Below are 57262 nucleotides of genomic sequence, written 5' to 3'. Positions count from 1 at the left end.
GGTCGGACGGGCAGCGGGCCACCGCCGAGGACGCGGCCTGGACGTTCAACACGATGATGACGGACGAGGGCGCCGCCACGTCGAACGGCAGCTTCGTCGGCAACTTCAGGAAGGTCACGGCCCCCGCCCCGGACAAGCTGGTCATCGAGCTGAAGCAGCCTCAGGCCACCATGACGGCGCTGGACGTGCCCATCGTGCCCGAGCACGTCTGGGAGAAGGTCTCCGACTTCTCGAAGTTCAACAACGACAAAGACTTCCCGATCGTGGGGAACGGGCCGTTCATCCTGACGGACTACAAGGTCGACAGCTATGTGAAGCTGAAGGCCAACAAGGACTTCTGGCGCGGCGCGCCCAAGTTCGACGAGATCGTCTTCCGGTACTACAAGGACCAGGACGCCGCCGTCGCCGCACTGCGCAAGGGTGAGGTCTCCTTCGTCGCCGGCAGCCCGAGCCTGACCCCGGCCCAGGCCGCCTCGCTGCAGGGCGCCGACAACATCAAGGTGAACGACGCCCCCGGCCGGCGCTTCTACGCACTGGCCGTCAACCCGGGCGCGCGGACCAAGGACGGCAAGAAGTTCGGCGACGGGGATCCGGCGCTCCGGGACCAGAAGGTCCGTCAGGCGCTCTTCATGGCGGTCGACCGGGAAGCCGTCGTCGACAAGGTCTTCCAGGGCCACGCGGTGGAGGGCGAGGGGTACATCCCGCCCCGCTTCGACTCGTACTTCTGGAAACCGTCAGCCGAACAGAAGTTCGCCTACGACCCGGCGAAGGCCGGTGCCCTGCTGGACGAGGCCGGCTACAGGAAGAACGGCGCGGGCAAACGGACCGGCAAGGACGGCAAGCCGCTCGACTTCCGCATCCTGTGCCACGCCACCGACCCGAACGACAAGGCGATCGGCAAGTACCTCCAGGAGTGGTGGGGCGACCTGGGCATCGGCCTGAAGGTCGACTGCATGGACAACGTCTCCGACCCCTGGTTCGCCGGTGAGTACGACCTCGCCTTCGACGGCTGGTCCGTCAACCCGGACCCGGACTTCGTGATGTCGATCCACACCTGCGCCGCGCTCCCGGCGAAGGCGAAGGAGACGGCGGCGACCGACAACTTCATCTGCGACAAGCGGTACGACGAGCTGTACGCGAAGCAGCTCGCCGAATACGACCCCGCCAAACGGGCTGACCTGGTCAAGAGGATGGAGTCGCGGCTGTACGACCTGGGGTACATGAATGTCATGGCGTACCCGAATGCCGTCGAGGCCTACCGCACCGACCAGATCGCGTCGATCACGACGATGCCCTCCGACGCGGGAAACATCTACGGCCAGGACGGTTACTGGAGCTGGTGGTCCGCTGCCCCGGCGACCGGCGCCTCGGGCGGTTCGTCCGGTGGTGGCGGCAGCTCCACCGGGGTCCTCGTCGGGGTCGGAGTCGCCGTAGTCGTCCTCGCCGGTGGCGGGCTGCTGTTCGCCATGCGTCGCCGTTCCACCGCGGAAGACCGTGAATAGTCCATGAGCTCTGAAAGCACTCCCGCGGTCCTCGCGGGCGCGGCGGGCGCGGGCACCGCGCGGGCCGACGGCACGGCTCCGGTCGTGCCGTCGGCCCGCGGGCCACGCGCCCGCGGCACGACCGCGTACCTCCGCTACACGGCGGGCAAGCTGGCCGGTGCGGCCGTCTCGCTGTTCGCCGTGCTCGTCACCAGCTTCTTCCTCTTCCGGCTGATCCCCGGCGACCCGGTCAAGCAGATGACCGGCGGCCGCCAGGTGTCGGCCGAGCAGATCGCCGCGATGCGCCGCGAATTCGGGCTGGACCTGCCGCTGTGGCAGCAGTTCACCGAGTACTGCGGCAAGGCCCTGACCGGCGACTTCGGTACGTCGTACCAGTTCCACGCCCCCGTCGTGGACAAGATCGCCGAGGCGCTGCCCGCCACGCTGCTGCTCACCGGTACCGCCTTCGTCATCTACACGGTGATCGGTATCTGGCTGGGGTCGCGGTCCGCGTGGCGTAACGGTTCTGCGGGTGACCGCTTCCACACGGCGTTCGCCCTGACGCTGTACTCGGTGCCGTCGTTCTGGCTGGGTCTGCTCCTGATCATCACCCTGTCGGTGGGCATCGGCCCGATCCCCGGGCTCTTCCCGACCGGCGGTATGGAGTCGGGCCCCGGCAGCGGCCTCGACCACGTCCTGGACGTGGCCCACCACCTGGTCCTGCCGGTCGTCACGCTCGTCGCCGTCGAGTACGCCCGCACCCTGCTGGTGATGCGTTCCTCGCTGCTCGACGAGATGGGCAGCGACTATCTGACGACCGCTCGGGCGAAGGGGCTGCGCGACGACCTCGTACGCCGCCGCCACGCCGTCCCGAACGCGATGCTGCCGACCGTCACCCTGCTCTTCGTGAACCTCGGCAACACGGTGGCCGGCGCCATCCTGGTGGAGACGGTGTTCTCCTGGCCGGGCCTCGGCGGCCTCTTCTACCAGGCGCTCAGCGTGCCGGACCTGCCGCTGGTGCAGGCCCTGTTCTTCGTCTTCGCCGCAGCGGTGATCCTGATGAACACGCTCGCCGATGTGATCTATCCGCTCCTCGATCCCCGGGTGGGCCGATGACGACCACGACCGACGCGGTACCGGGCCCCGGACCGCGCAGCCTCGCCCGGACCCGGCGGCGTCAGGCCGCCGCCCGCTTCTGGCGCCAGTACCGCGGCCACCGGGCCGGGCTCGCCGGGCTCGTCGTCCTCGCACTGATCGCGGTGTGCGCCCTGGCCGCGCCCTGGCTGGTGGGCGCCGACGCGCAGAGCGTCACCGCCGCGCCCGGCAGCGCGCTGGAGTCACCGAGCGCGGCCTTCCCGCTGGGCACCGACCAGTTCGGCCGCAGTCTGCTGGCCCTGCTGGTCTGGGGGACGCGGGTCTCGCTGACCGTCGGCCTGCTCGCCGCGTTCCTCTCCGTGGCCATCGGCACCCTGGTGGGCATCACCGCGGGCCACTTCAAGGGCTGGTACGGCAACGTCGTCATGCGGATCACCGACTGGTTCCTGGTGATGCCGACGCTGGTGCTGGCCATCGCGCTGGCCACCGTGCTCTCGCGGTCCGTCTGGACGACGATCCTGGCGATCGGCGTGACGACCTGGCCGACGACCGCCCGGCTGGTACGGGCGCAGACCCTGTCCGTGGAGGCCCGCCCGTACATCGAACGCTCCAGGGCGCTCGGCGGAGGACACCGCCACGTCATGTCCCGCCATGTCCTGCCCAATGTGATGCCGCTGGTGCTCGCCCAGACGACGCTGGTGATCTCCACCGCCATCCTCACCGAGGCGACGCTCGCCTTCCTCGGGCTCGGCGATCCCACGATCGTCTCCTGGGGCGGGCTGCTCCAGGACGCCCGGGAGGCCGGGGCCGTCAGCTCCGGCAACTGGTGGTACCTCGCTCCGCCCGGACTCGCCATCGCGGTCGTCGCCCTCGCGTTCACGCTGTGCGGCCGCACCGTCGAGTCCGTGCTCAACCCCAAGCTGGGGGTTTCCCGTTGACCGCTGTGAAGCAAGAGACCGCACCGAGGCCCGCGTCCGGTCAGCCGCTGCTCGACGTCAGGGACCTGCGGGTCACCTACGGTTCGGGGCCCTCGGCCGTGCCCGCCGTGCGCGGGGTCGACCTGCGGGTCGAGGCGGGCCGGAAACTGGGCATCGCCGGCGAGTCGGGCTGCGGGAAGTCGACGCTGGCGCTCGCGCTGCTGCGGCTGCTGCCGCCGTCCGCGACGCTGAGCGGTGAGATCCTGCTCGACGGCGAGGACGTCCTCACCATGAAGTGGGGGCGGCTGCGGGCCGTGCGCTGGGCGGGTGCCTCGATCGTCTTCCAGGGCGCGATGCACTCGCTGAACGCGGTGCACCGCATCGGGGACCAGATCGCCGAACCGATTCTGCTGCACCGCAAGGCCACCGCGGCCGCCGCCCGGAAGCGCGCGGGCGAACTGCTGGAACAGGTGGGCCTCCCGTCGGCGCGCGCCGACGCCTACCCGCACGAGCTCTCCGGCGGTCAGCGCCAGCGCGTGATGATCGCCATGGCGCTGGCCTGCGACCCCCGGCTGATCGTCGCCGACGAGCCGACGACCGCCCTGGACGTGATGATCCAGGCGCAGATCCTGCGGCTGATCGAGCAGCTCGTCGCCGACCAGGACCTCGGCCTGATCATGATCAGCCACGACCTGGCGGTGCTCTCCGACACCTGCGACCGGCTGGCGGTGATGTACGCGGGCCGGGTCGTCGAGGAGGGCCCGGCGAAGCAGGTGTACGAGAACGCCCGGCACCCGTACGGAAACGCCCTGTCGGCCGCCTTTCCCACCATCGGCGACCTCTCCTCCCGGCACGCCCCGCGCGGACTGCCGGGCGACCCGCCGGATCCGGCGGCGCTGCCGTCCGGCTGTACGTTCCACCCGCGCTGTCCGGTGGCGCTGGAGTCCTGCGCCACCGAGGACCAGGAGCTGCGGGACGCCGGGGAGGGCCGCCGGGCGGCCTGTGTGCTCGTGGAGCCGGGCCGCCCCGGGACGCCGGGCCTCCAGGACGGCACCGAGACGGCGAGGAGCTCGTCATGACCACCACTCCCCCTGCCCCGCTGCTCAGCGCCGAGGCACTGAAGATCGCCTTCCCCGGCCGCCGCGGGGCGTCGACGGCGCGTGCCGTCGACGGGGTCGACCTGGACATCGGCCCGGGCGAGATCGTGGCCCTGGTCGGCGAGTCGGGCTGCGGCAAGACGACGCTGGCCCGGTCGCTGCTGGGCCTGGTGCCGCCGACCTCCGGCCGGGTCACCTTCGGCGGCGAGCCGCTGGACTACTCCGGCCGGGCGCTGAAGGCGTACCGCAAGCGCGTGCAGCTGGTCCTCCAGGACCCCAGCGGCTCCCTGAACCCGCGCCACACGGTGTACGACGCGGTGGCCGAGGGACTGCGCATCCACGGATACGCGGGCGACGAGCACACGGCCGTCTCCGACGCGCTGGCACGGGCGGGGCTGCGTCCGCCGGAACGATTCTTCCTGCGGTATCCGCACGAGCTGTCCGGTGGGCAGCGGCAGCGTGTGGTGATCGCGGGGGCGCTCGTGCTGGAGCCGGAGCTGATCGTCGCGGACGAGCCGGTGGCCTCGCTGGACGCGTCCGTACGCGGCGAGATCCTGGCCCTGCTGCTGCGGCTCCGCGACGAGCTGGGGCTGTCGGCGCTGGTGGTCACGCACGATCTGGGGCTGGCCTGGAACATCGCGGACCGGGTCGCGGTGATGTATCTGGGCCGGATCGTCGAGACGGGCGCCGTGGAGCAGATCCTGACGGCGCCCCGGCACCCGTACACACAGGCCCTGCTGTCGGTGCTGCCGGAGGCGCAGGGCGATCCGGTGATCCTGACGGGCGAGCCGCCGGACCCGTCGAACGTCCCGTCCGGCTGCCGCTTCCACGCCCGCTGCCACGTCCTGGCCTCGGGCGAGGCGGAGCGCGCGGGCGTCGCGGAGGCGTGCCGGACGCAGGACCTGCCGGTCCTGGAGGGCGGCGACCGGACGCAGGTGGCGTGTCACTGGGCGGCGGCGGCCCCGGTGGCCGCCACCCCGTGAACCGGGGCCGGGTTACCGGGGGCCGGGCTGCGGGCGGACGGTGAGGATCTGCTCGGCCCGGCCCACCGGACCGACGGCGTCGTGGAGCACCGTGCTGGTGAGCCCGTGCCCGGCAGGGCCGAAGGCGACCGAGGTGTCCAGACCGGTCCAGGGGCCCTCGGGGCTGCGGTGGAGATGGATGGTCAGGTCCATGTTGGGATACATCCACTCCGTGGGCCGCTGCCGCACCGTGATGCCGTTGGCGGTGTCCACGAGGGCGATGTAGGACGCCACCGGGCCGCTCGGTTCGCCCGCGACGAGGTCCAGCCCGGTGGTGATCCAGGCGGTGGCACGGCCGACGGCGGGTGAGGCCGGCCGTCGGACGTCGAGCGAGGCGATGAAGCCGCCGCCCCACACATCGGTCATCGCCCACCGGGGAAAGGTCTCCGGCAGGGCGAGCGGCTCGTCGGGGGTCCCGGCGATCGCGGCGGTGTCCAGAGCCGCGAGAAGCCAGGCGCGGGCCCGGACCACCGGGCGGTCCCCTATGACGACGACGGCTTCCAGGAGTTCGACCGTGCGGCCGGGCCGGACGGTCTCCACCGTGATCTCGCACTCGTCCAGCGCGATACGTCCGAGGATGTCGTAGCTGATCCGGGCCACCGTCAGGCCGGTGTCGGGCCCCGCCGCGAGAAACCGGTCGATCGCGTGGGCGACGAGCCCGGCCAGCGGGCTGAAGTGCTGTTCGTCGGCGCTCCAGGCGCCCTGCGCGTGGGCCGTGGGCTTGTACCGGCCCTCACCCGTGCGCTGGTAGTAGCTGTCGGCCGAAGGGGTCGGAGCGGTCACGGAATTCTTCTCCTCCTGCGGGACACCGGGAGCCGTCCCGGCCGGAAACGCCTCAGGCGCGCGCGTACGCCTCGATCAGCTCGCTGGACCGCTTCACGTCGGCGGCCATCGCCACCAGCAGGTCGTCGACCGAGTCGAACTTGAGCATGCCGCGTACGTAGGCGAGGAAGTCCACGGCCACGTGCAGCCCGTACAGGTCGAGGCCGACCCGGTCGATGGCGTAGGCCTCGACGGTCCGCTCGGTACCGTCGAACTGCGGGTTCGTGCCGACGGAGATCGCGGCGGGCATGGCCTCGCCCTCGACCGTCAGCCAGCCGGCGTAGACGCCGTCCGCGGGGATCGCGCTGTGCGGGAGGGTCTCCACGTTCGCCGTGGGGAAGCCGAGCGCCCGGCCGCGCTGCGCGCCGCGCACCACGGTGCCTTCGACCCGGTGCGGGCGGCCGAGGATCTCCGCGGCCCCCTCGACGTCGCCGTCGGCGATCAGCCGCCGGGTGAGGGTGGAGGAGAACGGCTCGCCGCCGCCCGCCTCGCCGCTCACGAAGAGGTCGATGACCTCGACCTGGTAGTCGTACGTGGCGCCGAGCTCGGCCAGCAGCGTGACATCGCCCGCCGCGCGGTACCCGAAGCGGAAGTTCGGGCCCTCGATGACCAGCTGGGCGTGCAGTTTGTCGACGAGCACCTTGACGACGAAGTCGGCGGGCGCCAGCTTCGAGAAGTCGGTGGTGAACGGCAGGATCAGCACCGCGTCGACACCCAGGTCCGCCATCAGCTCCGCGCGCCGGCGGTGCGGGGCGAGCAGCGGCGGGTGGGTGCCGGGGCGCACGACCTCGCTGGGGTGCGGCTCGAAGGTGACGACGACGGCCGGGACCCCGAGCTCACGCGCCCGCTCCACCGCACGGCCGATGATCAGCTGATGGCCGCGGTGGACCCCGTCGTAGGAGCCGATGGTGACGACGCTGCGTCCCCAGTCCTCGGGGATGTCCTCCAAGCCGCGCCAGCACTGCACCGTGACCGCTCCTTGTCCGAACCCGTGTACGTGTGTATGTCCCTTACGCAGGTCTAAGACTGCCATGCTCACGTCCCGCGGCTTGCATCGGCACCGTCATCGCGGGCCGTGATCCGCCCAGTGCCTCCACGGTCCGCCGGGCCCCGGGGCCGACCACGGCGGCCCACTCCTGGGGTGCGTCGGCCAGCCACGCCAGCACCAGCCCGGCGAACCGGGGCTCGTCGCGGGCGAGCTCGACCAGCGTGCGGTCGAAGCGCGCCGCGCCCTCGGTCGTCCGGACGAGCAGCATCCCGGTGCGGTGCACCAGGGCGCGGGTCCGGGGCTCGGGGCGGCTGCCGGAGTCCGCCGCCGCGGCCCGCAGCAGCGCTTCGAGTACCTCCGGGTCACCGCCGGTGCCCTGCTCGAATTCCAGCAGCACCTCCAGCAGCTCGGCCCGCAGCGGCCTCGACGCGGGACTTCCCCCGGCGGCCAGGACCCGGGCCAGCGCGGCCCGCACCGGCGGAGGGGCGGGCCTCTCGCGCAGCAGCCCGGTCACCAGGGGCAGCAGCAGCGCACGGGCGGCGGGGCTGTGTTCGAGGCGGAGCTCCACATAGGCGGCGGCCTGGACGCCGTCCTCGGGATGGCTGTCGATGTACCGCCGTACGAGGGCGGGGGCGTGCAGGGCCAGGGCCGGGGTGTCCATCCGGGCCAGTTCCCGCAGGACGTCGGCGGCCGCGTCCCCGGGCAGCGACAGCCGTGCGCCCAGGGCCGCGAGCACCGGCTCGGGATGTTCGGGGAACACCTCGGTCAGCAGGGCCACGGGCAGCCCGGGGTCTCCGGCGGCGAACAGCCGCAGGGCCCGCGCGAGATGGCGGCGCCCGGTGTGCGGGTCGCGGACGAGGGCCGTCAGCGCGGGGGCGTGCAGGGCGGGGTCGCCGGGGCGGGCGAGCAGAGCGGAGGCGGCCTCGCGCAGCAGGGTGCGGTCCTCGTCCGTGAGCGTGCCCTGCTGGGCGAGGAGCGGGGCGTACGCGGCGGCGGCCGCCCGCCGTCCGGGCCGCCGCCCGTCGTGCGCCCAGCGGTCGACGGCCCGGCAGAGGGCGGCCGGCTCGTCCTCGGCGAGGGTCGCCAGCAGCTCGGCGGCGCGCGGGTGGGTGGACTCCACGAGGGCTTCGGTCAGGTCGTCGACGGCGAGGTCGCGGCGTGCGTACAGCAGTGCCTGCGCGGCGGCGGCCACGGTGGCCCGCATCGGCACGCCCTCCTCGGCGTACAACGGGGTCTCGTCGGTGAACCACCGGCAGAGCAGGACCTGCACGGTGCGCGGATGGGCGGCGAGGCGGCGGTCCACGGCGTCCAGATAGCGCTCGCCGCCGTGCGGATCCCCGTCGCCGGAGCCGGCCGCTCCGCCGTCCCGCACAGCCCTGTCGCCGTGCGCCGCGTCCTCGCCCCCCGCGACCGCTTTCCCGTCCGGACTCCGGCCGGTCTCGCCCCGTGGGGCGCCGTCGGCGGGCACGAGGCGGCGCAGGAGGTCGATCCGGACGCTCTCCGGAAGCGTCAGCCGCCGCCAGAACCACGGTTCGAACGCGGCGTAGGGCCCGCCGTGCGCCGGGCCGTCGCCGCTCCGGGGCCACCGGGTGATCCGCCCCGTGAGGACCCGCAGCACCCCGGCGTACGGCCGCGCGTCCGGGACCCGCAGCAGACTCTCCCGGAGCAGCCGGGCCGCCCACCACACGGCGTCGGCCCGCCGGGCGGGGTGACGGCCGTCGTCCCCCTCGCCGGCCGCGAGCCGGTCCGTCGCCTCGATCAGGTCGGCCATCCGGTACGCGAGCGCCGCGCTCCCCCGCCGTCGTTCCAGCAGGAGCATCGCCTGGATCACCGGGCCGATGCGGTGGCGCGGGACGGGCAGGCTGCGGGGCTCCGACCGCTCGGGGGTCTCCTCCGCGCCGGGCGCGTCCGGTACGGCCTCCCCCTCCGCGTGCCAGCGGTGGACCAGCGCGTGCAGTGCGGCGTCCAGGTCCAGGTGCGCGCCCTGCACCCAGTCGCCCAGCTCCTCGTGGGCGAAGCGGTAACCCGCGCCCGCCGGGGCCAGCAGCCCTTCGGTGAGGACCGCCGACGCCCATCCCGTACGCCACGGGAACAGCTCCTCGAAGGCCGCCCGGTCCAGCTCCCCCTGTCCCGGTCCCAGGCACCGCCGGGCCGCCTCGTGGACCTGGCCCGCGACCTGCGCCGCCAGCCGGCGCACGGCGGTGCCCCGGATCCTGGTTTCGGCCTCCGCCCCGATACGGACGGCGATCCGGAGGCAGGCGAGGTCCAGATGGGCCGCGAAGACCTCCTCGGTGCCGGGCCTGCCCGGGACGTCCGGGGGAAGCGCCTCCCGCACCCCGGCGAGCAGCCGCAGGGTCAGCGGGTGGCGGTCGTGGCCCTGGGCGATCGCGTCCGGCGGGATGCCGTACCGCTCCTTGGCGCACCGGGCCTGCTCCGGAGTCAGGTCGCCCAGCCGGACGGCGGGTGGCAGCCCCGGGGCGGGCCGCTCCGGGCGGTGCAGGGCGTCGGCGGGGTACAGCGCCCCGGCCCTCTCCCAGTGCTCCGGGCGGCAGGCGACGGCCATCCGCACGCCTTGGGCCCGCAGCCAGTCCACCGTGGCCCGGGTCCACTCGGCGAGCCGGTGGGCGAGCAGCGGTGGCATCTCCTCGGGGCCGTCCACGACCACCAGCAGGGGCTCGCCCGACGCGGCGGCGAGGGTGGCGACCCGCTCGGCGGTGGCCGCCGCGGTCCCGGCCCGGCCGGCCGCCGCGCTGACGATCCGCCCGGAGCGGCCGAGCGCGCGGGTCAGCGCGTCGGCGACCGAGGTGTCCTCGGCCAGCAGGTCGGCGCCGCGCAGCCAGAGGGTGAGGGCGGGGACGGCGCCGCCTGCCCGCCGGACGGCCAGGGCGGCCAGTTCGGTGGTGCGGCCCGTCCCGGGGAGGCCGACGAGTCCCAGCACGGGCGCGGTCGCGTGTGCGAAGGCGGTGAACTCGGCCGCCACGTCGGGCCGTTCCACCGGCTCGGGGCCGTCCGGCCGGTGGCCGAGCGTGGTCGCGGTCAGCTGGAGGGCGCCCGCGAGGTTCAGGTCGCGCCCGTATCCGGGGACGACGTTCGCGTTGCGCCGCAGCAGTTCGCCCAGCGGGCCCGCGTCGTCCGGCCCGGGGCCGTGGGTGCCGAGCGGCACGGCGAGCCCGGCGGCCTCGTGTCCGGCCCGCAGGGCGGTGGAGAGGACGCCGAGCACGGCCCCGGTACGCGGATCGGTCACCGGGCCCCCGACGGCCGCCCCGCCCGACCGCAGGGCGTCCCGCCCGTCCGTGCCGAGCGCCAGCTCCAGGGCTTCGCCCACGGCGTGGCCGCGCCCGCCCTCCTCGTAGGTCGCGGGGGTCGTCCCCAGCACCCGGGCCTCCCGCCAGCCGTGGGCGGCGATGCGCACATAGGTGCCGGTCCCGATCCGCTCGCGTACGGCGACGGGCGACGGTTCCACGCCCAGCGCGTCGGGTCCGCCGGTGCGCAGCAGGGCGAGGCCCAGGGCGGGCAGTTCGGTGACGTCGTCCGGGTCCAGGGCACGGGTCCGCCCGTCCGGGGCGTGCAGGACGAGCGGTACGGCCGAGGCCACGACCTGATGGCTGGTGACGACCGTCCCGCGGTCGTCCGCGACGAATCCGGTCCCCCGCGGCCGGCCGGCCTGATCGCAGATACTCACCAGTGTCGACCGGTCCCCGCTGCCCATGGGTCCGACGGTAGGACCCGGATGATCGACACGGGGCGCACACGGGGGAAAGCGCCCCCCGCGCCCCCCTCGATCACTCCGAGCGCCCGCCCGTCGGAGTGAATACCCGGGTCCTCCTGAACAGGAATGACCGCGGGGCGGGGAATCGTGGAGCGGGCACCGGGGGGACTGCCCGCTCCACGGGAGAAGACCCCCCACGGCCCGGACGACGGCCCCCGGGCGCCCGCCACGCTCGGAGCGTGCCGGGCGGTGGCCTGCGATCGGACGGCCACGCCCCGGCACGCGCGCTCTCTCCGGCCGGAGACCGCCCGACAGGCTCTCAGGCGAAGACGGCGAGGCTCTTGGCCTTGCCCTTCTGCTCCTCGACGAGCACCAGGAACGCCCCGTCGGGTCCGAAGACACCGACCGGTCCCGGCGGGTAGGCCGGCATGTCCACGCGTACACCGTTGAGCAGCAGCCTGGCCCGCTTCTCGTCCACGTCCCAGCGGGGGAACGCCGACGCCGCGGCCTCGGCCACCGGCATGACGGTCAGCTCCTCCTGGTGCTGGTCCAGGGTGCGGGCCGCGTCGATCCCGTACGGCCCGACCCGGGTGCGCCGCAGCGCGGTCAGGTGTCCGCCGACCCCGAGTCCGGCGCCCAGGTCGCGGGCCAGGGCGCGGATGTACGTACCCGAGGAGCAGACGACCGAGACGACGAGGTCGAGGACGGGGGTGCCGTCCTCGGCGACCGCCTCGCGGACGTCGTAGACGCGGAAGGAGGAGACCGTCACCGGGCGGGCCGGGATCTCGAACTCCTCGCCGCCGCGCACCCGTGCGTACGACCGCTTGCCGTCGATCTTGATGGCGCTGACCTTGGACGGCACCTGCATGATCGCCCCGGTCAGGGCGGCGATCCCCGCGTCGACGGCCTCCCGCGTCACGCCGGAGGCGTCGGTGGACGAGGTGATCTCGCCCTCCGCGTCGTCGGTGACGGTGTCCTGGCCGAGCCGGATCGTACCGAGGTACTCCTTCTCGGTCAGGGCGAGGTGGCCGAGCAGCTTGGTCGCCCGTTCGACGCCGAGCACGAGGACGCCGGTCGCCATCGGGTCCAGCGTGCCGGCGTGGCCGACCCGCCGGGTACGGGCGATGCCGCGCATCTTGGCCACGACGTCGTGCGAGGTGAAACCGGCCGGCTTGTCGACGACGACAAGCCCGTCCGGCGTCTTGTCCTGCTTGTTCTGCGTCATGCGGAAGGCGAGTCCTCGTCGTTCTCGTCCTCCGGCTTGCGGTACGGGTCCGCGTCACCGGCGTACGTGGCGCCGGAGGACGCCTCGCGGACCTTGGCGTCCGAGGCGCGGGCCCGGTCGAGCAGGTCCTCGATCGCCTTGGCGTTGTCCGGCAGGGCGTCGGCCACGAAGGCCAGCGTCGGGGTGAACTTCGTCCCCGCCGCGGCGCCGACCGCCGAGCGCAGGATGCCCTTGGCGCTCTCCAGGCCCGCGGCCGCGCTGGCCCGCTCCTCGTCGTCGCCGTAGACCGTGTAGAAGACCGTGGCCTCCCGCAGGTCGCCGGTGACGCGGGTGTCCGTGATGGTCACGTGCGTGCCCAGACGCGGGTCCTTGATACCGCGCTGCAGTTTTTCGGCGACCACCACCTGGATGAGGTCCGCCAGCTTCTTCGCCCGCGCGTTGTCGGCCACTGGTCCGTCTCCTTCTGAGGCTCTGCTCAATCGTCTTCGTCGCTGTGCAGCCGCCGCCGTACGGACAGCAGCTCCACTTCCGGCCGGCTCGCGATCATGCGTTCGCACCGGTCGAGTACGTCTGTGAGGTGTCCGGTGTCCCCGGAGACCACGGCAAGGCCGATCTCGGCCCTGCGGTAGAGGTCGTGGCCGCCCGTCTCCGCGACGCTCACCGCGAACCTGCGGTGGAGCTCGGCGACGATCGGGCGGACGACGGAACGCTTCTCCTTCAGCGACCGTACGTCGCCGAGGAGCAGGTCGAAGGACAGAGTCCCCACATACATGTATGCCCGGATGTCCCGCCGGTTCGGGTTCGCGCCCCGCCATCGCTTGGCAGGGACACCAGAACCGTACACGGAACGGCCGGGGCCGATCGACGGAAATACGACCCGTCGACCGGCCCCGACTGTGGAAGAGAGCCCGGGGGTCTCCCCCCGGGAATCCCCGTTGATCAGCCTCGCGGCTTCTCGCGCATCTCGTACGTCGCGATGACGTCGTCGATCTTGATGTCGTTGAAGTTCCCGAGGTTGATACCGCCCTCGTAACCTTCGCGGATCTCGGTGACGTCGTCCTTGAAGCGGCGCAGACCGGAGATGTTGAGGTTCTCCGCGATGACCTTGCCGTCGCGCAGCAGGCGCGCCTTGGTGTTGCGCTTGACCTCGCCGGAGCGGACCAGCACACCGGCGATGTTGCCCAGCTTGGACGAGCGGAAGATCTCGCGGATCTCCGCCGTGCCGAGCTCGACCTCTTCGTACTCCGGCTTGAGCATGCCCTTGAGGGCCGCTTCGATCTCTTCGATCGCCTGGTAGATGACCGAGTAGTACCGGACGTCCACGCCTTCGCGCTCGGCCATCTGCTCGGCACGCCCCGCGGCGCGCACGTTGAAGCCGATCACGATGGCGTCGGAGCCGGTCGCCAGGTTGATGTCCGACTCGGTGACCGCACCCACACCGCGGTGCAGGACCCGGATGTCGACCTCTTCACCGACGTCGAGCTGGAGCAGCGAGGACTCGAGAGCCTCCACCGAACCGGACGCGTCGCCCTTGATGATGAGGTTGAGCTCCTGGACCAGACCGGCCTTGAGCGCCTCGTCCAGGTTCTCCAGGGAGAACCGGACACCCTTGCGGGCGAAGTTGGCGTTGCGCTCACGGGCGGCACGCTTCTCGGCGATCTGACGGGCCGTACGGTCCTCGTCGACCACCAGGAAGTTGTCGCCGGCACCCGGGACGTTCGTGAGACCCAGGACCAGGACGGGGGTCGAGGGACCCGCTTCCTGGACGTTCTGACCGTTGTCGTCGAGCATCGCCCGGACACGGCCGTACGCGTCGCCGACGACCATCGTGTCGCCGATGCGCAGCGTTCCGCGCTGGACCAGGACGGTCGAGACGGCACCGCGGCCGCGGTCGAGGTGGGACTCGATCGCAATGCCCTGCGCGTCCTGCTCCGGGTTGGCCCGCAGGTCGAGCGAGGCGTCGGCGGTGAGGACGACGGCCTCCAGCAGTGCCTCGATGTTGAGGCCCTGCTTGGCGGAGATGTCGACGAACATCGTGTCGCCGCCGTACTCCTCGGCCACCAGCCCGAACTCGGTGAGCTGACCGCGCACCTTGGTCGGGTCGGCACCCTCGACGTCGATCTTGTTGACCGCGACCACGATCGGCACCTCGGCCGCCTTGGCGTGGTTCAGCGCCTCGATCGTCTGGGGCATCACACCGTCGTTCGCCGCGACCACGAGGATCGCGATGTCGGTGGACTTCGCACCACGCGCACGCATGGCGGTGAACGCCTCGTGACCCGGGGTGTCGATGAAGGTGATGCGGCGGTCCTCGCCGTTGACCTCGGAGGAGACCTGGTACGCACCGATGTGCTGCGTGATGCCACCGGCCTCGCCCGCTACGACGTTCGTCTTGCGGATCGCGTCCAGCAGCCGGGTCTTACCGTGGTCGACGTGACCCATGACGGTCACGACCGGCGGACGGGAGACCAGTGCCTCTTCGCCGCCCTCGTCCTCACCGAACTCGATGTCGAAGGACTCGAGCAGCTCGCGGTCCTCCTCCTCCGGGCTGACGATCTCGAGGACGTAGTTCATCTCGTCCGCGAGGAGCTTCAGCGTCTCGTCGGAGACGGACTGCGTGGCGGTGACCATCTCGCCGAGGTTCATCATCACGGCGACGAGCGACGCCGGGTTGGCGTTGATCTTCTCCGCGAAGTCGGTCAGCGAGGCACCGCGCGACAGCCGGACGGCCTGCCCGTTGCCGCGGGGCAGCATGACGCCGCCCACCGACGGGGCCTGCATGGCCTCGTACTCCTGACGCCTCTGCCGCTTCGACTTGCGACCGCGACGCGCGGGACCACCGGGACGACCGAACGCACCCTGTGTGCCACCGCGGGCACCCGGGCCGCCGGGACGGCCACCGAAGCCGGGACGACCGCCGAAGCCGCCGCCACCACCGGGACGGCCCGCGCCGCCACCGCCACCGGGACCACCGGGACGGCCTGCGAAGCCGCCGCCACCGCCGCCACCGGGACGGCCCGCGAAGCCGCCGCCACCGGGACGACCGCCACCGGCACCGCCGGGACGACCACCGGCACCGGGACCACGGCCACCGCCGGGGCCCCCACCGGGGCGCGGACCCGCTGCGGGGCGCTGCGGCATCATGCCCGGGTTCGGGCGGTTACCGGCCGGGCCGCCGCCCGGACGGGGAGCCTGCGGACGGGGCATGCCGCCCGGAGACGGACGTGCGCCACCCTGGCCCTGGGGACGCGGAGCGCCGCCCGGACCACCCTGCGGACGCGGGGCGCCGGGGCGCTCCTGACCGCCGCCGGGGCGCGGGGCACCGCCGGGACGGGGCGCCTGGGGGCGCGCCATGCCGGTGGAGCCGCCGGAGGTGAAGGGGTTGTTGCCCGGACGGGGACCCGCCGGACGTGCGCCGGGGCGGGGTGCGCCCTGGCCCGCGGGGCGGGCCGGACGGTCGCCGCCGCGCTCGCCGCCACGGCCGCCGTCACGCTGGCCGCCGTCACGCTGGCCGCCGGCCGGAGCCGGACGGGCGGGACGGGGGCCGGGGGTGGCGCCGGTGGGACGGGGGGCCTGCTGCGGTGCCGCGGGGCGCTCCTGGCGCTCCGGCGCGGGGGCCGGCGCGGAGAACTCGGCGGCGGGCACCGGGGTGACCGGGGCCGGCTTGGGCGCGGGCTTCGGTCCCGGACGGGGACCGGCGGCCGGCGCCGCGGGGGCGCTGCTCGCCGGGGCCTGGGCGGCCGGCTTGGGGGCCGGGGCGCCGGGCTTCGGGGCAGCGGGACGTGCCGCGGCGGCCGGTGAGGGCGCCGCGGGCTTTGCGGGGGCGGCCTTACGAGGCGCGCCAGGCTTTGCTGCGGTCTTGCCGGCGTTGCCGCCGGGACCCTGCAGCGCGTCGGTCAACTTACGTACAACCGGCGCCTCGATCGTCGAGGACGCCGAACGGACGAATTCACCGAGTTCTTGGAGCTTGGCCATGACGACCTTGCTCTCCACGCCGAACTCCTTGGCGAGTTCGTATACCCGGACCTTAGCCACTTCGCTCCTTTTAGGTCCGGGTTACCGCCGGACCGTCGCTACTTCATGGGCGTACTCATCGCGTACTCATCGAGTGCTCATCGCAATCTCGACCTACTTCCAACTCGCGAGGTACCTGACCGCACGGGGACCCGTGCCGTTCACTTTCTTACGGTGTCACCCGCTCGACGAACCGCTGCAGTGCCGCGGAGTCGAACGGCCCCTTGGCCTTGAAGGCCCGGGGGAATGCCCGGCGGCGGACCGCCAGGTCGAGACAGACAGAGGCGGGGTGCACATACGCACCCCGGCCGGGCAGCGTACCGCGTGGATCAGGGACAACCTCTCCCTCGTCCACGACGATGCGCAGCAGCTCGCTCTTGGCCGCCCGCTCCCGGCATCCCACACAGGTTCGCTCAGGGCAAGCGCGGGGGTGCGTCCGGCCAGACACGTTTAAGTCTACCTCCCCGTACCGACCTCACCCCTTTGGGGCAAGAATCGAACGGATGTTGTCGTGAATCTCAGCGACGGACCGCCTCGATCTATTCCTTCGTACCGGGCCGGGGCCGCGGCCGCGAACCGGTCAGGACCGCTCCCGGGCACGCTCCGCGCGCTGGCGGTCCGCGGTCTCCCGCTCCTCGTCCGTCTCGGTGTCCGGGCGGATGTCGATGCGCCAGCCGGTGAGCCGCGCCGCGAGACGGGCGTTCTGCCCTTCCTTGCCGATCGCCAGCGACAGCTGGTAGTCGGGCACGGTGACCCGGGCGGAGCGGGCGCCGAGGTCCACGACCTCGACCTCGCTCACCCGCGCGGGTGACAGCGCGTTGGCGACCATCTCGGCCGGGTCGTCCGACCAGTCCACGATGTCGATCTTCTCGCCGTGCAGCTCGGCCATGACGTTGCGCACCCGGCTGCCCATGGGGCCGATGCAGGCGCCCTTGGGGTTGAGGCCCGCACGGGTCGAGCGGACGGCGATCTTGGTGCGGTGGCCGGCCTCGCGGGCGATGGCCTCGATGACGACCGAGCCGTCCGCGATCTCCGGGACCTCCAGCGCGAAGAGCTTCTTCACGAGGTTGGGGTGCGTCCGCGACAGGGTCACGGACGGGCCGCGGACACCCTTGGCCACCCGCACGACGTACGTCCGCAGGCGCAGGCCGTGGGTGTACTCCTCGCCCGGCACCTGCTCCTGCACGGGCAGGATCGCTTCCAGCTTGCCGATGTCGACCAGGACGTTCTTCGGGTCCTTGCCCTGCTGGACGAGGCCGGTGACGACGTCGCCCTCGTGGCCTGCGTACTCGCCGAACGTCCGGTCGTCCTCGGCGTCCCGCAGTCGCTGCAGGATGACCTGCTTGGCGGTGCTCGCGGCGATACGGCCGAAACCGGACGGGGTGTCGTCGAACTCCTTGGCCTCCTGGCCCTCTTCGAGGTCGGCCGGGTCCTCCTTCGCCCACACCGTGACGTGACCGGCGGCGTCCAGCTCGACGCGCGCACGGCGGTGGCTGCCCTCGGTGCGGTGGTACGCGATGAGGAGGGCCGACTCGATCGCCCCGACGAGCACGTCGAAGGGGATCTCCTTGTCCTGCGCCAAGCCCTTCAGAAGCTTCACATCGATGTCCACGGCTACGCCTCCTCTTCCTTCTTGTCCTTGCGGTTGAATTCGATCTCCACGCGCGCCTTGGCGATCTCGTCGAAGGCGACCCGGCGCGCGGTGGGCTTGCGGCCCTTGACGCCCGGCACCTCGAGATCGAGCCCCTCGTCGTCGACGCCGAGGATGCGGGCCACCAGTTCGCCGCCGTCGGCCAGGTTCAGCTTGGCCAGCCGGCCGGTGGCGCGTACGTAGTGGCGGTGCTCGGTCAACGGGCGGTCCGCGCCCGGAGAGCTCACTTCGAGGACGTACTCGCCCTCGCCCATCGCGTCGGTCGCGTCGAGGGTCTCGGAGATCGTGCGGCTCAGCTCTGCGCACGTGTCGAGCTCGACGCCGTCGTCGGAATCGACGATGACCCGCAGCACCCGCCGGCGGCCCGCCCGGGACACCTCGATCTCCTCGAGGTCCAGCTCCTTGGCGCTGACGAGCGGTTCGAGCAGTCCGCGCAGCCTATCGCTCTGGGTGGTGCTCATCCGGGTGACTCCTCGGCCGCGTGTGCTGTTGTGGGGATCGTCGTGTGTCGGGTCAAAGGGTATCCGGTCCGCAGGGGTGTTGCCGTCCGCCTCCCGTCCGGCCGCGGGTACGCTCGCCTGCGGTGATCATTTCGGGTCAGATTCCGCCAAAAACCAGGCCTAAGGAGACAAGTGCGGCGCACGGGGACGACGCGCAGGGGCGCGCTCACCGCTTCGGGGGCACTCGCCCTGGGCGCGGTACTGACAGGCTGCGGAGGCGGCGCCCGGTCCGGCGCCGCCCCGGGGAACGCCGCCGCCGACGCGCGCACCGCGTCGGTCCGCGCCGGGAAGGCCCTGCGGACGGCCGCCGCGCGGACCAGCCACGCCCTGGCCGGCCGGTACGCCGCCGTGGCGGCCGCGCACCCGGCGGCATCGGCCGGGCTCGCACCGCTGCGGGCCGCCGTGAGGGAGCACGCCCGGGCCTTCGCGCAGGACACGCCCCTGCCGCCCGCTCCCACCGCCTCCCCCGCCTCCCCCGCCGACGCGCCGGCCGCCCTCAAGGCCCTGGCGGCCGAGGAGCGCCGGGTGGCCGACGACCGTGCGAAGGCCCTGACGGGCGCCGAGCCCGAACTGGCGAGGCTGCTGGCCTCCGTGGCGGCCGCCGGCGCGGTCCACGCCTATCTGCTGACCGAACTGGCCGAGGAGCTCTCGTCATGACCGAAGCGGCAGGGACGGCCGGGCGGTCCGAGGAGGCGGCCGCACTCCGGGCCGCGCAGGCCGCGCTCGCCGCCGAGCACGCGGCGGTGTACGGCTACGGCGTGCTGGGCGGCCGGCTGGAGGGACGCCGTCGCACCGACGCCACGGCCGCCCACGACGCGCACCGGGCACGCCGGGACACGCTGGTCCGTACCGTCCGTGACCTGGGCGGTACGCCGGTGGCGGCGGACGCCGCGTACGCTCTGCCGTTCGCGGTGCCCGACCCGTCGGCCGCGATGCGGCTCGCCGCCGTCGTGGAGGACCGGGTCGCGGGGGTGTACTCCGACCTCGTACGGGCCGCCCGGGGGCCGCTGCGGCAGGACGCCGCGGGCGCGCTCCGGGAGGCCGCCGTGCGTGCGGCCCGCTGGCGCGGCTCCGGCGTAGCCTTTCCGGGGCTCGCGGAGAAGGCCTCCGCCGATCCGGCGGACGCCACGGCCGAGGCGGGCGCCACCGGCGCCCCGCACTGACGCAGGCTCGGAAGGGGAACAAGGCACGTATGGGTTTCGAACCGCCGCAGCGGCTGGTGCGGGCGCTCGGCGAGACGTACGGGGACGGGGCCGCCGACTGGCTCGGCCGGCTCCCCGCACTGGCCGGGGAGGCACTGTCCGCCGCGGGCCACGAGGTCGTCGCCGAGCGGGTGGTGGCCCCGGGCGGGCGCAGCAGCCTCGTGCTGCTCGTACACCGGCCGGACGGCACGCCGGCCGCGCTGAAGCTCGCTCCGCCGGACGCCGCGCCCGGACTCGAACGGGCGGCGCTCGCGCACTGGAACGGCTGGGGCGCCGTGGAACCGCTGCTCCCCGCCGACGTCGTGCTGCCGGGGGACGCCCTGCTGCTGGAGCGGCTGCACCACGAGGTGTCGCTGCGCTCGCTGCCCGAGGCGAAGGCCCTGCTGGAGGCGGCGGGGATCGTGCGCCGCCTGTGGGTGGAGCCACCGCCCGGCCACCCCTTCGAGACGGTGGCGGAGCGGACCGCGGGCCAGGTGGAGGCGATGCGGGCCACCGCCGCCCGGGAGCCGGAGCTGGAACCGCTGGTCTCGGCGGCGCTCGCCGCCCGCGAGGAACTCCTCGCGCAGGAGACCGAGAGCCTCCTGCTGCACGGCAACTTCCGGCAGAGCAAGGTGCTGTCGGGTGAGCGGGCGCCGTGGCTGGCCCTCGGGCCGGAGCCGCTGGTCGGCGAACGCGCCTACGACCTGGCCCGGTTGGTACGCGACCGGGTCGAGGACCTGATCGCGTCGCCGGGCGGCCCGGTGACGGCACGGCGCCGCGTCAAGAAGCTGGCGGAGTCACTGGAGGTCGACCAGGCCCGGCTGCGCGGCTGGACGCTGTTCCGGGCCGTGGAGTCGGGCACGCGCACGCTGAGCGCGGGCCGCCGCCAGGACGGCGAACTGACGCTGGAGTTCGCCGGCTGGCTGTGAGGACCGCCCACCGGCCGGACGGCGAAGTGGCCCCCACACGGTTGTGTGGGGGCCACTTCGCCGTCATCGGCCCAGGCGTGGTCAGCCCTGGTCGGTCAGGCGGGCGAGGGCCTCATCGACGGTGAGCTCCTCGCGCTCGCCGGTGCGGCGGTCCTTCAGCTCCAGGACGCCCTCGGCCGAACGGCGGCCGGCGACCAGGATCTTGGGGACGCCGATGAGCTCGGAGTCGGTGAACTTCACGCCCGGCGAGACGCCCGCGCGGTCGTCGACGATGACGCGCAGCCCCGCGGCACCGAGCTTCTCGGAGACGTCGAGCGCCAGCTCGGTCTGGAGCGCCTTGCCCGCGGCGACGACGTGCACGTCCGCCGGGGCGACCTCACGGGGCCAGCACAGGCCCTTGTCGTCGGCGGTCTGCTCGGCCAGGGCCGCCACCGCGCGGGAGACGCCGATGCCGTACGAACCCATCGTGACGCGCACCGGCTTGCCCTGCTGGCCGAGGACGTCGAGGGAGAAGATGTCGGCGTACTTGCGGCCGAGCTGGAAGATGTGGCCGATCTCGATGGCGCGGTCGACCTGGAGGCCGGTGCCGCACCTGGGGCAGGGGTCGCCCGGCTCGACGACGACCACGTCGAGGTACTGGTCGACCTCGAAGTCTCGCCCGCAGACGACGTTCCTCGCGTGGACGCCCTCCTTGTTGGCACCGGTGATCCAGGAGGTGCCGGCGGCGATGCGGGGGTCGGCGATGTAGCGGACCTTCTCCAGGCCCTGGGGGCCGACGTAGCCGCGCACCAGGTCGGGGCGGCCCACGAAGTCCTCGGCGGTGACGAGTTCGACCTCGGCGGGTGCCAGGTGCTCGCCGAGCTTGCCGAGGTCGACCTCGCGGTCACCGGGCACGCCCACGGCGACGATCTCGCCGTCGACCTTGACCAGCAGGTTCTTCAGGGTCGCGGACGCCGGGACGCCGAGGAAGTCGGCGAGGGACTCGATGGTGGGGGTGTCCGGGGTGTCCAGCTCCTCGACCGGGCCTGCGGCGGGGGCCTCGGCGGGGGTGGCGACGTAGGTCACCGCCTCCGTGTTGGCCGCGTAGTCGCAGTTCGGGCAGTCGACGAAGGTGTCCTCGCCGGCCGGTGCGGGCGCCAGGAACTCCTCGGACGCCGAGCCGCCCATGGCCCCGGAGACCGCCGAGACGATGCGGTGGTCGAGGCCGAGGCGCTCGAAGATCCGGATGTAGGCCGCGCGGTGCAGCTGGTAGGACTCGGCCAGCCCCTCGTCGGTGGTGTCGAAGGAGTACGAGTCCTTCATCTGGAACTCACGGCCCCGCAGCACACCGGCGCGCGGGCGGGCCTCGTCGCGGTACTTGGTCTGGATCTGGTAGAGGATCACCGGCAGGTCCTTGTAGGACGAGCACATGTCCTTGACGACCTGGGTGAAGATCTCCTCGTGGGTGGGGCCGAGGAGGTACTCGGCGCCCTTGCGGTCCCGGAGCCGGAACAGCAGGTCGCCGTACTCGTCGTACCGGCCGCTCGCCTCGTAGGGCTCCTTGGGCAGCAGCGCGGGCAGCAGGACCTCCTGGCCGCCGATGGCGTCCATCTCCTCGCGGACGACGCGGCTGACGTTCTCCAGGACCTTCTTGCCGAGCGGGAGCCAGGACCAGAGGCCGGCGGCGGTGCGGCGTACGTATCCGGCCCGGACGAGGAGCTTGTGGTTGAGCGTCTCGGCGTCGGCCGGGTCGTCACGCAGTGTCTTGATCATCAATCGGGACATGCGCTGGACCTGGGCCATGATGAACTCCTGCTAGGAAGGGTGGTGGCCCCGAGGTTAGCCGGGCGGCCCGCGCGGGCGGAAATCGATTCACCGGCCGCGCCGCAGCGGCAGGGGCGCCCCCATCACCGCGTAGGGCTTGGGTGCGCCGGGGAAGCCGACCCGCCTGGCCAGGTCCTGGTAGCCCAGGGATCGGTAGAGGCCGCGCGCGGGGCTCTCCGTGTCGATCGCCGAGAGGATCGAACGGGGCTGGTCGACGGCGTCCGTGACGGTGGTGATCAGGCTGCGGCCGATGCCGCGCTGCTGGAAGTCCGGGTGGACGTGGAGTTCGGTGATGACGAACGAGTCGTCGAGCCAGCCCTCGGAGCCGGTGGCGCGCAGATACGGCTCGACGACGGTGGACCACCAGTGGGCACGGTTGTTCGGCAGTCCGTAGACGAAGCCGGCGAGACGGCCCTCGGGGGTGGTGGCGCCGAGGGCACGTGCCCGGGGGTCGTCGAGGTGCCGGAGCACGATATGGCGGCGCACGTCGATCTCGTCCTGGGAGAGGCCGAAGGCGACGGCCTGCACGGCCAGTGCCTCGTCGACACGGGCGGCGAGGTCGAGCGGTCCGACCACGATGTCCGGTGCCCCGGAGCCGCGGGGGAAAGCGGGGGTTGCTGCTGCCATGCGGGGAACCCTACTGTCCGGGCCGCCCGGCCAGAACAGCGCGCGTCAGAAGAGCACGCTCATGAAGGCGCCGGTCTCGCGGAAGCCGACCCGGCTGTAGGCCCGGCGCGCGGCGGTGTTGTAGTCGTTCACGTACAGGCTCACGACCGGGGCCACGTCGGCCAGCGCGTAGCGCAGGACGGCGGCCATGCCCGTCTCGGAGAGTCCCCGGCCCCGGTGTTCGGGGGCGACCCAGACGCCCTGGATCTGGCAGGCGCGGGGGGTCGCGGCGCCGATCTCCGCCTTGAAGACGACCTTGCCGTCCTCGATACGGGCGAAGGAGCGGCCGGTGGTGATCAGCTCGGCGACCCTCGCCTGGTAGAGGAGTCCTCCGTCGCCGGCCAGCGGGGAGACGCCGACCTCCTCGGTGAACATGGCCACGCACGCCGGCATGAGGACGTCCAGCTCGTCCTTGCCGATACGGCGCACGAGAGGGTCGGCCTCCACCTCGGCGGAGGGGCTCTCGGCGACCATGAGCGGCTGGTTGGGCCGCACCTCGCGGGCGGGGCCCCAGCTCGGTTCGAGCAGCCGCCACAGCTGGCCGGTGGGCCCGGCGGGGCCGACGATCGAGGAGCAGCGGCGGCCGGCCCGGCGGGCGCGGTCGGCGAAGGCGCGGACGGCCTCGGGGGTGGCGCAGATGGGGACGAGGTTGGCGCCGGAGTAGCAGAGGGAGCGGAGCCTGCCGTCGGTGTACCAGCCCCACATCTCGCCGCCGAGGCGCCAGGGGTCGAGCCCCGCGACCTGGACGCGGGACGTCACGAACGCGTTCTCGACGGGTTCGCTCTCCAGGATGGCGAGCGCGGCGGGGAGCTCGCCGGGGTCGAGGACCCGGGTGGTGGTCTGCGTCAACACTGGGGGGCCTCACCATACGGTCTGCTGATTTCCGCACTGTAACCGACAAGGCTGTGGAACGCCGCCCGCGCGGGTGGCGGAGCCTGGTGCGGACACGGCCGTGCCCCGCGGTACGGAGCCGCGGGGCACGGGTGCACAGGGGTGGCCGGGGGTCAGCCGGCGATGGAGACCTCGGGCTCGCCGGACGCGACGCCGTCCTTCTCCATCTGCTCGGCGATCTTCATGGCCTCCTCGATGAGGGTCTCCACGATCTTGGACTCGGGGACGGTCTTGATGACCTCGCCCTTCACGAAGATCTGGCCCTTCCCGTTGCCCGAGGCGACGCCCAGGTCGGCCTCGCGTGCCTCACCGGGGCCGTTGACGACGCAGCCCATCACGGCGACGCGCAGCGGGACCTCCATGCCCTCCAGACCGGCGCTGACCTGGTCCGCCAGCTTGTACACGTCCACCTGGGCGCGTCCGCAGGACGGGCACGAGACGATCTCCAGCCGGCGCTGCTTCAGGTTCAGCGCCTCCAGGATCTGGAGGCCGACCTTGACCTCCTCGGCGGGCGGGGCCGAGAGCGAGACCCGGATGGTGTCCCCGATCCCCTCGGAGAGCAGCGCGCCGAACGCCACGGCGGACTTGATGGTCCCCTGGAACGCCGGGCCGGCCTCGGTCACGCCCAGGTGCAGCGGGTAGTCGCTCTGCGCGGCCAGCTGGCGGTAGGCGTTGACCATGACGACCGGGTCGTTGTGCTTCACCGAGATCTTGATGTCCCGGAAGCCGTGCTCCTCGAAGAGCGACGCCTCCCAGAGGGCGGACTCGACCAGCGCCTCCGGCGTCGCCTTGCCGTACTTCTTCAGCAGCCGCGCGTCCAGCGAGCCCGCGTTCACGCCGATGCGGATCGGGGTGCCGGCGTCGCCCGCCGCCTTCGCGATCTCCTTGACCTTGTCGTCGAACTGCTTGATGTTCCCCGGGTTCACCCGGACCGCCGCGCAGCCGGCGTCGATCGCGGCGAAGACGTACTTCGGCTGGAAGTGGATGTCCGCGATCACCGGGATCTGCGACTTCCTCGCGATGGTCGCGAGCGCGTCCGCGTCGTCCTGGGTGGGACAGGCCACCCGCACGATCTGGCAGCCGGAGGCCGTCAGCTCCGCGATCTGCTGCAGGGTCGCACCGATGTCCGAGGTACGCGTCGTCGTCATGGACTGCACCGACACCGGTGCGTCGCCGCCGACCGCCACCGATCCGACCTGGATCTGACGGCTGACCCGTCGGTCGGCGAGCTTGGTCGGAACGGCAGGCATTCCAAGAGAAATCGCAGTCATGCGCTGAGCATCCCCAAGGTGTGGATCAGTGTGGATCGAGGTACCGGGATCGGCGGACTCCAGGCTTCGAGGTTACGGCACCGGAGGAAATACGGGCGCACCCCGTCCGCCGAACCGCCCACGGGTGGCGGCGGGCCGCCACCCGTGGGACCGGCCGCCACCTGTGGGACGTGCGAGGTGTCAGGTGATCTTCACGGGGTTCACGATGTCGGCGACGAGCACCAGCAGCGTGAAGCAGATGAAGATCCCGGCGACGACGTAGGCGACCGGCATCAGCTTGGCGACGTCGAACGGTCCGGGGTCCGGGCGCTTGAAGACCCGGGCCACGTTGCGGCGCAGGGCCTCCCAGAGCGCGCCCGCGATGTGTCCGCCGTCCAGGGGCAGCAGCGGCAGCATGTTGAACAGGAACAGCGAGAGGTTGAAGCCTGCCAGCAGGAACAGCATCATCGCGATCTGGTTCTGCGCCGGGACGTCGAGGTTCATCACCTCGCCACCGATCCTGGCGGCTCCGACCACGCCGACCGGCGAGTCGTCGGCGCGCTCGCCGTCGCTGAAGGCCGCGTTCCACAGGGCGGGGATCTTGGACGGCAGGGCGATGATCGAGTCGACGCCGTTCTCGATCATGTCGCCCATGCGGACGACCGAGTCGCCGAAGGAGAGCGGGACGATCTCGGTCCTGGCCGCGAAGCCCAGGTAGCCGGCGCTGACGTACTGGTCGGGGACCACCTCGCCGTCGGCGTCCTTCTTGGCCACGGCGTTCTTCTTCAGCACGGCGTGCAGGGTCTGTTCCCGGCCGTCGCGCTGCACGGTGATGGTGGCGGGGCCGATGGTCTGCCGGATCTTGTCCGAGAGGGTGGCCCAGTCGTCGATCTTCTGGCCGTTGAAGGCGACGATCTTGTCGCCCTCCTCCAGACCTGCGGCCTTGGCCGGCGAGACCGGGTCGGAGGTCTCGCAGGTGTCGCGGTTCTCGCTCTGGGCGATCACGCACTGCTGGACGCCCGCGACCTCGGTGGTCTGGGTCTGGAAGCCGAAGGTCATGGCCACGCCCATGAAGATCGCGACGGCCAGGACCAGGTTCATGAAGGGCCCGGCGAACATCACGATGACGCGCTTCCACGGCTTGCGCGTGTAGAAGAGGCGCGACTCGTCGCCCGGCTGGAGCTCCTCGAAGGCGGCGGATCTCGCGTCCTCGATCATGCCGCGCCACGGGGAGGTGGAGCGCGCCTCGAGCCGTCCGTCGGGGCCGGGCGGGAACATGCCGATCATCCGGATGTAGCCGCCGGCCGGGATGGCCTTGATGCCGTACTCCGTGTCGCCCTTCCTGCGCGACCAGATGGTCGGCCCGAAGCCGACCATGTACTGCGGCACCCTGATGCCGAAGAGCTTGGCCGTCGAGAGGTGGCCCAGCTCGTGCCAGGCGATCGAGAACAGCAGCCCCACGGCGAAGACGGCGATCCCCAGGACCGTCATCAGGATCGTCGTCGTGCTCATACGTGCGCCTCCGCTGTCGCTTCCGCCGAGAGTTCACGGGCCCTGGACCGGGCCCAGGTCTCCGCTTCCAGGACGTCCGTGACCGTCAGTGAAGTTCCCGTGGCGGGGGTGCCGTGTTCGGCCACCACGGCTGTGACCGTGTCCATGATTCCGTTGAAGGGCAGCCGCCCCGCGAGGAAGGCGTCCACGCACTCCTCGTTGGCCGCGTTGAACACCGCCGGCGCGGTGCCGCCCAGGGCGCCCACGTGCCGGGCGAGCCCGACGGAGGGGAACGCCTCGGTGTCGAGCGGGTGGAAATCCCAGCTGGAGGCGGTCGTCCAGTCGAAGGCGGGTGCCGCGTCCGGGACCCGCTCGGGCCAGCCGAGCCCGACGGCGATCGGCCCGCGCATGTCGGGCGGGGTGGCCTGGGCGAGGGTGGAGCCGTCGGTGAACTCCACCATCGAGTGCACGTACGACTGGGGGTGGACCACGACCTCGATCCGGTCGAACGGGATGTCGTAGAGGAGGTGCGCCTCGATGACCTCCAGCCCCTTGTTGACCAGGGTCGCGGAGTTGACCGTGATGACCGGCCCCATGGCCCAGGTCGGGTGGGCGAGCGCCTGCTCGCGGGTGACGTCGGCCAGCTCGGCGCGCGTACGCCCCCGGAAGGGCCCGCCGGACGCGGTGACGACCAGTTTGCGTACGTCGGCGCGCTTGCCGGCGGCCAGCGCCTGGAAGAGCGCGGCGTGCTCGGAGTCGACCGGGATGATCTGGCCGGGTGCCGCGAGCGCCTTGACCAGCGGCCCTCCGACGATCAGCGACTCCTTGTTGGCGAGCGCCAGCGTGCGGCCCGCCTTCAGCGCCGCGAGGGTCGGGGCGAGGCCGATCGATCCGGTGATGCCGTTCAGCACGGTGTGGCAGTCGCTCGCCGCGAGCTCCGTCGCGGCGTCGGGGCCGGCCAGGATCCCGGGGAGCGGCTCGCCCGCACCGTAGCTCTCGCGCAGCGCCGTACGCAGCGCCGGCACCTTGTCCGGGTCGGCGACCGCGACGGTGTCCACCCGCAGTTGCCGCGCCTGCTCGGCGAGGAGCGCGACCCGGCCGCCCGCGGCGGAGAGCGCGGTGACGCGGAAGCGGTCCGGGTTGCGCAGCACCAGGTCGATGGCCTGGGTGCCGATGGACCCGGTGGAGCCGAGGATCACCAGATCCCGGCGGCCGTGTACCGCGTCGAAGACGAGATGGGGGTCGGCGAGGGGTGCGGGGCTGTCGGTCATGGCGACCATTGTCGCCGCTCGTGCTGTGCGCGCGGACAGGGCGTCCCCGTCGGCGCGTGGCTCAGGTGCGTGCGGCACGGATTTCCCCCCACCGGGCGGTCGTGGCGTCCCGCGGGATCCCGCGGACGTCCTGCGTGTCCGGGATCTCCCCGCGGAAGGCGGGCGTGGCGGGTCCCGGGCTCGTGGCGGCCCTGCCGTCGCCGCCCTCGGTGCCGCCGTCGCCCCCGCACCCGCTGACGCCCGCGGGCGTCACCGCCGCGCAGGCCGCGGCGGGTGCGCGCGCGCCCCGCCGGTCACCCCCACCGGACACCCCGAACATCCCCGCCCCTGTCGTCGGTCGACGGCCGCCGCGACGGCGGCCGGGGCTCGATTGTGCGGCATCGCGGGATCAGAAGTGGGTCTCGACGCCGAACTTCCTCCTCAGGTGCGCCATGTCCGCCACATCGTGGGCGGCCGGTTCGTACCCCTGGTGGAAGCGCGCCTGCTGTTCGGCGGAGAGGCAGCGCACCGTGGTCGTCCCGACGGTGCCGGTCACGAAGCAGGCGGCCGGGTAGCGGAAGGGCCGCTCGGGGTCGAACGAGGACTGCACGGCGGAGCCGTCGGGGGCGAACTCCAGCGGGTGCAGGTCGATCTCGGGCCCGTCGGGGTGGCTGAGGACGAAACGGACCGGGCGCCGATCGAGCGTCTCGGTGTATCCGGCGGCCCGGAGGACCGCGACGACGGCGCCCTCCTGCTCCCGCACGTGCAGCAGGTCGAGGTCGCGGTGCTCACGGGTCTGCTCCCCGAGCAGCGCGTCCACGCCCCACCCTCCGGCGATCACCACCCGGGCTCCGGCCCGGTCGAGCAGGCCGAGGACGGACAGGACGTCGCCGCGGGTCATCATGGGCCGCACGGTAGACGCCGCCGGGGCCGGGCGCGCGGGATTTTCTCCGGTCAGCCGGCGCCTTCCGCGGCGAACCGGGCGAAGACCTCGTGGAACTCGGGGAACGTCTTGCGGACGCAGCCGGGGTCGTCGTAGGTGACGCCGGGCACGCGCAGCGCCGCGACCGCGAACGACATCACGATGCGGTGGTCGCCGAACGTGGTGATCTCGGCGGGCCGGGGGGTGCCGGGGTGGATCTCGGTCCAGTCGGGGCCGGTGTGCACGGTGACGCCCATGGCGCGCAGGTTCCGCGCGCAGGCCTCCAGCCGGTCGCACTCCTTGACCCGGGTGTTGGCGACGTCCTCGATCCGTACGGGCGAGGAGGCGAACGGTGCGACGGCGGCCAGGGTCGGCATGGTGTCGGAGATGTCGCGCATGTTGACGGTGAGGCCCGAGAGCGCCCCGGTGGAGCGGACCGTCGTGCCCGTGTCCGTGGTCGTCACCTCGGCGCCCATGCGGCGCAGGACGTCGGTGAAGCGCAGGTCGCCCTGGAGCGCGCCGGTGCCCAGCCCCGGGACGGTGACCTCGCGGCCGGTGAGCGCCGCGGCGGCGAAGAAGTAGCTCGCGGTGGACGCGTCGGGCTCCACGGCGTAGGTGGTGGCGCGGTAGCCGCCCGGGGGGACGGTGAAGGTGTTCCCCTCACGGACGACGTCGACGCCGAAGCTCCGCATCATCGCGAGGGTGATCTCGACGTAAGGGGCGGACACCAGTTCCGTGACGTGGATCCGCAGCCCTTCGGCGGTGAGCGGGCCGAGCATGAGCAGTGCGGTGAGGTACTGGGACGACTCCCCCGCGTTCAGGGTGAGTTCGCCGCCCTTGACGCCCGACGCCCGTACGGTGAGCGGGTGGTGGCCCTCGGCCCCCTCGTGGCGCAGGTCCACACCGAGGGCGCGCAGCGCCTCGGTGAGCGGGCCGAGCGGGCGGCGGCGCATCTGGGCCGAGGCGTCGAAGCGGTACGTCCCGCGGGGCGCGGCGGCGGCGAGCGTGGGCAGGAAGCGGGCGGTGGTGGCCCCGTCCCGGCAGTGGACCTCGGCCTCGGTGACGGCGGGGCCGTCGGGGCGTCCCTCGATGTGCCAGCGGTCCGGCTCGCGTGTCACCCCGTGTCCGAGGCGGGTGAGCCCCTCGGCGAACCCCTCCGTGTCGTCGGAGCTCAGGGGCCGCAGGAGGGTGGTCGTGCCGTCCGCCGCGGCGGCCAGGAACAGCGCGCGGGCGGTGACGGACTTGGAACCGGGGATGTGGATGACGGTCACGGTCGCCCATCCTGCCGCGCGCCGGGCGTGCCTGCGGGGCGCGTCCAGGCAGTGGACGCGCCCCGCGGTGCCGGCCGGTTCAGCGGATGGGACGGTGGACGTTCTCGCCGGTGGCCGGGCCCGGGGTGGCGTCGGCGATCCAGGGGCCGTCGCCGCTGGGGTCGATGACGCCCTCCTCCAGCCACGCGTACGTCCCGGACAGGACGCCGTCGACCACGCGCCGGTCGATGTCGTCGGTGTTGGCCCACAGCCGGGCGAAGAGCTCCTCCACCCGGAGGCGGGCCTGCCGGCAGAAGACGTCGGCGAGCTGGTAGGCCTCGCGGCCGTGGTCGCCGGTGGCACGCAGGTGCTCCGCGCGGACGCAGGCGGCGCTCATCGCGAAGAGTTCGGCGCCGATGTCGACGATGCGACCGAGGAAGTTCTGCTTGGTCTCCATGCGGCCCTGCCAGCGGGACATGGCGTAGAAGGTCGAGCGGGCCAGTTTGCGGGCGGAGCGCTCGACGTGGCGCAGGTGGCCGGAGAGGTCGGGATGGCCCGGGACGCGGAACTCTCCGTAGGCGTTGGGCAGTTGTCCGGGTCCGCTGACGAGCTTGGGGAGCCAGCGGGCGTAGAACCCGGCGGCGTCGACGCCCGCCCTGGCCTTGTCGGAGAGGGGCTTGTCGGGGTCGATGATGTCGCCGGCGACCTTGAGGTGGGCGTCGACGGCCTCACGGGCGATCAGCAGGTGCATGATCTCCGTGGAGCCCTCGAAGATCCGGTTGATGCGCATGTCGCGGAGCATCTGCTCGGCGGGCACGGCGCGTTCGCCCCGGGCGGCGAGCGAGTCGGCCGTCTCGAAGCCGCGTCCGCCGCGGATCTGGACCAGTTCGTCGGAGATCCGCCAGCCCATCTCGGAGCCGTACAGCTTGGCGAGGGCGGCCTCGATGCGGATGTCGTTGCGGCTCTCGTCGGCCATCTGCGAGGAGAGGTCGACGACCGCCTCCAGGGCGAAGGTGGTGGCGGCGATGAAGGAGATCTTCGCGCCGACCGCCTCGTGCCGGGCGACCGGGCGGCCCCACTGCTCGCGCACCGCCGACCACTCGCGGGCGATCTTCAGCGACCACTTGCCGACGCCGACGCACATGGCGGGCAGCGAGAGGCGGCCGGTGTTGAGGGTGGTGAGGGCGATCTTGAGACCGGCGCCCTCGGGGCCGATCCGGTTGGCGGCCGGGACGCGGACGCCGTGGAAGCGGGTCACGCCGTTCTCGATGCCGCGCAGGCCCATGAAGGCGTTGCGGTGCTCCACGGTGATGCCCGGGGAGTCCGCCTCGACGACGAACGCCGTGATGCCGCCCTTGTGTCCGTCCGACGCCGGGACCCGGGCCATCACGACGAGCAGGTCGGCGACGACGCCGTTGGTCGTCCAGAGCTTCACGCCGTCCAGGACGTAGTCGTCGCCCTCGGGGACGGCGGCGGTGGCGAGCCTGGCCGGATCGGAGCCGACGTCGGGCTCGGTGAGCAGGAAGGCGGAGATGTCGGTACGGGCCAGGCGCGGCAGGAAGGTGTCCTTCTGCTCCTGGGTGCCGAACATCTTCAGCGGCTGCGGGACACCGATGGACTGGTGGGCGGAGAGCAGCGCGCCGATGGCCGGGCTGGCCGAACCTGCCAGTGCCAGCGCCCTGTTGTAGTAGACCTGGGTGAGGCCGAGGCCCCCGTACCGGGTCTCGATCTTCATGCCGAGCGCGCCGAGCTCCTTGAGGCCGTTGACCACGTCGTCGGGGATCTTGGCCTCGCGCTCGATGAGCGCCCCGTCGACGTGGGTCTCGCAGAACGCGCGCAGCCGGTCGAGGAAGGCCTCGCCGCGCCGCACGTCCTCGGCGCCGGGCACGGGGTGCGGGTGGAGCAGGTCGAGACGGAAGCGTCCGAGGAAGAGTTCCTTGGCGAAACTCGGCTTGCGCCAGTCCTGTTCACGGGCGGCCTCGGCCACCTGCCGTGCTTCGCGCTCGGTGACTTTGGGGGCCTGGGGTGTGTCGGATGGGGCGGACATGAGGAACTCACCTCGCCGCGAGTCGGGACGATGGTCGGGCCTTGCGCGTGCCGTTCGGTACCACTCGTCCGTATGTACCCCATCTGCGCCACCCCTACCACCGTGCGGCGGACGCCCGGCGCGACACGGGACCGGCCGGGGCCCGCTGTACGGCGGGCTCCGGCCGGTCCGGTCGTGGCGTGGGGCTACAGGGCCAGGCCGGTGAGGACCAGGACCCGCTCGTAGGTGTAGTCCTCCATCGCGTAGCGCACGCCCTCACGGCCCACACCGGACTGCTTGGCGCCGCCGTACGGCATCTGGTCGGCGCGGTAGGAGGGGACGTCGCCGATGACCACGCCGCCGACCTCCAGGGCGCGGTGGGCGCGGAAGGCGGTCTGCAGGTCATGGGTGAAGACCCCTGCCTGGAGGCCGTACTTGGAGGCGTTGACGGCGGCGAAGGCCTCGGCCTCGCCGTCGGTCCGCCGCACGGACAGCACCGGGCCGAAGACCTCTTCGCCGGCGAGAGTGGTGGTGTCGGGCAGGTCGGTGAGGACCGTCGGGGCGTAGGTGGCCCCGTCCCGCCTGCCTCCGGTCAGGAGGGTGGCCCCGGCCGCGACGGCCTCGTCGACCCAGGCCTCCACGCGGCGGGCGGCGTCCTCGCTGACCAGCGGGCCGACGTCGGTGGCGGCGTCGGAGGGATCGCCGGTCACCAGTGCCTCGACGGCGGCGACGATCTTGGGGAGGAGCCGGTCGTACACCGAGGTGTCGGCGATGACGCGCTGCACCGAGATGCAGGACTGGCCGCCCTGGTAGTTGGAGAAGGTGGCGATACGGCTCGCGGCCCGGTCCAGGTCCTCGTCCGTGGACCAGTCGCCGAGGACGACGGCCGCGCCGTTGCCGCCGAGTTCGAGGGTGCAGTGCTTGCGGGGCACCGACTCCATGATCGAGTAACCGACGGGTCCTGAGCCGGTGAAGGAGATCACGGGCAGTCGCTCGTCCTGGACCAGGGCGGGCATCTTGTCGTTGGGCACGGTCAGGACGGACCAGGAACCGGCCGGCAGGTCGGTCTCGGCCAGCAGTTCGCCGAGGACCAGCGCCGAGATCGGGGTGGCCGGGGCCGGCTTCAGGATGATCGGCGCGCCGACGGCGATGGCGGGGGCGACCTTGTGGGCGCTCAGGTTGAGCGGGAAGTTGAAGGGCGCGATGCCGAGGACCGGTCCGCGCGGGAAGCGCCGGGTCAGCCCGAGACGGCCGGTGCCGCCGGCGTCCGTGTCCAGCCGCTGGGCGTCGCCGCCGTTGAAGCGGCGGGCCTCCTCGGCGGCGAACCGGAAGACGGAGACGGCGCGGCCGACCTCGCCGCGCGCCCACTTGATGGGCTTGCCGTTCTCGGCGGAGATCAGCCGGGCGATCTCCTCGGTGCGCTCGGTGAGGCGGCGGACCACGTGGTCGAGCGCGGCGGCGCGTACGTGCGCCGGGGTCGCGGCGAACTCCTCGCGCACGGCGTACGCGGCGGCGACGGCTTCCTCGGTCTGGGCCTCGGTCGGCACGGCCACGGTACCGACGAGCCTGCCGTCCCAGGGGTTGGTGACGTCGAAGCTGTCCTCGCCGGTGGCCTGGCGGCCGGCCAGCCAGAAGGCGTGGGTGGAAGTCATGGCGGTTCCGGCCCTTCGGGGGTGGTGAACAGGAGCGTCAGGGGCACCGCGCTGGTACCCGGCCCCCACGGTAGGGCGCGGCGGGTCGGATGAGGCTTGTCCGGTGTGGAGCGGAGCGGGGTGCGGACACGCCGGTTTGTCGTACGCGTTCGGTGGGGCCCGGGACGGTCCGGCGTCTACGGGGTCGTCGAGGAGGCGGCCGTCGCCTTCAGGGCGAGCCAGAGCTCCATCCGGACGTCCGGGTCGTCCAGGGAGCGGCCCAGGATCTCCTCCACCCGCCGCATCCGGTACCGCAGCGTGTGGCGGTGGACGCCCAGGTCGGCCGCCGCGGCGTCCCACTGCCCGTGCCGGGAGAGCCAGGCGCGCAGCGAGGCGACCAGGTCGCCTCGGCCCTTGGCGTCGTGTTCCTGGAGCGGGCGGAGCATCCCGTCCGCGAAGGCCCGTACCGCGTCGTCGGCGAGCAGGGGCAGGACCGAGCCGGTGGCCAGCTCCTCGTGCTCGACCAGGGCCCTGCCCCGGCGGCGGGCCACCGACAGGGCCTGCTCGGCCTGCTTGTACGCGAAGGAGGCCGCGACAGGCCCCGCCGGGGCGGACAGTCCGACGGCCACATCGGTGTCGTCCTTCCCCGGTTCGCGCGCCGGGCGGTCGTCCTGCGCCTGGGCGTACGCCGCACAGGCCGCGACGGCGGCGCCGCCGTCCGTGGCCAGCACCACGACCCGGTCGCCCTCGGGCACCATCAGCAGCGTCTCGCCGGACCGGGCGGCGGCGGCCTCCATCGTCTCGGTGAGCAGCTCCGTGTCGGACGCCTCCGCGAGGAGCAGCCGGAACGGCGCGTCCAGCAGGGCTCCGTACAGGTCGCCGGCGACCGTCCGGGCGTGGTCGGGCTGGCCGGCGAGCAGCATCTGAAGGACCGCCGCCCCCAGCCGCTGCTCGGCCCCCTGGAGCGAGCGGGAGCGTGCGGTGGTGAGGGTGAGCAGGGCCACGGCGGAGTGCACCGCGTACCGCTCGGCCGTGCCGAGGGAGGCGCCCGTACCGACGGCGAGCGCGCCCCGGGCGTGCCGGCCGGTGCCCAGGGACTGGAGCTCCACCCGGTCCTCCGGGCCGCCGACGACGGCACTGGCCGGGGCGGCGCGGTCCCCGAGGCGGCGTACGTCGCCCGTGAGGCGCCCCGCCCTCCGGGCCGCCCAGTCGGGTGCCACCGCGACGACGGCGCCCGAGGTGTCGTACAGCGCGGCCCAGCCGTCGACCTGGGCGGCGAGGCGGGTGATGAGCCCGGCGGGCCCCTCGCCGACGAGGGCCGCCCGGGTCAGTTCGCGCTGCGCCTCGAACCCGGCGGTCACGGCGCGGTACTGGTCGGCGGCGATGGCCGCCGACACCGCCTTGCTGATGGCGATGAACGGCGTGCGCCGGGGCACTTCGAGGAGGGGCAGCCCGGCCTCCTCGGCGGCGTCGACGAGCGCCGCGGGGACCTCGTCGTAGGTGACCCCGACGGCGAAGCCGAGTCCGGCGACCTCGGCGGCCACCAGCCGCCGGACGTACCGCCGCATCGTCTCGGGGTCCTCGGCGTCCAGGTTGGTCGCGGTGACCAGGAGCAGTTCCCCGCCGTCCATGTACGGGACGGGGTCGGCGAGCTCGCTGGCGTGTGCCCAGCGCACGGGCGTGGCGAGCCGGTCCGCCCCCGCGCGGACCGTGAGCTTGAGCGCCGAGTGCTGGACGAGCGAGGCGAGAGTGGGTGGCATGGGACCGCCGGACCTCTGGGAGTCGATTGCGCCGCCCCGTACAGACGGCCGGTTCCGATTCTGCCAGGGCGGCGCAATCCGCGTAACCGGCCCCGCGCCCCGCCCGGGTCCCGGGTGGGGCGCGGCGCGGGATCAGCCGTCCAGCTTCACCAGGAGCGGCGGGGCGTGTTGGCCGTCCACCGTGGTCAGGGACAGGACGGCGTGGCCGGCGGGCAGCTCGTAGGCGAGCGCGGAGGCGGACCAGCGCTCGCGTTCCACCCGGCGGACGGTGACGGCGTCCCGGGTGACGGCCTTGCCCGTGACCAGCTTGCGCAGGCCGTGCAGGGCGCGGGTGAAGGGCTGGTCGGCGAAGACCGCGTGCTGGGCGACCTCCCGGGTCTCCACCCATTCCTTTCCCCAGACGTCCGCGAACCGCTTGCCGTCCCAGGTGGTGACCCCGCAGAAGGCCATGCAACAGCCGACCCCGCCGAGCAGCGCGGTGTGCAGGTGCTCGGGGACGTCGTCGAGGGTGCGCAGGGTGAGTACGGCCCCCGCGTTGGCCGACCGCAGCCGACGGACACCCCGCACGGTCTCGGTGGTGACGGCCTGGGTGGCGTCGTCGAGCACCAGGCAGACGAAGAGCGACCGGTCGGTGCGGGCGGCGGCGACGGCGGTGAACTGGGCGAGTACGAGCCGGGTGAGCAGCCGGGACGCCTCGGCGTGCGCCCGCTCCGGAAGATCGATCCTGACCCTCAGGGGGAGGTGTTCCAGCGACCGCAGGGAGAAGGGCCGGGCATCGGGTCCGGTGGCGAAGAACGGGGCGAACGCGGGCCGGTCGAGGAGCGCGATCCGGTCGGCGAGGACCGGGCCCGGGTCCTGCGAGCCGCCCCGCTGCCGGGTACGCGCGTCCAGCTCGCGCAGCATGGCGGTGTGGCCGCCCGAGCCGAGCGCCTCGCGCAGCGCCTCGACCGCCGCCCCGTCGCCGTCCAGGAGCTCCCGGAGGACCGGTACGCCCGGGAAGTGGCCGTGGACGGTGCGGTAGGGGCCGAGGAGCTGGGCGAGCACGGTGGCGGCGCGGCGGCTGTCCAGGCCGGGCACGTCGCCGACGAGTCCTTCCGCGAGCACGCCCGCCGCCTCGTCGGGGTCGGTGGTGCCGCCGTACAGGTCGAAGTCGTGCGCGGAGGCGGGGTCACCGATCCGTACGACGACGTCGTAGGACTCGTCGGGGCCGAGGGGTTCCCCGGCGCCGCCGACCGCGAGGACGGCCGCCTGTCCGGCGAGCGCCTGGAGGGCGAGCGACTCGACGACCGGGCGGACCAGACGTGCGGTCTTCCCGGATCCCGGCGGGCCGACCGCGAGCAGTGAGGTGCCGAGCAGCGCGGGTTCCAGGGCGGCGCCGGAGCCCCGGCGGGCGTACGGGTTGTGCGGGTCGTCCGCGAAGCTGCCGATGCGGACCTGGCCGGTGAGCAGGTCGTGGCGGGCGGTGCGAGCGGGCAGGTCGCGGGCGCCCGACGGGTGCAGCGCGGCGGCGGCGCCGCCGCGCAGGACGGCCTCGTCGAGTGCGGCGAGCCGTTCGGGGTGGGACCGGCCCACCGCCCACGCGTGACGCAGACGGGCGACGTCGACGTCGTTCATCCGGCCGGTGCGCACCTCGGCGGCCAATGCCTGGGCGGCGTCGGTCCGGCCGGCCGCGCGCAGTTCCGGCCACTGGTCGGGGGTCGGGGCGTCCGGGGTCGCGGCCGGTGCGCCGGGGACGGCGGACCGCGCCCCACGGCGCTCGGCGAGCAGGGCGCGCCAGCGGCCGAGGCGGGCGAACGGCCACAGCACGCCGAGGGTGATGAGGGCGTAGATCACGTTGACCACGTTCTGGCTCTGGTAGATCTCACCGCCGAAGACGGAGGCGACGAGAATCAGCACCGGTCGGACGACCGGCACGGCGTCCTTCCAGACCAGGAGCTGCGCGAGCGCCGCCGCGGCTGCGCTCGCCAGGGCGAGGAAGGGCTGCCCCCGTCCGGCGACGTGGCGGCGGAAGAGCTCCGCCCAGTTCCCCAGGCGCAGGCAGCCGTAGACGAGGAGGCCGAAGAGGACGGCCTCGTAGACCGTGAGCGCGTCGGCCCCTTCGATGGTCCTCGGGCCGCCGAACGTGCCCGCGTACCACCAGTCGCCCGGGGTGAAGAGCTTCAGGGGCACCAGCCGGTAGGGGATGTAGCCGTTGCGCCACAGCGACCACAGGAGCAGTGCGCACAGGACGGAGATCAGCGCGCCGACCAGCAGGGAACGGTCCGGCACGCCCTCGGGCCTCTCGGGCGGGCGCGGTGTGTGGCCGTACCGCCAGACGCCGGGTTCCCGGCGGGGCCGCGGGGTACGCAGCCACTCCTCCAGCGGGGGCCGGGGGGTGGCGGCCGGGGCGTGGCCGGGAGGGGGCGGCGCGTACGGCGGCGGGGCGTGCGGGGGCGGTGCCTGGGACGGCGGGGCGGCGGGGGGTGGTCCCGCCGGGCGGGGCACCCGGCCCGCGCCGGTGCCCCGTGCGTCGTACGTGCCTTCGGTGTCCATGAACCGCCGCCCCCTGACCAGCCAGGTCCCGCCTTGTGCACGGCCAATCTAGTGCCAGGGCACGGGGAGTTCAGCAATGTCGCCGGATGGGCGCGGTGCCCCGGCCCGCCGCACCCCGCCCGGCCACCTGTCCGCAGCGGACAAGCCCGCGCCACCACCACTCCGCGGCGGAGCATGACCGCCGCCCTCCCCCACCCCTAGCCTGCAGGGAGAAGCGTCCGGAAACCCCCAGGAGCCCCGCATGTCCGACATCCCGCAGGAGCGCCGCGTCCTCACCGCCATTCCCGGCCCGAAGTCGGTGGAGCTGCAGGCCCGCCGTACGGCGGCGGTCGCCGCCGGCGTGGGTTCCACGCTGCCGGTGTTCACCGCCCGGGCCGGCGGCGGGATCATCGAGGACGTGGACGGCAACCGGCTGATCGACTTCGGTTCCGGCATCGCCGTGACGTCCGTGGGCGCCTCCGCCGAGGCGGTCGTGCGCCGGGCGTCGGCGCAGCTGGCCGACTTCACCCACACCTGTTTCATGGTCACCCCGTACGAGGGGTACGTGGAGGTCTGCGAACGGCTCGCCGAGCTGACCCCGGGCGACCACGCCAAGAAGTCCGCGCTGTTCAACTCGGGCGCCGAGGCCGTCGAGAACGCGGTGAAGATCGCGCGCGCCTACACCAAGCGCACCGCGGTGGTCGTCTTCGACCACGGCTACCACGGCCGGACCAATCTCACGATGGCTCTGACCTCGAAGAACATGCCGTACAAGCAGGGCTTCGGCCCGTTCGCGCCCGAGGTGTACCGCGTGCCGGTGGCATACGGCTACCGCTGGCCGACCGGTCCGGAGAACGCCGGTGCGGAGGCGTCCGCGCAGGCGATCGACGAGATCACCAAGCAGATCGGCGCGGAGAACGTCGCCGCGATCATCATCGAGCCGGTCCTCGGCGAGGGCGGCTTCATCGAGCCGGCGAAGGGCTTCCTCCCGGCGATCGCCCGGTTCGCGAAGGACAACGGCATCGTCTTCGTCGCGGACGAGATCCAGTCCGGCTTCTGCCGCACCGGCCAGTGGTTCGCGTGCGAGGACGAGGGCATCGTCCCCGACCTGATCACCACGGCCAAGGGCATCGCGGGCGGGCTGCCGCTCTCCGCGGTGACCGGCCGCGCCGAGATCATGGACGCGGCGCACTCCGGCGGCCTGGGCGGCACCTACGGCGGCAACCCCGTGGCGTGCGCGGGTGCGCTCGGGGCCATCGAGACGATGCGTGAGCTGGACCTCAACGCGAGGGCCCGGCGCATCGAGGAGGTCATGAAGGGCCGCCTGGAGGAGATGCGGGCGAAGCTCCCGAACGGCGGGGTCATCGGGGACGTCCGCGGCCGTGGCGCGATGATCGCCATCGAGCTGGTGAAGCCCGGCACGAAGGACCCCGACGCGGCCGCCACCGCGGCCCTGGCCAAGGCCTGCCACGCCGAGGGGCTGCTGGTGCTGACCTGCGGGACGTACGGCAACGTCCTGCGCTTCCTGCCGCCGCTGGTCATCGGCGAGGACCTGCTGAACGAGGGCCTCGACATTCTCGAACGGGCGTTCGCCACGCTCTGACGCGTACGGATCCGGCCCGGGGGCGGCGCGGCGATTTCCGCCGCATTGACCCACCCGCGCGTGAGGGCCTGTGAAGAAGGTGTGCGGGGGCCATGGCGGGATACCGTGGCCCCTGTCGGCCCACCCTCCCCTGACGTACGGTTTCCACAGATGAGAGAAACACCCCGCCCGCAGGGAACTGCGGGTGATGCCGGGCCGGGGCTCCCCCAGCACCGTCCCGGTAGTGCCTCCGCGCACACCACTGGAGCATCGCGCTCCGGAACTCCTCACCGATCGGACGGCCGCCCGCCCCACACCCCCCGGGGCGCGCGGCACACCGATCCGACCGGCCACCCCGGAACACTCCCCCCAGTTCCCCGGTGGCCGGTCCTTCTCCTTTCCCGGGTGGCCGCGCTGCTGGCCGTCTTCGCGCTGGTCACCTGGCAGGTCGTGGCCGTCGGGCCGCTGCTGGGGCCCGACGAACGGCTCGGCCTGGCCCTGGCCGGGCGGGGGCCTCGCGCGCTGTCCGACCTCTTCGCGGATCTCGGCAACATGGAGGTCGCCGTCCCCGCCCTGGCGTGCGCCGCCCTCGTGGCCTGGCTGCGCCGGGACCGCCGGGAGGCGGTGTACGCGGCTCTGGCCATGGTGGCGGTCCCCGTGCTCGTCGTCCCGCTCAAGCTGTGGACCGACCGCCAGGGGCCGCTGACCGAGGCGACCGGCTACTACCCCTCGGGCCATACGGCCACCGCCGCCGTGGCGTACGGCGCGGCGGCCGTGCTGCTCGCTCCGTACGTGCGGCGCTCATGGATGATGCTCGTCGCCGCCGTCCTGCTGACGGCGGCGACGAGCATCGGTCTGGTGCTGCGCGGCTACCACTGGCCGCTGGACGTGCTGGCCAGCTGGTGCCTGGCGGGTGCGGTGCTGCTCGTCCTCGGAGAGGTCAGTTCCCGAAGTAGGCGTCGAAGTTCTTCGAGAACTCCCAGTTGTTGAAGCGGTCCCAGTTGATGGACCAGGTCATCAGCCCGCGCAGCCCGGACCAGGTGCCGTGGGTCTGGTACGAGCCGCAGTCGGTCTTCCTGGTCAGGCAGTTGAGCGCCTTGGTGACCTCCGCCGGGGAGGTGTGGCCGTTGCCCGCCTGGGTGGACGCCGGGAGGCCGATGGCGACCTGCTCGGGCCGCAGGGCCGGGAAGACCTTGGTCCGGTCGCCCGCCACGGGGAAGCCGGTGAGCAGCATGTCGGTCATGGCGATGTGGAAGTCGGCGCCGCCCATCGAGTGGTACTGGTTGTCCAGTCCCATGATGGAGCCCGAGTTGTAGTCCTGGACGTGCAGCAGGGTGAGGTCGTCGCGCAGGGCGTGGATGACGGGCAGGTAGGCGCCGGCGCGCGGGTCCTGGCCGCCCCAGGGGCCGGAGCCGTAGTACTGGTAACCGAGCTGCACGAAGAAGGTCTCGGGCGCCATGGTGAGGACGAAGTCGTCGCCGTACTTGGCCTTGAGCGTCTTCACCGCCGAGATGAGGTTGACGATGACGGGGGTGGTCGGGCTGCGGAAGTCGGTGTCACCGGTGTTCAGCGAGAGCGAGTGGCCCTCGAAGTCGATGTCCAGGCCGTCGAGTCCGTAGGTGTCGATGATCTTGGACACCGAGGAGACGAAGGTGTCCCGGGCCGCCGTCGAGTTGAGCTGCACCTGGCCGTTCTGGCCCCCGATGGAGATCAGGACCTTCTTGCCGGCCGCCTGCTTGGCCTTGATCGCCGCCTTGAACTCCGCCTCGCTCTCCACTCCCGGGCACTCGGCGACCGGGCAGAGCGAGAAGCGGATGTCGCCGGAGGTGACGGAGGTCGGCTCCCCGAAGGCGAGGTTGATGACGTCCCACGAGTCGGGGACGTCGGCCATCCGGGTGTAGCCGGAGCCGTTGGCGAAGCTGGAGTGCAGATAACCGACAAGGGCGTGGGCCGGCAGGTCACCGCCGCCGCCCTCCTGGCCGCCGCCGGAGGTGGTGGTGGCGCTCACGGCCGCCGACTTCGCGGACTCACCGGCGGCGTTGACCGCGCTGACCTGGAAGCTGTACGCGGTCGACGCGGTCAGCCCCGTCACGGTCGCCGAGGTGCCGGTGACCGACTGGACCCTCGTACCGTCGCGGTAGACCTGGTAGCCGGTGGCTCCGGCGGACGCGTTCCAGCTCAGCGGGACCGAGGTGGAGGTGGCCGTCCCGGCCCGCAGACCGGCGGGGGCGGCGGGCACGGTGGCGGGGGCCCCGCCGGGGCCGACCAGGGTGAGGTCGTCGGCGTAGTAGGCGGACGTGCCGTACCAGCCGTGGGTGTAGACGGTCACCGAGGTGGTCGCCGAGCCGGTCTTGAAGACCGTGCCGAGCTGGGTGTACGCGCCGGCGGACTGGGTCCAGGTGGAGACGTCCGTGGTGCCGGTGCCGGACGCCCCGAGATAGACGTAGTCGCCCCGCACCCACGCCTGGAGCGTGTACGTGGAGTCGGGCCGGACCGTCACCGTCTGGGAGCACCTGGCGTTGTCGCTGCCGGCCGGGGTCGCCTTCAGCGCCTTGGTCCCGCTGTGCACGGGCGTGCTGACGGCGGCCCCGCTGCCGCCCGAGCAGGTCCAGCCGTCCAGGCCCGCCTCGAAGCCGCCGTTGCGGGCCAGGTCGGCGTCGGCGGCGGTGGCGTCCGGTGCCGAGGCGACCAGGCCGGCGGCGGCCAGCAGGGCCGCCGAACAGACAGCCAGAAGTCCGGTAAAACGGGCGGGTGGTCCGGTGCGTTCCACAACAGCCTCCGTGCTGGGGGGAATTTAGTGCGGCCGCGCACAACATGGTCCAGACCAATCGGGTTGTCAAGACCTCTGACACCGCCTCACCCGTCCCGGTCCGCTCCGCCGTGGGCCCCCCGCGCGGCGGCGGCCTCGTGCAGCGCGAGCTCCAGCAGGACGGGGTCGACGAGCATCCCCGACCCGTCCGGCGGGATCAGCCACCGCGCGGCGGCGGACGTACGGCCCGGGCGGGGCACGGCGATCCAGCTGTCCCGGCCGATCCCCCGCACCCCGGTCCCCAGCCAGCCCGACGCCGTGCCCGGGGGCACGAAGAAGCCGATCCGGGCGTCCCCGAAACCGGCGAGGACCGGCCCGGGCCGGCGGACGAGACGGGTGAGGACGTCGAACGTCGGGTATCCCAGCCCGGCCGGGACGGCGAGCACGTCCCAGCGCCGACCGGCGGGGAGCAGCGCGATTCCCAGCGGATCGCGCTCCCATTCCCGCCTGCAGGCCGCCGGATCCGGCGCCACCGACACGAGCCATTCGATCGCGGCCTTCGCCCCCGTGCCGTCCATGAGTGCCTCCCTCTTCCCGTGGGCACCGACGGGGTCCCGCCGGTGCGTACGGGGAAGAGAGCGCGGTGGAGCCGGATCATGACGCGGGTCGGACCGGTGGATGCCGTGAGGTGGATCACGTGGTGCGGCGTCCCCGGTCAGCTGTCGAAGCCGAACCCCAGCCGGTCCGTCGTTCGCAGCCACAGGTCGCGGTGGCCGCCGCGGTCGTCCGCGCGGGCGAGCGATCTCTTGGTGAGCCCGATCCCCGCCCAGGCGAACGGCTCGGGCGGAAAGGGCAGCGGCTTGGAGCGGACCATCCGGAGCCCGGTGCGCTCCGTGCGGTCACCGGCCAGCAGGTCGAGCATCACCTCGGCCCCGAAGCGGGTGGCTCCGACACCCAGCCCGGTGTATCCGGCCGCGTGCGCGACCCGTCCTCCGTAGGCCGTCGTGAAGAAGGCGGAGAAACGCGAACAGGTGTCGATGGCCCCGCCCCAGGCATGGGTGAAACGCACCCCGGAGAGCTGCGGGAAATACGCGAAGAAATGCCCGGCGAGCGTGAGGAACGTCTCCGGACGCCGGTCCAGGGCGGAATGCAGACGGCCACCGAAGGGATAGACGGCGTCAAATCCGCCCCACAGGATCCGGTTGTCCGCGGACAGCCGGAAATAGTGGAACCGGTGGGCGCTGTCGCCGAGTCCCTGCCGGTTCTTCCAGCCGATCGAGGCCAGCCGGTCCGCGCTCAGCGGCTCGGTCATCAGCGCGTAGTCGTACACCGGGACGGTGTACGGGCGCAGCCGTCTGACGAGGGACGGGAAGACGTTCGTCGCGAGGGCCGCGCGCCGCGCGAAGACCCTGCCGTACGGGGTGCGTACCGCCACACCCGCCCCGGACCGGGCGAGCGCCAGCCCCGGGGTGTGTTCGTACACGCGTACGCCGAGGCGGAGGCAGGCGCGCTTGAGCCCCCAGGCGAGCTTCGCGGGGTGGAGCAGGGCGACGCCGCGCCGGTCCCACAGGCCGCCCAGGAAGGCCGGCGAGTCGACCTCGGCCCGCATCCGCTCCTGGTCCAGGAACTCGGGGCGGTCGAGGCCCAGTTCTCCGGTGCGGCGGTGCCAGTCGCGCAGGCCGGAGAGCTCGTGGGGCCGGGTGGCCACGTCGATCTCGCCGGTGCGCTCGAAGTCGCAGTCGATGCCGTAGCGGGTGACGGCTTCCTCGATGGCGTCCAGATTCCGCGCGCCCAGCTGCTCCAGCTTCGCGATCTCCTCGGGCCAGCGGTCGAGGCCGTTGGCCGTCCCGTGGGTCAGTGAGGCGGCGCAGAACCCTCCGTTGCGGCCCGAGGCGGCCCATCCCACCTCGCGCCCCTCGATGAGGACCACCTCGCGTCGGGGGTCCCGTTCCTTGGCGAGCAGCGCGGTCCACAGCCCGCTGTAGCCGCCGCCGACCACGAGGAGGTCGCAGACCTCGTCGCCCGTGAGCGCGGGACGCGGCTCCGGCTCGGCCGGGTCGTCGAGCCAGTAGGACCGGGGGCGCGCCCCGGAAAGGGATGCCGCCGCGTGGCGCATGGCGTCGATGGCCATGGATTCCAGCTCCTTGGGGGTCTATTTCCGCGTGTTGTTCCTTCTCCGGCCGGCCACCAGTTGTCCCACGAGGACCACGGCCACGGCGATGACGAACATGGCCGTCCCGATGACGTTGATCTGCACGGGTGTTCCGCGCTGGGCCGATCCCCAGACGAACATCGGGAACGTCACGGTGGACCCGGCGTTGAAATTGGTGATGATGAAATCGTCGAAGGAGAGGGCGAAGGCGAGCAGCGCCCCGGCCGCGATGCCCGGCGCCGCGATCGGCAGCGTCACCCTGAGGAAGGTCTGCGCGGGGCCCGCGTAGAGGTCGCGGGCGGCCTCCTCCAGCCGGGGGTCCATCGACAGCACGCGCGCCTTCACGGCCGTGACCACGAAGCTGAGGCAGAACATGATGTGCGCGATCAGCACGGTGAGGAAGCCGAGCTCGGCCCCCATGTTGAGGAAGAGCGTGAGCAGGGACGCGGCCATCACGACCTCGGGCATGGCCATCGGCAGGAAGATCAGCGAGTTGACCGCGCCGCGTGCCCGGAAGCGGTAGCGGACCAGCGCGAAGGCGATCATCGTGCCGAGCACGGTCGCCCCGAGGGTCGCGAGTGCGGCGATCCGCAGGGAGAGGGAGAGCGAGCCGCAGAGGTCGGCGACCCCGCAGGGGTCCTTCCAGGCATCCAGCGAGAACCGCTGCCAGGCGTAGTTGAAGCGCCCGTTCGGCCGGTTGAAGGAGAACACCGTCACGACGAGGTTGGGCAGCACCAGACAGGCCAGGGTCAGCAGTCCGGCGATCACGACCAGGTTCCGCCGCAGCGATCGGAGCAGGCGCATCAGAGCAGGTCCTCCGTCCCGGAGCGGCGGATGTAGACGGTGACGACCAGCAGGACGACCGCCATGAGGATGAAGGAGAGGGCGGCCGCCGTGGGGTAGTCCAGGACCCGCAGGAACTGGGACTGGATGACGCTGCCGACCATCTTGGTGTCCGTGGAGCCGAGGAGCTCGGCGTTGACGTAGTCCCCGCTGGCCGGGATGAACGTCAGGAGGGTGCCGGCGACGACCCCGGGCATGGACAGCGGGAGCGTGACCGTGCGGAAGGTGGCGGCCGGGGTGGCGTACAGGTCGCCCGCCGCCTCGTGCAGCCGGGGGTCGATCCGGTCCAGCGAGGTGTAGAGCGGCAGGATCATGAACGGCAGGAAGTTGTAGGTCAGTCCGCAGACGACGGCCATCGGGGTGGCCAGGATCCGGTTGTCCTCGGTCCAGCCGAGCCGGCTGGTGACGTCCAGCACGTGCAGGCCTTCCAGCGCGTCCACCACCGCGCCGCCGTCGGCGAGGATCGTCTTCCAGGCGAGCGTGCGGATCAGGAAGCTGGTGAAGAAGGGCGCGATGACCAGCACGAGCAGCAGGTTGCGCCACCGGCCGGCCCTGAAGGCGATCAGATAGGCGAGCGGGTAGCCGAGCAGCAGGCACAGGAGCGTGGCGGTGCCCGCGTACAGCAGGGACCGGACGAACTGCGGGTAGTAGTCGGCGAAGGCGTCGGCGTACGTACGAAAGTGCCAGGTGACCCGGAACCCCTGCTCCAGGGAACCGGTCTGTACGGAGGTCGACGCCTGGTAGACCATCGGCAGCGCGAAGAAGACGAGCAGCCACAGGATGCCGGGGAGCAGCAGCCAGTAGGGGACGAGCCGCTTGCGGAGGGACCGCCCGCGGACGGGCCGCGCGGGGGCCGCTTCCTCGGCGGGCGGCGCCGGTGGCGTGTCGGTGGCACTCACGCCGCGTCCTCGACGCTCTGCACGCCGGCGTCCATGTCCTGGGTGGCGTCGAGCGCGAAGGTGTGGGCGGGGTCCCAGTGCAGGACGACCTCGCTTCCCGGGGCGAGCCCCCGGCGGTGCTCGACGTTCTGTTCGTAGACCTGGAGGGCCTTGCCCGCGGGGCTCTCGACGACGTACTGGGTGCTGACGCCGATGAAGCTGGACTCGGTGATCCGCCCGGTGACGCGGTTGCGGCCGTCCGCCGCCGGCTCCGCGTCGGTGGCCGGGGCGAGGGATATCTTCTCGGGCCGTATGCCGACGAGGAGCCGGCCGCCGGGTGGTGTCGGGGCCGGACAGCGGCTGCCGGGCAGCCGGAGCGTCCCGCCGCCCGCCGAGACGACGACGTCCGTGCCCGCGGACACGATCTCGGCCTCGATGAGGTTGGAGGTGCCGAGGAAGTTCGCCACGAAGGTGGTGCGGGGGTTCTCGTACAGGTCGGCGGGGGAACCGAGCTGTTCGACCCGGCCCGCGTTCATCACGGCGACCGTGTCGGCCATGGTCATGGCCTCCTCCTGGTCGTGGGTGACGTGGACGAAGGTGATGCCGACCTCGGTCTGGATGCGTTTGAGTTCGAGCTGCATCCGGCGCCGCAGTTTCAGGTCAAGGGCGCCGAGCGGTTCGTCGAGCAGCAGTACCTGGGGGTGGTTGATGAGGGCGCGGGCCACGGCGACGCGCTGCTGCTGTCCGCCGGAGAGCTGGTGCGGCCTGCGGCGGGCGAAGTCGCCGAGCTGGACGAGCTCCAGCATCTCCGCGACCCGTTCGCGCACCGAGGTGACCCGGCGCCGGCGCAGTCCGAACGCGATGTTCTCGGTGACGTCGAGGTGGGGGAAGAGCGCGTAGCTCTGGAAGACGGTGTTGACCGGCCGCTTGTGCGGGGGCAGGGCCGTGATGTCCGTGCCGCCGAGCGAGACGGTGCCGGTGGACGCCTCCTCCAGGCCGGCGATCATCCGCAGGGTGGTGGTCTTCCCGCAGCCGGACGCGCCGAGCAGGGCGAAGAAGGAGCCCTGCGGGACGGTCAGGTCGAGCGGGTGCACGGCGGTGAAGGAGCCGTAGGCCTTGCTGATGCCGGTGAGCCGGACGTCGCCGCCCGTCGTCTGCTGCTGTGTCATGGGTCGCGGTCCCAGGGGTGTCGGGGGAGCTCGGGGAGGGGCGGGCCGGTCAGGCGCCGATGAGCGCGGCGAACTTCTCCTCGTACGCCGTCTCCTCCTGAGGGCCCAGGGAGCGGAAGGAGTGCGACTTCGCCGCCATCGGCCTGTCCGGCAGGATCAGCGTGTTGGAGGCCGTCGCCGGGTCGGTCTTCGCGAGTTCGGCCGCCACCCCGTCGACCGGGCAGACGTAGTTGATGTACGCGGCGAGCCGGGCGGCGACCGGGGGCTCGTAGTAGTAGTCGATGAGCTTCTCGGCGTTGGTCTTGTGCCGCGCCCGGGCGGGGACCAGCAGGTTGTCGGTGGAGGTGACGTATCCGGCGGCCGGGATCGCGTACCTGATGTCCGGGTTGTCGGCCTGGAGCTGGATGATGTCCCCCGCCCAGGCGACGCAGGCCGCGATGTCGCCCTTGCTGAGGTCCGCGGTGTAGTCGTTGCCGGTGAAGCGGCGTATCTGCTTCCTCTCGACGCCCTCCCGGAGCCGGCCGATCGCCGCGTCGTAGTCGGCGTCGGTGAAGGAGGCCGGGTCCTTGCCCATGTCGAGGAGGGTCAGGCCCACGGAGTCGCGCATCTCGGAGAGGAAGGAGACCCGGCCCTTGAGCCGGGGGTCGTCGAGCAGCTGGGTGACGGAGTCGACGGTGCGGCCGCCGGTGGCCTTCGCGTTGTAGGCGATGACCGCGGGGATGCCGGTCCAGGGGTAGGAGTGGGCGCGTCCGGGATCCCAGTCGGGGCTGCGGAACTGGGCGGAGAGGTTGGCGAAGGCGTGCGGCAGGTTGGCCGGGTCGAGCCTCTGGGCCCAGCCGAGCCGGATGACGCGTGCGGCGAGCCAGTCCGTGACGACGATCAGGTCGCGGCCGGTGTCCTGGCCGGCGGCGAGCTGCGGCTTGATCTTCCCGAAGAACTCGACGTTGTCGTTGATGTCCTCGGTGTACTTGACCGTGATCCCGGTGCGTTCGGTGAACGCCTGAAGCGTCGGGCGGGTCCTCTCGTCCTCGCCGACGTCCATGTACTCGGTCCAGTTGGAGAAGGTGACGCGCTTCTCGCGGGCCGAGTGGTCGTCGGAGGCGGCCGCGCCGTCGCCCTCCCGCGCGGCGGGCGGGATGCCGCAGGCGCTCAGTGCGCCGAGGCCGCCGAGCGCGAGCGCGCACGCTCCGGACGCCCTCAGAAGCGAGCGGCGGGTGAGGGCGCCCCGGCCGCCTGTCAGGCTGCGCCGCATCGCGGCCAGTTGCGGCGCGGAGAGGCGCTCGGCCTCGTACTCCTGCATACGCGTTGCCCTTCCGGATGGGTGCGGCCGCCGGTCGGCGGTGTCATCGGTCCCCGAAGACGGTGCGGTGCCAGTCCTTCCGGGCAACCGCGGTGTTGTCGTACATGACGTGCTTGACCTGCGTGTACTCCTCGAAGGAGTACGACGACATGTCCTTGCCGAAGCCGCTGGCCCGGTATCCGCCGTGCGGCATCTCGCTGACGATCGGGATGTGGTCGTTGATCCACACGCAGCCCGCCCGGATCTCCCGGGTGGCGCGGTTGGCCCGGTACAGGTCGCGGGTCCAGGCGGAGGCGGCGAGTCCGTACGGGGTGTCGTCGGCGAGGCGGAGGCCCTCGTCGTCGGTGTCGAAGGGCAGGGCGACGAGGACCGGGCCGAAGACCTCCGAGCGGACGACCTCGCTGTCCTGGGCGGCCCCGGTGATCAGCGTCGGGCGGTAGTAGGCGCCGGCGGCCAGGTCGCCGCCGGGGGCCTCGCCGCCGGTGACGACGGTGGCGTGGGCCCGGGCCCGTTCGACGAATCCGGCGACCCGGTCGCGCTGCCGGTGGCTGACGAGCGGGCCGAGGTCGGTCGAGGGGTCGAAGGGGTCGCCGAGCCGGACGCTCTCCATCAGGGCGGCCACCCCGCTCACGAACGCGTCGTACAGGGGCCGCTGGACGTAGGCGCGGGTGGCGGCCGTGCAGTCCTGGCCGGTGTTGACGAGCGCCGCGGCGACCGCCCCGTTGACCGCGGCGTCGAGGTCGGCGTCGTCGAACACCAGGAAGGGTGCCTTGCCGCCCAGCTCCAGGTGCAGCCGCTTGCCGGTGGAGGCGGCCAGGGCCGCGACCCTCCTGCCGACGGCGGTGGAACCGGTGAAGGAGGTCATCACGACCCCGGGGTGGCCGACCAGGTGCTCCCCGGCATCCGGACCCGTGCCGGGGACGATGTTGATCACGCCGTCCGGGATCCCGGCCTCGGTGGCCGCCTGGGCGAACATCAGCGAGGTCAGCGGCGTGATCTCGGCGGGCTTGAGCACGACGGTGTTGCCCGCCGCGACCGCTGGGAGGATCTTCCAGGCCGCCATCTGGAGCGGGTAGTTCCACGGTGCGATCGACCCGACGACCCCCAGGGGCTCCCGTCGCACGTAGGAGGTGTGGTCCGCGCTGTACTCGGCGGCCGCCCTCCCTTCGAGGTGGCGCGCCGCACCGGCGAAGAAGGACGCGTTGTCGACGGTGCCGGGCACGTCGAACTCGGTGGAGAGCTTGAGGGGTTTGCCGCACTGGAGGGACTCGGCGTACGCGAAGTCGGCGGCCCGCGCGCCGAGTACGGCGGCGAGTCGGTGCAGTACCTCCGACCGTTCGGCGGGCGTGGCGCCCGACCAGCCCGGGTAGGCCGCCCCGGCGGCCGCGACCGCCGCGTCGACGTCGTCGGGGCCGGCGGGCGCGTAGCGGTGGACCCGCTCGCCGGTCGCGGGGTCCACCACGTCCTGACGGTCCCGCGACGTACCGGGGCGCAGCCGCCCTTCGATGTACTGCGCGCCTTCCGCGAAGCGGTCCGCCACCTGGAAGCCGTTGCCCATGACGTTCTCCTGTGCCGTTCCCGTGGCCGGGCGGCGTAGCTTCTTCCCGAATTGACTGCTGATCCTGACAGAGGCACCAGTCGCCAACAAGTGATTCCGTTGTTGCCATTTGGTTACGCGACGGAATCTGTCGGCGTGCGGCACGGAGACCCCGAAAATGCCGCACCCGCCCTCGGTGACGGGTGCCAGACTCCGCTGCCATGGAGCAGCGGTACATGGACGACCTGCGGGCGCGGTCGGCACGGGGTGAGCGGGTGAAGTACCTGACGTTCTGGGGCCATCGGCCCCGTGCGGACGGGCGGATCGGCGAGAGCTGCCTCAGTCAGTGGTGGCCGGCGCCGTTCACGGTCGACGGTGTGACGTACGCGTCGGCGGAGCACTGGATGATGGCCGGCAAGGCGCGGCTGTTCGGCGACGCGGAGGCGGAGGCGCGGGCCGTGGCGGCGGGCAGTCCGGCGGCGGCGAAGAAGGTGGGCAGGCTGGTCCGGGGCTTCGAGGAGGAGGCCTGGGCCCGGGAGCGGTTCGCCCTGGTGGTGGCGGGCGGTGTGCACAAGTTCGGCCAGGATCCGGCGCTGAAGCGCTACTTGCTGGGCACCGGCGGGCGGGTGCTGGTCGAGGCGAGCCCGATGGACCGGATCTGGGGCATCGGGCTCGCCAAGGACGATCCGCGGGCGGCGGACCCGGCTTCCTGGCGGGGTCTGAATCTGCTGGGCTTCGCGCTCATGGAGGCGCGAGCCCAGCTCGATCCGGACGGGACAGCCCTCAGGCGTGTCCGTGAGGACCCGTCGTTTGCCCCGAGGGAGCCGGACGTGACTCCGGGGCCCCGGCCTGGCGTTCGGCGCCGATGACCAGCGAGGTGGCGTACGGCTCGTCGTAGTCGTACTCCTCGATGTCCGACGAGCTGTTGCCGACGGACCAGATCAGGAATCCGAGGAAGACGGCGCCGACCAGGATCGCGATCGAGCCGAGGACGATTCCGGCGAGCGCCATGCCGCCGTTGTTCGCCTCGCCGCGCTTGGCACGGCCCTGTCCGATGATGCCGAAGACCAGGGCGAGGATGCCCAGGATGATGCCGATTCCCCACATGCAGAAACCGACGACCGCGATGATGCCGAGCACCATCGCCGCGATGCCGAGTCCGTTCGCGGGTGCCGGTCCCCAGCCCGGCTGGCCCGCGTAGCCGGGGTATCCCGGATACCCCGCGTACGGTGCGGCGGGGGCCGGGGGCGCGGCCGGGTAGCCGTACTGCCCCTCGGGGCGCCCCGGTCCGTTCGGCGCGAGGGGCGGCGGCGGCACGTCACCGCCCTGGGGCGGTCCGAAGCCTCCGGCCGGAGGCCCGGGTATCGGCCCGGTGCCCGGTTCCGCGTTCGGCATGGACGCGACCGTCGGCTGGTCGTGCACGCCCGGCGGGCGGGCGCCACCGGTCTGCTTGCCGAGCTCCACCCTGCTCTCCGGCGGTGCCCACGGATCGTGCGGCGCGGGTCCGCCCCCGGGCTGCTGTGCGTTGTCTGACATGGGCCTCCCCCATCGTGGTCCCGCCATGCTACGGCCCGGCATCCGGCCCGCAGGCCCCGCCTACGATGATCGGTGCGGCCGGTGAGCCCGGCCCAGAACCTTGAATCCGGGAGATTCCGATGAACGATCCGCACCCCTTCATCGCGGGGCTGCCCAAGGCCGAGCTCCACGTCCACCACGTCGGCTCCGCGTCGCCCCGCATCGTGGCCGAACTGGCGGCCCGCCACCCCGACTCCAAGGTTCCCACGGACCCGGAGGCGCTGGTGGACTTCTTCACGTTCACCGACTTCGGGCACTTCATCGACGTGTACCTGTCGGTGGTGGACCTGATCCGCACCCCGGAGGACGTCCGGCTGCTGACGTTCGAGATCGCCCGGGACATGGCGCGGCAGAACATCAGGTACGCGGAGCTGACGGTCACCCCGTTCAGCTCGACCCGGCGCGGCATCCCGGAGCAGGGATTCATGGAGGCGATCGAGGACGCCCGCAAGGCCGCCGAGGCCGAGCTGGGCGTCGTGTTGCGCTGGTGCTTCGACATCCCGGGCGAGGCCGGGCTTGAGGCCGCGGAGGAGACCACCCGGCTCGCGGTGGACCTGCGGCCCGAGGGGCTCGTCTCCTTCGGCCTCGGCGGCCCGGAGATCGGGGTCGACCGCCCCCAGTTCAAGCCGTACTTCGACCGGGCGATCGCCGAGGGCCTGCACTCCGTCCCGCACGCCGGGGAGACCACCGGACCGCAGACCGTCTGGGACGCGCTCACGCATCTGCGCGCGGAGCGCATCGGGCACGGCACCAGTTCGGCCCAGGACCCGAAGCTGCTGGCCCACCTCGCCGAGCACCGCATCGCCCTGGAGGTCTGCCCGACGTCGAACGTCGCGACCCGGGCGGTCGCGGACCTGGACCGGCACCCGGTGAAGGAGATGGTGCGGGCCGGTGTACCGGTGACGATCAACAGCGACGACCCGCCCATGTTCGGCACGGACCTGAACAACGAGTACGCGGTGGCCGCCCGGCTGCTGGAGCTGGACGAGCGGGGACTGGCCGCGCTGGCCACGAACGCCGTGGAGGCCTCGTTCCTCGACCCGGCGGGCAAGCGGGCGCTGGTCGCCGAGATCGACACGTACACGACGAACTGGCTGGAGGCTCCCGGGCGGTGAGCGGCGCGTCACAATGGGCCCATGGTCAGCACCGTCACCGCCGTGGCTCACCGCGGCGATCCCTACCGCGCCCGTGAGAACACCCTCCCTTCGATCCGGTCAGCCGTCGAGCGGGGGGCGGACGCGGTCGAGATCGACGTCCGTGTCACCCGCGACGGGGTGCCCGTCCTGCTCCACGACTCCACGCTGGAGCGTCTGTGGGGACACGACGTCCGGGTCGACCGGCTCGATCACCGGGAGCTGACCGGGCGGACCGGCGGCGGCGTCCCGACGCTGCGGGAGGCGATCGCCGCGGCCGGGTCCCGACGGCTCATGATCGACCTGCCGGGTTCCACCGACGCCTCGGTGCGGCGGATCGTGGGGGTGGTCGGCGAGTGCGGGGCGGCCGGGCGCGTCTACTACTGCGCGGACACCTCCGCGATGCTGCGGGTGCGTGCCGCCGATCCGTCCGCCGAGATCGCGCTGACGTGGACGACTCTGGCCCCGCCGCGCCCGGTCCTGCTCGACGCGGTCCGGCCGCGCTGGCTGAACTACCGTTTCGGGCTGATGAGCCGCGAACTGGCCGCCCGGATCCACGCGGACGGGATGCTGGTCTCCGTCTGGACGGCCGACACCCGGCGCACGATGCGCCGGCTGACCGGGTACGGCGTCGACTCGATCACCACCAACCGCATCGACGCCCTCCGCGCCCTGCTGGCCGACTCCCCCGGGTACGAGGCGCCCTGACGGCACGCCACGGACGGTGGACGCTCGCGTACGGCACCGGCTCCTCCGACGCGAAGGGGCCAGGAGGCGAAACGACCGCGACGGACATCGCGGTGGCGGCCTTCGGCGCCCCGTCGGCGGGATGGAGGCTCACGTTTCCCGTGCCGCCTCCAGCCGCCTGATCATCCGGTACACGATGAGCAGCGGGACGACGCCGAACACCCCGAACGACATGTCGATGACGGTCCACCAGAAGGGGATGTCCCGGATCGGGCCGCAGATCAGGGCGAGCGGGACGATCCCGGCACAGGCGATCATGCCGAACTGGACGACCCAGATGTTGCGGACGGGGTCGCGGTAGGGGCCGTAGAAGGCGACCGCGATGACCAGGTGGGCGAAGGCCAGCCAGTCGGTGCCGTAGAGGACGAAGGGATGGCGCGCGTCGGCCTCGTCCAGGCCCGTCCGGACCCGGGTGATCCACTCCGCCAGGGCGGGGAAGTGCTCGGGGACGGGAGAGGCCGAGGACGTCAACAGGTTCTCGACCAGGCGGAGTTCGTGCACCAGGGGGAAGGCGGTCAGACCGCTCAGCACCAGGCAGACGATGAAGACGACCAACCACACGCGTATGCGCCGCAAGAGGGCTCGCTCGCTCATGCCCGCAGCGTACGCCCGCCATGAACACGTTCAAAAAGCGGGTCGGGGTACGCGAACGGCCCCGGGCGGCTGCCCGGGGCCGTGGGAGAGCGGACGGCCCGGTCAGCCGTCGAGCGACGTCATGACGTGCTTGACGCGGGTGTAGTCCTCGAAGCCGTAGGACGAGAGGTCCTTGCCGTAACCGGACTTCTTGAATCCGCCGTGCGGCATCTCGGCGACGAGCGGGATGTGGGTGTTGATCCACACGCAGCCGAAGTCCAGGCTCCGGGACATGCGCATCGCGCGGGAGTGGTCCTTGGTCCACACCGAGGAGGCCAGGGCGTACTCCACGCCGTTGGCGTACTCCAGGGCCTGGGCCTCGTCCGTGAAGGACTGGACGGTGATGACGGGCCCGAAGACCTCGTGCTGGACGATCTCGTCGTCCTGCTTGAGCCCGGAGACCACGGTGGGGGCGTAGAAGTAGCCCTTGTCGCCGACCCGATGGCCGCCGGCCTCGACCCTGGCGTGCGCGGGGAGCCGCTCGATGAAGCCGCTGACCTGCGCCAGCTGGTTCGCGTTGTTCAGCGGGCCGTAGAGCACGTCCTCGTCGTCCGGCCGGCCCGTCTTCGTGTCGGCCGCCGCCTTGGCGAGCGCGGTGACGAACTCGTCGTGGACGGACTCGTGGACCAGGACGCGGGTCGCCGCCGTACAGTCCTGGCCGGCGTTGAAGAAGCCCGCCTCCGAGATGCCGGCGACGGCCTTGGCGATGTCGACGTCCTCGAACACGACGACCGGGGCCTTGCCGCCGAGCTCCAGGTGGACGCGCTTGAGGTCCTTGGCCGCCGACTCGGCGACCTGCATGCCGGCCCGGACCGAGCCGGTGATGGAGGCCATCGCCGGGGTCGGGTGCTCCACCATGGCGCGGCCGGTGTCACGGTCACCGCACAGGACGTTGAAGACGCCCTTGGGCAGGATCTGCCCGATGATCTCGGCGATCAGCACGGTCGACGCCGGTGTGGTGTCGGACGGCTTGATGACGACGGTGTTGCCCGCGGCCAGCGCCGGGGCGAACTTCCACACGGCCATCATCATCGGGTAGTTCCACGGGGCGACCTGCGCGCAGACGCCCACCGGTTCGCGGCGGACGATCGAGGTCAGCCCCTCCATGTACTCCCCGGCCGAACGGCCTTCGAGCATCCGGGCCGCCCCGGCGAAGAAGCGGATCTGGTCGACCATCGGCGGGATCTCTTCGGTGCGGGTGAGCCCCAGCGGCTTGCCGGTGTTCTCCGACTCCGCGGCGATGAGGTCCTCCGCCCGCTCCTCGAAGGCGTCGGCGATCTTCAGCAGCGCCTTCTGGCGCTCGGCGGGCGTCACGTCGCGCCAGGCGGGAAAGGCCGCGGCGGCGGCCTCCATGGCGGCGTCGACGTCGGCCTGGCCGGAGAGCGGCGCGGTCGCGTAGACCTCCTCCGTCACCGGGTTGACCACGTCGGTGGTCCGCCCGTCCGCGGCGTCCCGGAACTCTCCGTTGATGTAGTTGCGCAGACGGCGCACCTCGGTGGTCACGACCACCCCTCCTGTCGGCTGTCCGATGGGTGAGACACCCACCCTAGACGGTGCGGCGACGCTTTCGACATAGCCACCTGCCGACACCTACGGATTCAGTGCGATCCGGACTCCGGGACAACGGATTTCATCGGTTTGTGCTTGCCAGGCAGACGAGGAGCGGTGCAGAGTGGGTCTGTGGCCAGCCGTAACACAGACTCCCGGAGCGGACCGTTGTCACCGGTCGACGCCGTCTCCCTCGCGATCATCGAACAGCTCCAGGAGGACGGGCGCCGTCCGTACGCCGCGATCGGCAAGGCCGTGGGCCTCTCCGAGGCGGCCGTACGCCAGCGCGTGCAGAAGCTCCTCGACCAGGGCGTGATGCAGATCGTGGCCGTCACGGACCCGCTCACCGTGGGGCTGATGCGTCAGGCGATGGTCGGCATCAACGTCGACGGCGACCTCGACCCGGTGGCCGAAGCCCTGACCGCCATGAGCGAATGCGAGTACGTGGTGATGACCGCGGGCTCCTTCGACCTGATGGTGGAGATCGTCTGCGAGGACGACGACCACCTGCTGGAGACGATCAACCGACGCATCCGGGCCGTCCCCGGCGTGCGCTCCACCGAAAGCTTCGTCTACCTCAAGCTCAAGAAGCAGACCTACATGTGGGGAACCCGACAGCCGTGAGCAAGGACCTCAGCCGAACCGCGTACGACCACCTGTGGATGCACTTCACCCGCATGTCGGACTACGCGAACGCTCCCGTGCCCACCATCGTGCGTGGCGAGGGCACCTACATCTACGACGACCGCGGCAAGCGCTATCTCGACGGCCTCTCCGGCCTGTTCGTGGTCAACGCCGGGCACGGCCGCCGCGAGCTGGCGGAGACGGCGTCCAGGCAGGCGCAGGAGCTGGCCTTCTTCCCGGTGTGGTCCTACGCCCACCCCAAGGCCGTCGAGCTCGCCGAGCGGCTCGCGCACCACGCTCCGGGCGACCTCGACAAGGTCTTCTTCACCACCGGCGGCGGCGAGGCCGTGGAAACCGCCTGGAAGCTGGCCAAGCAGTACTTCAAGCTCACCGGCAAGCCGACCAAGTACAAGGTCATCTCCCGTGCCGTGGCCTACCACGGCACGCCGCAGGGTGCCCTGTCGATCACCGGACTGCCCGCCCTCAAGGCCCCGTTCGAGCCGCTGGTCCCGGGGGCGCACAAGGTGGCGAACACCAACATCTACCGCGCTCCGCTCTTCGGCGACGACCCGGAGGCCTTCGGCCGCTGGGCCGCCGACCAGATCGAGCAGCAGATCCTCTTCGAGGGCCCGGACACCGTCGCCGCGGTCTTCCTGGAGCCCGTGCAGAACGCCGGAGGCTGCTTCCCGCCGCCGCCCGGCTACTTCCGG

Annotated in this window: 48 protein-coding genes (2 of these 48 only partly in view); 15 read left to right on the top strand and 33 right to left on the bottom strand. The window is 72.5% G+C overall.

Annotation, left to right across the window (positions count from 1 at the left end):
- The 5 genes in view from SACTE_RS24310 to SACTE_RS24290 are tightly spaced (at most 3 nt apart) and all read left to right on the top strand, a layout consistent with a single transcriptional unit that may run on beyond the window.
- Positions 1-1502, top strand: partial view of an ABC transporter substrate-binding protein gene (locus SACTE_RS24310; RefSeq protein ID WP_014048668.1) — the 3' portion only. 376 nt of this gene lie to the left of the window's left edge; only the last 1502 of its 1878 coding nucleotides appear in the window; its start codon lies off the left edge, out of view; its stop codon occupies positions 1500-1502.
- A 3-nt stretch (positions 1503-1505) separates the two neighbouring features.
- Complete coding sequence (locus tag SACTE_RS24305; protein ID WP_014048667.1) at positions 1506-2597, top strand: ABC transporter permease; 1092 nt, start codon at positions 1506-1508, stop codon at positions 2595-2597.
- Positions 2594-3514: an ABC transporter permease gene (locus SACTE_RS24300; protein ID WP_014048666.1), complete on the top strand. Its 921-nt coding sequence runs from the start codon at positions 2594-2596 to the stop codon at positions 3512-3514. The genes SACTE_RS24305 and SACTE_RS24300 overlap by 4 nt, the downstream gene beginning before the upstream one ends.
- The gene (locus tag SACTE_RS24295; protein WP_014048665.1) at positions 3511-4572 is read left to right on the top strand and encodes an ABC transporter ATP-binding protein; all 1062 of its coding nucleotides are present in this window, start codon (positions 3511-3513) and stop codon (positions 4570-4572) included. The genes SACTE_RS24300 and SACTE_RS24295 overlap by 4 nt, the downstream gene beginning before the upstream one ends.
- A complete protein-coding gene (locus SACTE_RS24290; protein ID WP_014048664.1) occupies positions 4569-5573 on the top strand; it encodes an ABC transporter ATP-binding protein in 1005 nt (334 codons plus the stop codon). Before SACTE_RS24295 ends, SACTE_RS24290 begins: the two co-directional genes overlap by 4 nt.
- Positions 5574-5585: 12 nt before the next feature.
- Here SACTE_RS24290 and SACTE_RS24285 read toward each other — a convergent pair whose 3' ends face one another.
- From SACTE_RS24285 to rimP, 10 genes are all read right to left on the bottom strand, one after another.
- On the bottom strand, positions 5586-6395 hold the full coding sequence (locus SACTE_RS24285) for a thioesterase family protein (protein ID WP_014048663.1): 810 nt from the start codon (positions 6393-6395) through the stop codon (positions 5586-5588).
- Between the two features lie 52 nt (positions 6396-6447).
- Positions 6448-7401, bottom strand: coding sequence for a bifunctional riboflavin kinase/FAD synthetase (locus SACTE_RS24280; protein ID WP_014048662.1), 954 nt, complete (start codon positions 7399-7401; stop codon positions 6448-6450).
- A gap of 43 nt (positions 7402-7444) precedes the next feature.
- Positions 7445-11131, bottom strand: coding sequence for a serine protease (locus SACTE_RS24275; RefSeq protein ID WP_014048661.1), 3687 nt, complete (start codon positions 11129-11131; stop codon positions 7445-7447).
- 319 nt (positions 11132-11450) lie between these two features.
- A complete protein-coding gene (truB, locus tag SACTE_RS24270; RefSeq protein ID WP_014048660.1) occupies positions 11451-12356 on the bottom strand; it encodes a tRNA pseudouridine(55) synthase TruB in 906 nt (301 codons plus the stop codon).
- Complete coding sequence (gene rbfA / locus SACTE_RS24265) at positions 12353-12805, bottom strand: 30S ribosome-binding factor RbfA (protein WP_014048659.1); 453 nt, start codon at positions 12803-12805, stop codon at positions 12353-12355. Before rbfA ends, truB begins: the two co-directional genes overlap by 4 nt.
- Before the next feature lie 26 nt (positions 12806-12831).
- A complete protein-coding gene (locus tag SACTE_RS24260) occupies positions 12832-13128 on the bottom strand; it encodes a DUF503 domain-containing protein (protein WP_014048658.1) in 297 nt (98 codons plus the stop codon).
- 167 nt (positions 13129-13295) lie between these two features.
- Positions 13296-16391 carry a translation initiation factor IF-2 gene (infB, locus tag SACTE_RS33440; protein WP_078492657.1) on the bottom strand — a complete coding sequence of 1032 codons (3096 nt, stop codon included), beginning with the start codon at positions 16389-16391 and terminating at the stop codon, positions 13296-13298.
- 148 nt (positions 16392-16539) lie between these two features.
- On the bottom strand, positions 16540-16818 hold the full coding sequence (locus SACTE_RS24250) for a YlxR family protein (protein ID WP_078492656.1): 279 nt from the start codon (positions 16816-16818) through the stop codon (positions 16540-16542).
- Positions 16819-16950: 132 nt separating this feature from the next.
- Positions 16951-17982, bottom strand: a complete 1032-nt coding sequence (nusA, locus tag SACTE_RS24245) for a transcription termination factor NusA (protein ID WP_014048655.1) — start codon at positions 17980-17982, stop codon at positions 16951-16953.
- A gap of 2 nt (positions 17983-17984) precedes the next feature.
- Entirely contained in the window at positions 17985-18482 is a 498-nt protein-coding gene (gene rimP, locus SACTE_RS24240; protein WP_014048654.1) for a ribosome maturation factor RimP, read from the bottom strand.
- A gap of 171 nt (positions 18483-18653) precedes the next feature.
- Here rimP and SACTE_RS24235 point away from each other — a divergent pair, with 171 nt between their 5' ends.
- The 3 genes from SACTE_RS24235 to SACTE_RS24225 are packed head-to-tail and all read left to right on the top strand — an operon-like array spanning position 18654 to position 20631.
- Positions 18654-19178 carry a hypothetical protein gene (locus SACTE_RS24235; RefSeq protein ID WP_014048653.1) on the top strand — a complete coding sequence of 175 codons (525 nt, stop codon included), beginning with the start codon at positions 18654-18656 and terminating at the stop codon, positions 19176-19178.
- Entirely contained in the window at positions 19175-19684 is a 510-nt protein-coding gene (locus tag SACTE_RS24230) for a ferritin-like domain-containing protein (RefSeq protein WP_014048652.1), read from the top strand. Before SACTE_RS24235 ends, SACTE_RS24230 begins: the two co-directional genes overlap by 4 nt.
- Positions 19685-19713: 29 nt before the next feature.
- Positions 19714-20631, top strand: coding sequence for an aminoglycoside phosphotransferase family protein (locus tag SACTE_RS24225; protein WP_014048651.1), 918 nt, complete (start codon positions 19714-19716; stop codon positions 20629-20631).
- Positions 20632-20712: 81 nt separating this feature from the next.
- Here SACTE_RS24225 and SACTE_RS24220 read toward each other — a convergent pair whose 3' ends face one another.
- The 12 genes from SACTE_RS24220 to SACTE_RS24160 all read right to left on the bottom strand — a co-directional run bounded on the left by SACTE_RS24220 (position 20713) and on the right by SACTE_RS24160 (position 38103).
- Complete coding sequence (locus SACTE_RS24220; protein ID WP_014048650.1) at positions 20713-22413, bottom strand: proline--tRNA ligase; 1701 nt, start codon at positions 22411-22413, stop codon at positions 20713-20715.
- Between the two features lie 69 nt (positions 22414-22482).
- Positions 22483-23061, bottom strand: a complete 579-nt coding sequence (locus SACTE_RS24215) for a GNAT family N-acetyltransferase (RefSeq protein ID WP_014048649.1) — start codon at positions 23059-23061, stop codon at positions 22483-22485.
- A gap of 45 nt (positions 23062-23106) precedes the next feature.
- A complete protein-coding gene (locus SACTE_RS24210; RefSeq protein WP_014048648.1) occupies positions 23107-23952 on the bottom strand; it encodes a DUF4081 domain-containing GNAT family N-acetyltransferase in 846 nt (281 codons plus the stop codon).
- A 152-nt stretch (positions 23953-24104) separates the two neighbouring features.
- The gene (gene ispG / locus SACTE_RS24205; protein WP_014048647.1) at positions 24105-25262 is read right to left on the bottom strand and encodes a flavodoxin-dependent (E)-4-hydroxy-3-methylbut-2-enyl-diphosphate synthase; all 1158 of its coding nucleotides are present in this window, start codon (positions 25260-25262) and stop codon (positions 24105-24107) included.
- Between the two features lie 180 nt (positions 25263-25442).
- The gene (locus SACTE_RS24200) at positions 25443-26753 is read right to left on the bottom strand and encodes a site-2 protease family protein (RefSeq protein WP_014048646.1); all 1311 of its coding nucleotides are present in this window, start codon (positions 26751-26753) and stop codon (positions 25443-25445) included.
- On the bottom strand, positions 26750-28003 hold the full coding sequence (gene dxr / locus SACTE_RS24195) for a 1-deoxy-D-xylulose-5-phosphate reductoisomerase (RefSeq protein ID WP_037758325.1): 1254 nt from the start codon (positions 28001-28003) through the stop codon (positions 26750-26752). The genes SACTE_RS24200 and dxr overlap by 4 nt, the downstream gene beginning before the upstream one ends.
- A gap of 388 nt (positions 28004-28391) precedes the next feature.
- A complete protein-coding gene (locus SACTE_RS24185; RefSeq protein ID WP_014048643.1) occupies positions 28392-28886 on the bottom strand; it encodes a nucleotidyltransferase family protein in 495 nt (164 codons plus the stop codon).
- 50 nt (positions 28887-28936) lie between these two features.
- A complete protein-coding gene (aroA, locus tag SACTE_RS24180) occupies positions 28937-30175 on the bottom strand; it encodes a 3-phosphoshikimate 1-carboxyvinyltransferase (RefSeq protein WP_014048642.1) in 1239 nt (412 codons plus the stop codon).
- Between the two features lie 79 nt (positions 30176-30254).
- Positions 30255-32201: an acyl-CoA dehydrogenase family protein gene (locus SACTE_RS24175; RefSeq protein ID WP_014048641.1), complete on the bottom strand. Its 1947-nt coding sequence runs from the start codon at positions 32199-32201 to the stop codon at positions 30255-30257.
- A gap of 185 nt (positions 32202-32386) precedes the next feature.
- Positions 32387-33832: an aldehyde dehydrogenase family protein gene (locus tag SACTE_RS24170; protein WP_014048640.1), complete on the bottom strand. Its 1446-nt coding sequence runs from the start codon at positions 33830-33832 to the stop codon at positions 32387-32389.
- A 176-nt stretch (positions 33833-34008) separates the two neighbouring features.
- Positions 34009-35571: a PucR family transcriptional regulator gene (locus SACTE_RS24165; protein WP_014048639.1), complete on the bottom strand. Its 1563-nt coding sequence runs from the start codon at positions 35569-35571 to the stop codon at positions 34009-34011.
- Positions 35572-35703: 132 nt separating this feature from the next.
- Positions 35704-38103, bottom strand: coding sequence for a hypothetical protein (locus tag SACTE_RS24160; protein ID WP_014048638.1), 2400 nt, complete (start codon positions 38101-38103; stop codon positions 35704-35706).
- 241 nt (positions 38104-38344) lie between these two features.
- Between SACTE_RS24160 and gabT the strand changes: the two genes are divergently transcribed.
- Both gabT and SACTE_RS24150 read left to right on the top strand, forming a co-directional pair.
- Positions 38345-39685 carry a 4-aminobutyrate--2-oxoglutarate transaminase gene (gabT, locus tag SACTE_RS24155; RefSeq protein ID WP_014048637.1) on the top strand — a complete coding sequence of 447 codons (1341 nt, stop codon included), beginning with the start codon at positions 38345-38347 and terminating at the stop codon, positions 39683-39685.
- 150 nt (positions 39686-39835) lie between these two features.
- Positions 39836-40654, top strand: coding sequence for a phosphatase PAP2 family protein (locus SACTE_RS24150; RefSeq protein ID WP_176724294.1), 819 nt, complete (start codon positions 39836-39838; stop codon positions 40652-40654).
- Here the strand turns inward: SACTE_RS24150 and SACTE_RS24145 are convergent.
- From SACTE_RS24145 to SACTE_RS24110, 8 genes are all read right to left on the bottom strand, one after another.
- The gene (locus SACTE_RS24145) at positions 40605-42434 is read right to left on the bottom strand and encodes a glycoside hydrolase family 18 protein (protein ID WP_014048635.1); all 1830 of its coding nucleotides are present in this window, start codon (positions 42432-42434) and stop codon (positions 40605-40607) included. The two genes, SACTE_RS24150 and SACTE_RS24145, sit on opposite strands and share 50 nt — an antisense overlap.
- An 86-nt stretch (positions 42435-42520) precedes the next feature.
- Complete coding sequence (locus SACTE_RS24140) at positions 42521-42991, bottom strand: hypothetical protein (RefSeq protein ID WP_014048634.1); 471 nt, start codon at positions 42989-42991, stop codon at positions 42521-42523.
- A 137-nt stretch (positions 42992-43128) separates the two neighbouring features.
- Positions 43129-44544 carry an FAD-dependent oxidoreductase gene (locus tag SACTE_RS24135; RefSeq protein WP_014048633.1) on the bottom strand — a complete coding sequence of 472 codons (1416 nt, stop codon included), beginning with the start codon at positions 44542-44544 and terminating at the stop codon, positions 43129-43131.
- A 21-nt stretch (positions 44545-44565) separates the two neighbouring features.
- Entirely contained in the window at positions 44566-45369 is an 804-nt protein-coding gene (locus tag SACTE_RS24130; protein ID WP_014048632.1) for an ABC transporter permease, read from the bottom strand.
- Complete coding sequence (locus tag SACTE_RS24125) at positions 45369-46307, bottom strand: ABC transporter permease (protein ID WP_014048631.1); 939 nt, start codon at positions 46305-46307, stop codon at positions 45369-45371. The genes SACTE_RS24130 and SACTE_RS24125 overlap by 1 nt, the downstream gene beginning before the upstream one ends.
- Positions 46304-47455, bottom strand: a complete 1152-nt coding sequence (locus SACTE_RS24120; RefSeq protein ID WP_014048630.1) for an ABC transporter ATP-binding protein — start codon at positions 47453-47455, stop codon at positions 46304-46306. Before SACTE_RS24120 ends, SACTE_RS24125 begins: the two co-directional genes overlap by 4 nt.
- A 49-nt stretch (positions 47456-47504) precedes the next feature.
- On the bottom strand, positions 47505-48755 hold the full coding sequence (locus tag SACTE_RS24115; RefSeq protein ID WP_014048629.1) for a spermidine/putrescine ABC transporter substrate-binding protein: 1251 nt from the start codon (positions 48753-48755) through the stop codon (positions 47505-47507).
- A 43-nt stretch (positions 48756-48798) separates the two neighbouring features.
- Positions 48799-50313 carry a gamma-aminobutyraldehyde dehydrogenase gene (locus SACTE_RS24110; RefSeq protein ID WP_014048628.1) on the bottom strand — a complete coding sequence of 505 codons (1515 nt, stop codon included), beginning with the start codon at positions 50311-50313 and terminating at the stop codon, positions 48799-48801.
- Between the two features lie 215 nt (positions 50314-50528).
- Between SACTE_RS24110 and SACTE_RS24105 the strand changes: the two genes are divergently transcribed.
- Entirely contained in the window at positions 50529-51161 is a 633-nt protein-coding gene (locus SACTE_RS24105; protein ID WP_014048627.1) for an NADAR family protein, read from the top strand.
- Here the strand turns inward: SACTE_RS24105 and SACTE_RS24100 are convergent.
- The gene (locus tag SACTE_RS24100) at positions 51076-51828 is read right to left on the bottom strand and encodes a DUF4190 domain-containing protein (RefSeq protein ID WP_014048626.1); all 753 of its coding nucleotides are present in this window, start codon (positions 51826-51828) and stop codon (positions 51076-51078) included. The genes SACTE_RS24105 and SACTE_RS24100 overlap by 86 nt on opposite strands.
- A gap of 119 nt (positions 51829-51947) precedes the next feature.
- Here SACTE_RS24100 and SACTE_RS24095 point away from each other — a divergent pair, with 119 nt between their 5' ends.
- Together SACTE_RS24095 and SACTE_RS24090 are read left to right on the top strand one after the other, a co-directional pair.
- Positions 51948-52982 (top strand): adenosine deaminase, encoded by a 1035-nt coding sequence (locus SACTE_RS24095; protein ID WP_014048625.1) that lies wholly within the window; start codon positions 51948-51950, stop codon positions 52980-52982.
- Positions 52983-53003: 21 nt separating this feature from the next.
- Positions 53004-53708 carry a glycerophosphodiester phosphodiesterase gene (locus SACTE_RS24090; RefSeq protein ID WP_014048624.1) on the top strand — a complete coding sequence of 235 codons (705 nt, stop codon included), beginning with the start codon at positions 53004-53006 and terminating at the stop codon, positions 53706-53708.
- A 129-nt stretch (positions 53709-53837) separates the two neighbouring features.
- Here SACTE_RS24090 and SACTE_RS24085 read toward each other — a convergent pair whose 3' ends face one another.
- Positions 53838-54341, bottom strand: a complete 504-nt coding sequence (locus tag SACTE_RS24085; RefSeq protein ID WP_014048623.1) for a hypothetical protein — start codon at positions 54339-54341, stop codon at positions 53838-53840.
- A gap of 102 nt (positions 54342-54443) precedes the next feature.
- Positions 54444-55883, bottom strand: coding sequence for a gamma-aminobutyraldehyde dehydrogenase (locus SACTE_RS24080; protein ID WP_014048622.1), 1440 nt, complete (start codon positions 55881-55883; stop codon positions 54444-54446).
- A 177-nt stretch (positions 55884-56060) separates the two neighbouring features.
- Between SACTE_RS24080 and SACTE_RS24075 the strand changes: the two genes are divergently transcribed.
- On the top strand, positions 56061-56552 hold the full coding sequence (locus SACTE_RS24075; protein WP_026358920.1) for an Lrp/AsnC family transcriptional regulator: 492 nt from the start codon (positions 56061-56063) through the stop codon (positions 56550-56552).
- Positions 56531-57262, top strand: the 5' portion of a protein-coding gene (locus tag SACTE_RS24070; protein WP_026358921.1) for an aspartate aminotransferase family protein. Its footprint extends 648 nt past the window's final position; only the first 732 of its 1380 coding nucleotides appear in the window; the start codon lies at positions 56531-56533; its stop codon lies beyond the right edge, outside the window. Before SACTE_RS24075 ends, SACTE_RS24070 begins: the two co-directional genes overlap by 22 nt.

Source organism: Streptomyces sp. SirexAA-E, from assembly GCF_000177195.2.
Lineage (GTDB): Bacteria > Actinomycetota > Actinomycetes > Streptomycetales > Streptomycetaceae > Streptomyces > Streptomyces flavovirens.
The sequence above is the reverse complement of the archived record's forward strand: the minus strand, read 5'-3'. Positions and strand labels throughout refer to the sequence as shown.

What these genes read in the sequence shown, in the direction of transcription:
- SACTE_RS24305 (WP_014048667.1), top strand. Translation starts at nt 1,506, where the DNA reads ATGAGCTCTGAAAGCACTCCCGCGGTCCTCGCGGGCGCGGCGGGCGCG.
- SACTE_RS24300 (WP_014048666.1), top strand. Translation starts at nt 2,594, where the DNA reads ATGACGACCACGACCGACGCGGTACCGGGCCCCGGACCGCGCAGCCTC.
- SACTE_RS24290 (WP_014048664.1), top strand. Translation starts at nt 4,569, where the DNA reads ATGACCACCACTCCCCCTGCCCCGCTGCTCAGCGCCGAGGCACTGAAG.
- SACTE_RS24275 (WP_014048661.1), bottom strand. Translation starts at nt 11,131, where the DNA reads ATGGGCAGCGGGGACCGGTCGACACTGGTGAGTATCTGCGATCAGGCC.
- truB (WP_014048660.1), bottom strand. Translation starts at nt 12,356, where the DNA reads ATGACGCAGAACAAGCAGGACAAGACGCCGGACGGGCTTGTCGTCGTC.
- SACTE_RS24260 (WP_014048658.1), bottom strand. Translation starts at nt 13,128, where the DNA reads ATGTATGTGGGGACTCTGTCCTTCGACCTGCTCCTCGGCGACGTACGG.
- rimP (WP_014048654.1), bottom strand. Translation starts at nt 18,482, where the DNA reads ATGAGCACCACCCAGAGCGATAGGCTGCGCGGACTGCTCGAACCGCTC.
- SACTE_RS24230 (WP_014048652.1), top strand. Translation starts at nt 19,175, where the DNA reads ATGACCGAAGCGGCAGGGACGGCCGGGCGGTCCGAGGAGGCGGCCGCA.
- SACTE_RS24225 (WP_014048651.1), top strand. Translation starts at nt 19,714, where the DNA reads ATGGGTTTCGAACCGCCGCAGCGGCTGGTGCGGGCGCTCGGCGAGACG.
- SACTE_RS24220 (WP_014048650.1), bottom strand. Translation starts at nt 22,413, where the DNA reads ATGGCCCAGGTCCAGCGCATGTCCCGATTGATGATCAAGACACTGCGT.
- SACTE_RS24215 (WP_014048649.1), bottom strand. Translation starts at nt 23,061, where the DNA reads ATGGCAGCAGCAACCCCCGCTTTCCCCCGCGGCTCCGGGGCACCGGAC.
- ispG (WP_014048647.1), bottom strand. Translation starts at nt 25,262, where the DNA reads ATGACTGCGATTTCTCTTGGAATGCCTGCCGTTCCGACCAAGCTCGCC.
- SACTE_RS24200 (WP_014048646.1), bottom strand. Translation starts at nt 26,753, where the DNA reads ATGAGCACGACGACGATCCTGATGACGGTCCTGGGGATCGCCGTCTTC.
- dxr (WP_037758325.1), bottom strand. Translation starts at nt 28,003, where the DNA reads ATGACCGACAGCCCCGCACCCCTCGCCGACCCCCATCTCGTCTTCGAC.
- SACTE_RS24185 (WP_014048643.1), bottom strand. Translation starts at nt 28,886, where the DNA reads ATGATGACCCGCGGCGACGTCCTGTCCGTCCTCGGCCTGCTCGACCGG.
- SACTE_RS24175 (WP_014048641.1), bottom strand. Translation starts at nt 32,201, where the DNA reads ATGTCCGCCCCATCCGACACACCCCAGGCCCCCAAAGTCACCGAGCGC.
- SACTE_RS24170 (WP_014048640.1), bottom strand. Translation starts at nt 33,832, where the DNA reads ATGACTTCCACCCACGCCTTCTGGCTGGCCGGCCGCCAGGCCACCGGC.
- SACTE_RS24165 (WP_014048639.1), bottom strand. Translation starts at nt 35,571, where the DNA reads ATGCCACCCACTCTCGCCTCGCTCGTCCAGCACTCGGCGCTCAAGCTC.
- SACTE_RS24160 (WP_014048638.1), bottom strand. Translation starts at nt 38,103, where the DNA reads ATGGACACCGAAGGCACGTACGACGCACGGGGCACCGGCGCGGGCCGG.
- gabT (WP_014048637.1), top strand. Translation starts at nt 38,345, where the DNA reads ATGTCCGACATCCCGCAGGAGCGCCGCGTCCTCACCGCCATTCCCGGC.
- SACTE_RS24150 (WP_176724294.1), top strand. Translation starts at nt 39,836, where the DNA reads ATGAGAGAAACACCCCGCCCGCAGGGAACTGCGGGTGATGCCGGGCCG.
- SACTE_RS24140 (WP_014048634.1), bottom strand. Translation starts at nt 42,991, where the DNA reads ATGGACGGCACGGGGGCGAAGGCCGCGATCGAATGGCTCGTGTCGGTG.
- SACTE_RS24135 (WP_014048633.1), bottom strand. Translation starts at nt 44,544, where the DNA reads ATGGCCATCGACGCCATGCGCCACGCGGCGGCATCCCTTTCCGGGGCG.
- SACTE_RS24130 (WP_014048632.1), bottom strand. Translation starts at nt 45,369, where the DNA reads ATGCGCCTGCTCCGATCGCTGCGGCGGAACCTGGTCGTGATCGCCGGA.
- SACTE_RS24120 (WP_014048630.1), bottom strand. Translation starts at nt 47,455, where the DNA reads ATGACACAGCAGCAGACGACGGGCGGCGACGTCCGGCTCACCGGCATC.
- SACTE_RS24115 (WP_014048629.1), bottom strand. Translation starts at nt 48,755, where the DNA reads ATGCAGGAGTACGAGGCCGAGCGCCTCTCCGCGCCGCAACTGGCCGCG.
- SACTE_RS24110 (WP_014048628.1), bottom strand. Translation starts at nt 50,313, where the DNA reads ATGGGCAACGGCTTCCAGGTGGCGGACCGCTTCGCGGAAGGCGCGCAG.
- SACTE_RS24105 (WP_014048627.1), top strand. Translation starts at nt 50,529, where the DNA reads ATGGACGACCTGCGGGCGCGGTCGGCACGGGGTGAGCGGGTGAAGTAC.
- SACTE_RS24100 (WP_014048626.1), bottom strand. Translation starts at nt 51,828, where the DNA reads ATGTCAGACAACGCACAGCAGCCCGGGGGCGGACCCGCGCCGCACGAT.
- SACTE_RS24095 (WP_014048625.1), top strand. Translation starts at nt 51,948, where the DNA reads ATGAACGATCCGCACCCCTTCATCGCGGGGCTGCCCAAGGCCGAGCTC.
- SACTE_RS24090 (WP_014048624.1), top strand. Translation starts at nt 53,004, where the DNA reads ATGGTCAGCACCGTCACCGCCGTGGCTCACCGCGGCGATCCCTACCGC.
- SACTE_RS24085 (WP_014048623.1), bottom strand. Translation starts at nt 54,341, where the DNA reads ATGAGCGAGCGAGCCCTCTTGCGGCGCATACGCGTGTGGTTGGTCGTC.